At 68.3% G+C, this 56,284-nt stretch carries 50 protein-coding genes and 11 pseudogenes (2 of these 61 running past the window's edge); 35 read left to right on the top strand and 26 right to left on the bottom strand.

Annotation, left to right across the window (positions count from 1 at the left end; translation table 11 throughout):
• A protein-coding gene (locus tag OG395_RS50940) for a MarR family winged helix-turn-helix transcriptional regulator (protein ID WP_327248974.1) crosses the window boundary here: on the top strand, positions 1-39 show its 3' portion. It extends 420 nt beyond the left edge of the window; only the last 39 of its 459 coding nucleotides appear in the window; its start codon lies beyond the left edge, outside the window; the stop codon is at positions 37-39.
• 122 nt (positions 40-161) lie between these two features.
• Here the strand turns inward: OG395_RS50940 and OG395_RS50935 are convergent, their stop codons facing one another.
• Both OG395_RS50935 and OG395_RS50930 read right to left on the bottom strand, forming a co-directional pair.
• The gene (locus OG395_RS50935; RefSeq protein WP_327248973.1) at positions 162-1,091 is read right to left on the bottom strand and encodes an NADP-dependent oxidoreductase; all 930 of its coding nucleotides are present in this window, start codon (positions 1,089-1,091) and stop codon (positions 162-164) included.
• Positions 1,088-1,558, bottom strand: coding sequence for a MarR family winged helix-turn-helix transcriptional regulator (locus tag OG395_RS50930; RefSeq protein WP_327248972.1), 471 nt, complete (start codon positions 1,556-1,558; stop codon positions 1,088-1,090). Before OG395_RS50930 ends, OG395_RS50935 begins: the two co-directional genes overlap by 4 nt.
• 148 nt (positions 1,559-1,706) lie before the next feature.
• Between OG395_RS50930 and OG395_RS50925 the strand changes: the two genes are divergently transcribed.
• From OG395_RS50925 to OG395_RS50895, 7 genes and pseudogenes are all read left to right on the top strand, one after another.
• The gene (locus OG395_RS50925) at positions 1,707-2,918 is read left to right on the top strand and encodes an MFS transporter (RefSeq protein ID WP_327248971.1); all 1,212 of its coding nucleotides are present in this window, start codon (positions 1,707-1,709) and stop codon (positions 2,916-2,918) included.
• Between the two features lie 47 nt (positions 2,919-2,965).
• Positions 2,966-3,385, top strand: a complete 420-nt coding sequence (locus OG395_RS50920; protein ID WP_327248970.1) for a GlcG/HbpS family heme-binding protein — start codon at positions 2,966-2,968, stop codon at positions 3,383-3,385.
• The gene (locus tag OG395_RS50915) at positions 3,385-3,747 is read left to right on the top strand and encodes a nuclear transport factor 2 family protein (RefSeq protein ID WP_327248969.1); all 363 of its coding nucleotides are present in this window, start codon (positions 3,385-3,387) and stop codon (positions 3,745-3,747) included. The genes OG395_RS50920 and OG395_RS50915 overlap by 1 nt, the downstream gene beginning before the upstream one ends.
• 15 nt (positions 3,748-3,762) lie before the next feature.
• Positions 3,763-4,593, top strand: a complete 831-nt coding sequence (locus OG395_RS50910) for an aldo/keto reductase (protein WP_327248968.1) — start codon at positions 3,763-3,765, stop codon at positions 4,591-4,593.
• 193 nt (positions 4,594-4,786) lie between these two features.
• Positions 4,787-5,824 carry a TIGR03571 family LLM class oxidoreductase gene (locus tag OG395_RS50905; protein ID WP_327248967.1) on the top strand — a complete coding sequence of 346 codons (1,038 nt, stop codon included), beginning with the start codon at positions 4,787-4,789 and terminating at the stop codon, positions 5,822-5,824.
• 83 nt (positions 5,825-5,907) lie between these two features.
• A pseudogene (locus OG395_RS50900) lies at positions 5,908-6,303 on the top strand (hypothetical protein); the annotation flags it as partial.
• A pseudogene (locus OG395_RS50895) lies at positions 6,240-6,369 on the top strand (IS6 family transposase); the annotation flags it as partial. The pseudogenes OG395_RS50900 and OG395_RS50895, both read left to right, overlap by 64 nt.
• 114 nt (positions 6,370-6,483) lie before the next feature.
• Here the strand turns inward: OG395_RS50895 and OG395_RS50890 are convergent.
• The 3 genes from OG395_RS50890 to OG395_RS50880 form a co-directional block, all read right to left on the bottom strand.
• The gene (locus OG395_RS50890; protein ID WP_327248966.1) at positions 6,484-7,680 is read right to left on the bottom strand and encodes an RNA-guided endonuclease InsQ/TnpB family protein; all 1,197 of its coding nucleotides are present in this window, start codon (positions 7,678-7,680) and stop codon (positions 6,484-6,486) included.
• A 278-nt stretch (positions 7,681-7,958) separates the two neighbouring features.
• On the bottom strand, positions 7,959-8,384 hold the full coding sequence (locus OG395_RS50885; RefSeq protein WP_327248965.1) for a DUF4267 domain-containing protein: 426 nt from the start codon (positions 8,382-8,384) through the stop codon (positions 7,959-7,961).
• A 325-nt stretch (positions 8,385-8,709) separates the two neighbouring features.
• A complete protein-coding gene (locus OG395_RS50880) occupies positions 8,710-9,156 on the bottom strand; it encodes a DUF1772 domain-containing protein (protein WP_327248964.1) in 447 nt (148 codons plus the stop codon).
• A gap of 89 nt (positions 9,157-9,245) precedes the next feature.
• On the opposite strand from OG395_RS50880, the gene OG395_RS50875 reads away from it, so the two are divergent.
• A complete protein-coding gene (locus tag OG395_RS50875) occupies positions 9,246-9,824 on the top strand; it encodes a TetR/AcrR family transcriptional regulator (protein WP_327248963.1) in 579 nt (192 codons plus the stop codon).
• A 189-nt stretch (positions 9,825-10,013) separates the two neighbouring features.
• Here OG395_RS50875 and OG395_RS50870 read toward each other — a convergent pair.
• A pseudogene (locus OG395_RS50870) lies at positions 10,014-10,567 on the bottom strand (Tn3 family transposase); the annotation flags it as partial.
• A 310-nt stretch (positions 10,568-10,877) separates the two neighbouring features.
• Here OG395_RS50870 and OG395_RS50865 point away from each other — a divergent pair.
• Positions 10,878-12,416, top strand: a complete 1,539-nt coding sequence (locus OG395_RS50865; protein WP_327248962.1) for an oxidoreductase — start codon at positions 10,878-10,880, stop codon at positions 12,414-12,416.
• Between the two features lie 33 nt (positions 12,417-12,449).
• Here OG395_RS50865 and OG395_RS50860 read toward each other — a convergent pair.
• The 4 genes and pseudogenes from OG395_RS50860 to OG395_RS50845 form a co-directional block, all read right to left on the bottom strand.
• Positions 12,450-12,599: pseudogene (locus OG395_RS50860) on the bottom strand (transposase); the annotation flags it as partial.
• 173 nt (positions 12,600-12,772) lie between these two features.
• Complete coding sequence (locus tag OG395_RS50855; RefSeq protein ID WP_327248961.1) at positions 12,773-13,504, bottom strand: IS630 family transposase; 732 nt, start codon at positions 13,502-13,504, stop codon at positions 12,773-12,775.
• A 440-nt stretch (positions 13,505-13,944) separates the two neighbouring features.
• Positions 13,945-14,439, bottom strand: coding sequence for a DUF6461 domain-containing protein (locus OG395_RS50850; protein ID WP_327248960.1), 495 nt, complete (start codon positions 14,437-14,439; stop codon positions 13,945-13,947).
• A 215-nt stretch (positions 14,440-14,654) separates the two neighbouring features.
• A complete protein-coding gene (locus OG395_RS50845) occupies positions 14,655-14,798 on the bottom strand; it encodes a hypothetical protein (RefSeq protein WP_327248959.1) in 144 nt (47 codons plus the stop codon).
• 86 nt (positions 14,799-14,884) lie between these two features.
• Between OG395_RS50845 and OG395_RS50840 the strand changes: the two genes are divergently transcribed.
• Positions 14,885-15,481 carry a GNAT family N-acetyltransferase gene (locus tag OG395_RS50840; protein ID WP_327248958.1) on the top strand — a complete coding sequence of 199 codons (597 nt, stop codon included), beginning with the start codon at positions 14,885-14,887 and terminating at the stop codon, positions 15,479-15,481.
• Between the two features lie 107 nt (positions 15,482-15,588).
• A complete protein-coding gene (locus OG395_RS50835) occupies positions 15,589-16,491 on the top strand; it encodes a transposase family protein (protein WP_327248957.1) in 903 nt (300 codons plus the stop codon).
• Positions 16,492-16,550: 59 nt separating this feature from the next.
• Here OG395_RS50835 and OG395_RS50830 read toward each other — a convergent pair whose 3' ends face one another.
• The 3 genes from OG395_RS50830 to OG395_RS50820 form a co-directional block, all read right to left on the bottom strand.
• Positions 16,551-16,982 carry a hypothetical protein gene (locus tag OG395_RS50830; protein WP_327248956.1) on the bottom strand — a complete coding sequence of 144 codons (432 nt, stop codon included), beginning with the start codon at positions 16,980-16,982 and terminating at the stop codon, positions 16,551-16,553.
• Positions 16,983-17,144: 162 nt separating this feature from the next.
• Positions 17,145-17,864 (bottom strand): hypothetical protein, encoded by a 720-nt coding sequence (locus OG395_RS50825; protein WP_327248955.1) that lies wholly within the window; start codon positions 17,862-17,864, stop codon positions 17,145-17,147.
• Positions 17,865-17,953: 89 nt separating this feature from the next.
• Positions 17,954-18,463 carry a hypothetical protein gene (locus tag OG395_RS50820; RefSeq protein ID WP_327248954.1) on the bottom strand — a complete coding sequence of 170 codons (510 nt, stop codon included), beginning with the start codon at positions 18,461-18,463 and terminating at the stop codon, positions 17,954-17,956.
• Between the two features lie 350 nt (positions 18,464-18,813).
• Here OG395_RS50820 and OG395_RS50815 point away from each other — a divergent pair, with 350 nt between their 5' ends.
• Together OG395_RS50815 and OG395_RS50805 are read left to right on the top strand one after the other, a co-directional pair.
• Positions 18,814-19,104: a hypothetical protein gene (locus OG395_RS50815; RefSeq protein ID WP_327248953.1), complete on the top strand. Its 291-nt coding sequence runs from the start codon at positions 18,814-18,816 to the stop codon at positions 19,102-19,104.
• Between the two features lie 361 nt (positions 19,105-19,465).
• Positions 19,466-19,888, top strand: a complete 423-nt coding sequence (locus OG395_RS50805; protein ID WP_327248952.1) for a hypothetical protein — start codon at positions 19,466-19,468, stop codon at positions 19,886-19,888.
• A gap of 455 nt (positions 19,889-20,343) precedes the next feature.
• On the opposite strand, the gene OG395_RS50800 is transcribed toward OG395_RS50805, so the two are convergent.
• Together OG395_RS50800 and OG395_RS50795 are read right to left on the bottom strand one after the other, a co-directional pair.
• On the bottom strand, positions 20,344-21,441 hold the full coding sequence (locus OG395_RS50800) for an IS630 family transposase (protein ID WP_327248951.1): 1,098 nt from the start codon (positions 21,439-21,441) through the stop codon (positions 20,344-20,346).
• A gap of 688 nt (positions 21,442-22,129) precedes the next feature.
• Entirely contained in the window at positions 22,130-22,819 is a 690-nt protein-coding gene (locus OG395_RS50795; RefSeq protein ID WP_327248950.1) for a hypothetical protein, read from the bottom strand.
• A gap of 368 nt (positions 22,820-23,187) precedes the next feature.
• Here OG395_RS50795 and OG395_RS50790 point away from each other — a divergent pair, with 368 nt between their 5' ends.
• From OG395_RS50790 to OG395_RS50785, 3 genes and pseudogenes are all read left to right on the top strand, one after another.
• The gene (locus OG395_RS50790; protein WP_327248949.1) at positions 23,188-23,925 is read left to right on the top strand and encodes an MBL fold metallo-hydrolase; all 738 of its coding nucleotides are present in this window, start codon (positions 23,188-23,190) and stop codon (positions 23,923-23,925) included.
• 105 nt (positions 23,926-24,030) lie between these two features.
• Positions 24,031-24,167: pseudogene (locus tag OG395_RS58800) on the top strand (IS630 family transposase); the annotation flags it as partial.
• A gap of 91 nt (positions 24,168-24,258) precedes the next feature.
• Positions 24,259-24,786, top strand: a complete 528-nt coding sequence (locus OG395_RS50785) for a DinB family protein (protein WP_327248948.1) — start codon at positions 24,259-24,261, stop codon at positions 24,784-24,786.
• A 223-nt stretch (positions 24,787-25,009) separates the two neighbouring features.
• Here OG395_RS50785 and OG395_RS50780 read toward each other — a convergent pair whose 3' ends face one another.
• Both OG395_RS50780 and OG395_RS50775 read right to left on the bottom strand, forming a co-directional pair.
• Positions 25,010-26,272, bottom strand: a complete 1,263-nt coding sequence (locus OG395_RS50780) for an IS701 family transposase (protein ID WP_442818709.1) — start codon at positions 26,270-26,272, stop codon at positions 25,010-25,012.
• A gap of 80 nt (positions 26,273-26,352) precedes the next feature.
• Positions 26,353-27,771 carry an IS701 family transposase gene (locus OG395_RS50775; RefSeq protein ID WP_327248946.1) on the bottom strand — a complete coding sequence of 473 codons (1,419 nt, stop codon included), beginning with the start codon at positions 27,769-27,771 and terminating at the stop codon, positions 26,353-26,355.
• A gap of 130 nt (positions 27,772-27,901) precedes the next feature.
• Here OG395_RS50775 and OG395_RS50770 point away from each other — a divergent pair, with 130 nt between their 5' ends.
• Positions 27,902-28,516: an SMI1/KNR4 family protein gene (locus OG395_RS50770; RefSeq protein WP_327248945.1), complete on the top strand. Its 615-nt coding sequence runs from the start codon at positions 27,902-27,904 to the stop codon at positions 28,514-28,516.
• Between the two features lie 547 nt (positions 28,517-29,063).
• Positions 29,064-30,020: pseudogene (locus OG395_RS50765) on the top strand (ISAzo13 family transposase); the annotation flags it as partial.
• A gap of 169 nt (positions 30,021-30,189) precedes the next feature.
• Here the strand turns inward: OG395_RS50765 and ltrA are convergent.
• On the bottom strand, positions 30,190-31,560 hold the full coding sequence (gene ltrA / locus OG395_RS50760; RefSeq protein ID WP_327242293.1) for a group II intron reverse transcriptase/maturase: 1,371 nt from the start codon (positions 31,558-31,560) through the stop codon (positions 30,190-30,192).
• Between the two features lie 541 nt (positions 31,561-32,101).
• Between ltrA and OG395_RS50755 the strand changes: the two are divergent.
• Positions 32,102-32,896 (top strand): annotated as a pseudogene (locus OG395_RS50755) (ISAzo13-like element transposase-related protein); the annotation flags it as partial.
• A gap of 96 nt (positions 32,897-32,992) precedes the next feature.
• Here OG395_RS50755 and OG395_RS50750 read toward each other — a convergent pair.
• Entirely contained in the window at positions 32,993-33,652 is a 660-nt protein-coding gene (locus tag OG395_RS50750; protein WP_327248944.1) for an MSMEG_1061 family FMN-dependent PPOX-type flavoprotein, read from the bottom strand.
• 913 nt (positions 33,653-34,565) lie between these two features.
• On the opposite strand from OG395_RS50750, the gene OG395_RS50745 reads away from it, so the two are divergent.
• Positions 34,566-35,576 (top strand): aldo/keto reductase, encoded by a 1,011-nt coding sequence (locus tag OG395_RS50745; protein WP_327248943.1) that lies wholly within the window; start codon positions 34,566-34,568, stop codon positions 35,574-35,576.
• 41 nt (positions 35,577-35,617) lie between these two features.
• Complete coding sequence (locus OG395_RS50740) at positions 35,618-36,037, top strand: SRPBCC family protein (protein WP_327248942.1); 420 nt, start codon at positions 35,618-35,620, stop codon at positions 36,035-36,037.
• 222 nt (positions 36,038-36,259) lie between these two features.
• On the opposite strand, the gene OG395_RS50735 is transcribed toward OG395_RS50740, so the two are convergent.
• Positions 36,260-36,808 (bottom strand): GNAT family N-acetyltransferase, encoded by a 549-nt coding sequence (locus OG395_RS50735; protein WP_327248941.1) that lies wholly within the window; start codon positions 36,806-36,808, stop codon positions 36,260-36,262.
• 237 nt (positions 36,809-37,045) lie between these two features.
• Here OG395_RS50735 and OG395_RS50730 point away from each other — a divergent pair, with 237 nt between their 5' ends.
• A complete protein-coding gene (locus tag OG395_RS50730) occupies positions 37,046-38,626 on the top strand; it encodes an IS1182 family transposase (protein ID WP_327248940.1) in 1,581 nt (526 codons plus the stop codon).
• A 178-nt stretch (positions 38,627-38,804) separates the two neighbouring features.
• On the opposite strand, the gene OG395_RS50725 is transcribed toward OG395_RS50730, so the two are convergent.
• Positions 38,805-39,194, bottom strand: a complete 390-nt coding sequence (locus tag OG395_RS50725) for a hypothetical protein (protein ID WP_327248939.1) — start codon at positions 39,192-39,194, stop codon at positions 38,805-38,807.
• A gap of 70 nt (positions 39,195-39,264) precedes the next feature.
• On the opposite strand from OG395_RS50725, the pseudogene OG395_RS50720 reads away from it, so the two are divergent.
• A pseudogene (locus OG395_RS50720) lies at positions 39,265-40,177 on the top strand (IS982 family transposase).
• A gap of 215 nt (positions 40,178-40,392) precedes the next feature.
• Here the strand turns inward: OG395_RS50720 and OG395_RS50715 are convergent.
• Entirely contained in the window at positions 40,393-41,454 is a 1,062-nt protein-coding gene (locus tag OG395_RS50715) for an IS630 family transposase (RefSeq protein ID WP_442818708.1), read from the bottom strand.
• Between the two features lie 74 nt (positions 41,455-41,528).
• Between OG395_RS50715 and OG395_RS50710 the strand changes: the two genes are divergently transcribed.
• The 6 genes and pseudogenes from OG395_RS50710 to OG395_RS50690 all read left to right on the top strand — a co-directional run bounded on the left by OG395_RS50710 (position 41,529) and on the right by OG395_RS50690 (position 49,079).
• On the top strand, positions 41,529-43,265 hold the full coding sequence (locus OG395_RS50710) for an ABC transporter ATP-binding protein (RefSeq protein ID WP_327248938.1): 1,737 nt from the start codon (positions 41,529-41,531) through the stop codon (positions 43,263-43,265).
• Positions 43,262-45,019 carry an ABC transporter ATP-binding protein gene (locus OG395_RS50705; protein ID WP_327248937.1) on the top strand — a complete coding sequence of 586 codons (1,758 nt, stop codon included), beginning with the start codon at positions 43,262-43,264 and terminating at the stop codon, positions 45,017-45,019. The genes OG395_RS50710 and OG395_RS50705 overlap by 4 nt, the downstream gene beginning before the upstream one ends.
• A 116-nt stretch (positions 45,020-45,135) precedes the next feature.
• Positions 45,136-45,282: pseudogene (locus OG395_RS58795) on the top strand (IS630 family transposase); the annotation flags it as partial.
• Between the two features lie 209 nt (positions 45,283-45,491).
• Positions 45,492-46,100, top strand: coding sequence for an IS630 family transposase (locus tag OG395_RS50700; protein WP_442818809.1), 609 nt, complete (start codon positions 45,492-45,494; stop codon positions 46,098-46,100).
• Positions 46,101-46,704: 604 nt separating this feature from the next.
• Positions 46,705-48,684: a heavy metal translocating P-type ATPase gene (locus OG395_RS50695; RefSeq protein ID WP_327248936.1), complete on the top strand. Its 1,980-nt coding sequence runs from the start codon at positions 46,705-46,707 to the stop codon at positions 48,682-48,684.
• The gene (locus tag OG395_RS50690) at positions 48,681-49,079 is read left to right on the top strand and encodes a (2Fe-2S) ferredoxin domain-containing protein (RefSeq protein ID WP_327248935.1); all 399 of its coding nucleotides are present in this window, start codon (positions 48,681-48,683) and stop codon (positions 49,077-49,079) included. The genes OG395_RS50695 and OG395_RS50690 overlap by 4 nt, the downstream gene beginning before the upstream one ends.
• A 207-nt stretch (positions 49,080-49,286) precedes the next feature.
• On the opposite strand, the pseudogene OG395_RS50685 reads toward OG395_RS50690, so the two are convergent.
• Positions 49,287-49,739: pseudogene (locus OG395_RS50685) on the bottom strand (MFS transporter); the annotation flags it as partial.
• 555 nt (positions 49,740-50,294) lie between these two features.
• Here OG395_RS50685 and OG395_RS50680 point away from each other — a divergent pair.
• Both OG395_RS50680 and OG395_RS50675 read left to right on the top strand, forming a co-directional pair.
• Positions 50,295-50,681, top strand: a complete 387-nt coding sequence (locus OG395_RS50680) for a BlaI/MecI/CopY family transcriptional regulator (RefSeq protein WP_327248934.1) — start codon at positions 50,295-50,297, stop codon at positions 50,679-50,681.
• A 49-nt stretch (positions 50,682-50,730) separates the two neighbouring features.
• Entirely contained in the window at positions 50,731-51,630 is a 900-nt protein-coding gene (locus tag OG395_RS50675; protein ID WP_327248933.1) for a M56 family metallopeptidase, read from the top strand.
• A 302-nt stretch (positions 51,631-51,932) separates the two neighbouring features.
• On the opposite strand, the pseudogene OG395_RS50670 reads toward OG395_RS50675, so the two are convergent.
• Both OG395_RS50670 and OG395_RS50665 read right to left on the bottom strand, forming a co-directional pair.
• Positions 51,933-52,058, bottom strand: a pseudogene (locus tag OG395_RS50670) (DedA family protein); the annotation flags it as partial.
• A gap of 81 nt (positions 52,059-52,139) precedes the next feature.
• A complete protein-coding gene (locus OG395_RS50665; protein WP_327248932.1) occupies positions 52,140-52,766 on the bottom strand; it encodes a DedA family protein in 627 nt (208 codons plus the stop codon).
• 409 nt (positions 52,767-53,175) lie between these two features.
• On the opposite strand from OG395_RS50665, the gene OG395_RS50660 reads away from it, so the two are divergent.
• The 3 genes from OG395_RS50660 (at position 53,176) to OG395_RS50650 (ending at position 56,175) form a co-directional block, all read left to right on the top strand.
• Positions 53,176-53,355, top strand: coding sequence for a hypothetical protein (locus tag OG395_RS50660; protein WP_327248931.1), 180 nt, complete (start codon positions 53,176-53,178; stop codon positions 53,353-53,355).
• Between the two features lie 718 nt (positions 53,356-54,073).
• Positions 54,074-55,789, top strand: a complete 1,716-nt coding sequence (ctaD, locus tag OG395_RS50655) for an aa3-type cytochrome oxidase subunit I (RefSeq protein ID WP_442818707.1) — start codon at positions 54,074-54,076, stop codon at positions 55,787-55,789.
• Positions 55,786-56,175 carry a cytochrome c oxidase subunit 4 gene (locus OG395_RS50650; RefSeq protein WP_327248930.1) on the top strand — a complete coding sequence of 130 codons (390 nt, stop codon included), beginning with the start codon at positions 55,786-55,788 and terminating at the stop codon, positions 56,173-56,175. The genes ctaD and OG395_RS50650 overlap by 4 nt, the downstream gene beginning before the upstream one ends.
• 9 nt (positions 56,176-56,184) lie before the next feature.
• On the opposite strand, the gene qcrB is transcribed toward OG395_RS50650, so the two are convergent.
• Positions 56,185-56,284: the end of a cytochrome bc1 complex cytochrome b subunit gene (qcrB, locus tag OG395_RS50645; RefSeq protein WP_327248929.1), read on the bottom strand. Its footprint extends 1,541 nt past the window's final position; 100 of the gene's 1,641 nt are visible here — the last part of the coding sequence; the start codon falls outside the window, past its right edge — the gene reads right to left on this strand; its stop codon occupies positions 56,185-56,187.

The raw sequence follows: 56,284 nt of genomic DNA, 5'->3' as shown, positions 1-56,284 counted from the left end.
CTGGTGCAGGTCGTGGAATCCGGAACCGCACCTGCCTGACTGCCGGCCCGAGCGGTCCAGGCAAGTCGCGCACCCCGGCCCGCCCTTTCCTGGCGCGGCCTCGCGGCACACCCGCGGCCGACCCTGGACCGGCCGGCCGCCGACGTAGGCAACCGAGCCGCTCAAAGCCCTTCCACGGACAGCACGAGCTTGCCGCGCGTGTGCCCTTGGCTACTCAGGCGCCAGGCTTCCGCCGCTTCGTCGAGCGGGAGCACCTTCTCGACATGCACACCCAGCTTCCCCCCTTCGGCCAGGTCGGCGAGGACTGAAAGACCCACCGGGTCGGGGCGGACCCATACATGGTGTCCGCCCTTCGCGGCCGCCTCGGGGTCAGCGATGGACGCGAGCCGCTCCGGCCGTCCGAGAAGGTGCAGCGATGCGTCCACGGCGCCTGCACCGACGAAGTCGAGGGCCGCATCGACTCCCCCGGGCGCCAACTGTGCCACGCGGTCGACGAGCCCAGTGCCGTAGGTCACGGGCTCCGCGCCCAGTTGTCGCACGTAGTCATGATTGAGCACACTCGCCGTGCCGATCACGCGTGCGCCAAGCGCCACAGCGATCTGGACGCCGAGCGACCCGACGCCGCCTGCGGCCGCGTGCACCAGGACGGTGTCACCGGCGCGGACACCGACCCTCTTGATCGCCTGATATGCCGTCAGGCCGGCGAGGGGCACGCCCGCGGCCTGTTCCCAGGTAAGCGCGGCGGGCTTGAGAGCCAGCATGCGCACGTGTGCGGAGACCAGCTCGGCGTAGGCACCGAACTGGACGGCGTCCTTGCGGATGTAGCCGAAGACCTCGTCACCGGGCGCGAACTCCTCTACGTCGAAGCCGACCCGCTCTACCACTCCGGCTACATCCCAGCCGGGGACCAGGGGGAAGTGCGTCTCCATGAGCGCGTCGAGGCGTCCTTCGGCGAGCTTCCAGTCGACCGGGTTGACCCCTGCGGCCTTGACCCGGACCAGCACTTCGCCGGGGGCGACCTTCGGGTCCGGAAGATCGGCCAGCCGCAGCGTCTCCGGTCCGCCGTATCCGTTGAGGGTGATCGCCTTCATGCGGCAGCCCTCACAGGCACGGGGACCGTCTCGAAGATGCGTACCAAGGATTCCAGCCGAGGGTCTTCGGCCGCCTCCTGGAGGGCTTCACGCAGCGCCGTCTCGTTGGTCGGGCGGGCCTCTTCGAGGAGCCTAAGGCCGGCGTCGGAGACGTTCGTGTAGATGCCGCGCCGGTCGGTGGGGCACAGGTAACGCATGAGCAGACCCCGGTCCTCGAGGCGGGTGACCAGGCGGGTCGTGGCGCTCTGGCTGAGCACGACGGCGTCGGCGACCTGCTTCATCTGCAGGTGACCGCCCTCTCCGTCGTGCTGGCGGCTCAGCACGTCGAGGAGCGAGTACTCGCGCACGCTCAGGCCGTGCCCGGCCTGCAGGACGCGCTCCAGGTGCGCCTCGATCCTGTCGTGCAGCAGGGACAGCGCGCACCAGCCGTGAGCCAGGGCGGTGAGCGCGGGGGCGGTTGCGGTCATCGGGCCTCCTTCGTCGGGCCATCGCCCTCATAGTTGCATACGAAGGCAAATTCATTCCACCTTTTACCGCGCTTGCACTTATCCGGCGCTTGCAACTATTGTGTTGGAACGTAAGCGCCTCACGCAATCACCTGGAAGGTAGCTCCCCATGCCTCTCGCGCTCCTGGCCCTGGCCATCGGGGCCTTCGGGATCGGCACCACCGAATTCGTGATCATGGGTGTGCTGCCCCAGGTCGCGGGCGACTTCGGCGTCACCATCCCCACCGCCGGCTGGCTGGTCTCCGGCTACGCCCTCGGCGTCGTCATCGGTGCGCCACTGCTGACCGTGCTGGGCACCAAAGTGTCCCGCAAGAAGATGCTGATGTTCCTGATGGCCCTGTTCGTCATCGGCAACACCCTCTCCGCTCTCGCCCCGAGCTTCGGCCTCATGCTCGTCGGCCGGGTCGTCGCCTCCCTCGCGCACGGCGCGTTCTTCGGCATCGGCTCCGTGGTCGCCGCCGACCTGGTGGCGCCCGAGAAGAAGGCCTCGGCCATCTCCCTGATGTTCATGGGCCTGACCGTGGCCAACATCGTCGGCGTCCCCGGCGGCACCTCCATCGGCCAGGCCGCGGGCTGGCGCGTCACGTTCCTCATCGTCGCCGCGCTCGGTGTCATCGGCGTCCTGGGCGTCGCCAAGCTGGTGCCCGAGATGGGCCGGCCCAAGACGCAGGACGTGCGCAGCGAGTTCGCGGCGTTCAAGAACGCCCAGGTGTGGCTTGCGATGGCGATGACGGTCCTGGGCTACGGCGGCGTGTTCGCCGCGATCACCTACATCACCCCGATGATGACCGAGGTCGCCGGCTACACCGAGGGCGCCGTGACCTGGCTGCTCGTCCTGTTCGGCATCGGAATGTTCCTGGGCAACCTGCTCGGCGGCAAGTTCGCCGACCGCAAGCTCATGCCGATGCTCTTCACCTCTCTGGCGGGCCTCAGCGCAGTCCTGCTCCTGTTCACCGCGACCGCGCACAACAAGGTGCTGGCCGCGCTCACCCTCTCCCTGATCGGCGCGCTCGGCTTCGCGACCGTGCCGCCGCTGCAGAAGTGGGTCCTCGACCAGGCCTCGGCCGCCCCGACCCTGGCCTCCGCCGCCAACATCGGCGCCTTCAACCTCGGCAACGCCCTCGCGGCCTGGCTCGGCGGCATCGTGATCGCCGCGGGCCTGGGCTACACCTCCCCCAACTGGGTCGGCGCCCTGCTCTCCGGCGCCGCGCTGCTCCTCGCCTTCGTCGCCGCCTACCTCAACCGCCGCACCCGGACCGCCGGACGCGTCGTCGCCAGGACCACGGTGAACGAAAAGGCTCCGGCGGCTATCCGGAACTGACCGGGCCGCCCCACATCAAATCCACTCCCCCCTGTGAAGGACCCCTCATGAGCACCACCGCCATCGCCCCGCTGACCACCGACGAGGCCGAAATCCTCGTGACCGCCGCCCGCACCGCCGCCGAAGCAGCCGGAGTCACCGTCAGCGTCACCGTCCTCGACGCCGGCGGCCACCTCCTCGCCTTCCGCCGCGACGACCGCGCCGTCCTCATCTCCGGCGAGACCAGCACCCGCAAGGCCTACACCGCCCTCCAGCTCAACGCCCCCACCGCCGACCTCGTCGACCTCGTCAAGCCCGACGGCCCCTTCCACAGCCTCCCCACCGCCCTCGACCAGCCCCTCCTCTTCATCGCCGGCGGCCTCCCCCTCCACCGCGACGGCCGCCTCATCGGCGCCATCGGCGTCGGCGGCGGCGCCCCCGAACAGGACCACGGCTTCGCCCGGGCCGCCATCGGGGAGCTGTCCTGATGTCCGCCACGCGCACGCCGCAGGAGGTCTTCGCCGACCACGGCACCCGCCTCGGCACCGGTGATCTCGACCTGATCAGCCGGAACTACACCGAGGACGCCGTCTTCGTCACCCCCGACGGCGCCCTGACCGGGCGCGCCGGCGTCCGGGAGGGCATCGGCCGACTGCTCGCCGACCTCCCCGACGCCGACTGGCGGCTGACCCCGCAGTTCGCCGGGAACGTGCTGTTCCTGCAGTGGACCGCCACCACCGTCACCCACGAGGTCACCGACGGCGTCGACACGTTCGTCTTCCGGGACGGATTCATCAGCGCCCAGACCGTCCACTACACCCTCTCCACCCGTACTGCTCGCACCGCCTGAAGGAAAACACGCACCATGGCACCGTCCGTCATCCCTACCGTCACCCTCAACAACGGCGTCGAGATCCCCCAGCTCGGCTTCGGCGTCTTCCAAGTCCCCGACGACGAGACCACCGCCGCGGTCAGCGCCGCCCTGGAGGCCGGCTACCGCAGCATCGACACCGCCGCGATCTACGGGAACGAGACCGGCGTCGGCCGCGCCCTCGCCAACTCCGGGATCGCCCGCGAGGACCTGTTCATCACCACGAAGCTGTGGAACGCCGACCAGGGCTACGACGCCACACTCAAGGCCTTCGACGCCAGCCTGGCCAAGCTGGGCCTGGACCACGTCGACCTGTACCTGATCCACTGGCCGACCCCGGCCCGCGATCTGTACCGCGAGTCCTGGAAGGCCATCGAGAAGCTCGTCGCCGAGGGCCGGATCCGCACCGCGGGAGTGTCCAACTTCCAGCCCGCGCACCTCGAGCGGCTCCTCGCCGACACCGAACTGGTCCCGGCGGTCAACCAGATCGAGCTGCATCCCGGCCTGCAGCAGAACCCGCTGCGCGCCGCGCACGCCCGGCTCGGCATCGCCACCGAGGCGTGGAGCCCGCTGGCGCAGGGCGCCGTCCTCAAGGACGACGCCATCACCACCATCGCCGCCCGGCACGGCAAGTCGCCCGCCCAGGTCGTCCTGCGCTGGCACCTCCAGCTCGGCAACATCGTCATCCCCAAGTCCGTGACGCCCGCACGCATCCGCGAAAACCTCGACGTCTTCGACTTCACCCTCACCGACGACGAGATGACCGCCATCGCCGCCCTCGACCGCGACCTACGCACGGGCCCGCACCCCGACCAGCTCAACTGACCCTTCCGACCGGCCCGGGCGGGGCGACGCACCGCGCCGTCCCGCCGGGTTGCTCCGGCTCGCGCGGGCGTGGATGGCAGGTCCCGCCCGCGCGAGCCCCCACTTCCGGCCGTGCGTCGCATCCCGGCGCCGTCACCGGTCGCCCCACCCCACCTCCCCTGCGTCGTTTCGATGCTGAAAGGTGTCCCTGGTTATGTCCTCCACTCCTACTGCCCTGGACCGGCTCGTGAGCCCCGCGGGCCTGCCGACTCTGGGTCTCGAACTGCCCCTCGACAACGACTGGAGCACGACCCGGCTGCGCGCCGACCGGGCCGCGGACCGCCCCTTCGGCGTCCCGGACCTGACCCGCCATGCCGAACTCGCCCGCCTGGCCGATGAGTTGGACTTCGCCGGGCTCTGGGTGCGGGACGTCCCCCTCTACGATCCCGAGCAGTTCGGCGACGCCGGCTCCGTCTTCGAGACGTTCACGCACCTCGGGCACCTCGCGGCCGTGACCGAACGGGCCGTGCTCGGTACCGCCGCCGTCGTGCTGCCGCTGCGCCATCCGCTGCTGGTCGCCAAGGCCGCGGCCACCGTCGACGTGCTCTCCGGCGGCCGGTTCGTCCTCGGCCTCGCGAGCGGGGACCGGCCCGTCGAGTACCCGCTGTTCGGGGAGGACTTCCAGAGCCGCGGTACCACGTTCCGCCGAGGCGTGGAGATCCTGCGCGCCGCGTGGGCCCGGCACACCGACGGCGCGGGCATGGAGCTGCCCGAGCTCGGTCTGGGCCCCGACCGCCATCTGGACGTCCTGCCCAAACCGACGGGCCCGTCCGTGCCCCTCGCCATCGCCGGGCACGCCCAGCAGTCCGCCGAGTGGATCTCGCAGAACGCGGACGCGTCCCTCAACTACCCGCGTCCGCTGGGGGCCTTGCGCCTCAAGACGCGGGAATGGCAGGAGCTGACCGCCGGCACGCCCAAGCCGTACCTCACGCCCATGCAGCTGGACCTCACCGGGGATCCGTCCACCGCTGCAAGCCCGATCCGGCTCGGTCTGCGCACCGGGCACCGGGCCCTGATCGACCATCTGCGGACGATGGGGGAACTCGGCGTCGCCCACGTCTCGTTCAACCTCCGCCCCGGCGACCGCCCCGTGGAGGAGGTCCTCCACGAGCTCGCCGAGACGGTCCTGCCGCACTTCCCCACCCCCAACACGGCGACCAGGACCGGTACAGTCGGCGTTGTCGCCTCCTGAACACCGGCAGCACACCGGCTCCGCATATGTCAGCAGGTCCGCTCCTTCAACCATGGTGTAACATGACTGAGGACGAGCATTCGTGGCAGAAACCGCTGGCCACCCCACGCCGAAAGATGTCCCGTCACGATGCCGCCGGTATCGCGATCGGACGACGCGCCCTCGGGCACCCGGTCCGGCGTCGGACGGCACCGCCCCCACACGACCGGAGTGATCGTGCGGGGCATCGGACCGTCCAGGCCGGACCGGGCGCCCCGGGGCGTGAGGGAACCCGCCCACCCACCACGGACCGGCCCCCTGGAGGACCGTCGCCGAGCGGGACGCGAAAGCGGGAACCCAGCGCATCCAACACCGTTCGACGCTCGAGTCGTCCGCGTCGCCGTCGTACAAGGGCCGCCGGTACCCGGTCGAGGCGATCTCCCACTGCGTGTGGCTGTACTTCCGCTTCCCGTTGTCATTCCGTGAGGTGGAGGAGCTGATGCTGCAGCGCGGCGTGATCGTCTCCTACGAGACGGTACGCCACTGGTGTCTGAAGTTCGGCCAGGCCTACGCAGACGGACTGCGCCGCCGGCGGCCCCGGCCCGGGGACAAGTGGCACACCAACAACCTGGGGGCAAAGGACCGCTTTTGACGCTCTCCCTCCTGAAGGAGGGAGATTCTTACGGCTCGCGCCGTGAGACTTCCTGTTTCATCGCCGACTGCCCGCCCGGAGTTCTCCGTTGAGGTCTTACACCAGCTCCACAGGCCGACACCGCCCGTCCGGCGGCCAGCAGGTTGCGTGCGGCGTTCACGTCCCGGTCGTGGGTCGTGCCGCAGGCGCACGTCCAGGTGCGGACGTGCAGCGGCATCTTGTCCTGCAAGGTGCCGCAGACGGAGCACAGCTTGGAGGAGGGGAAGAAGCGGTCGACCGCGATCACTTCCCGCCCGTGCCACTGGGCTTTGTACTCCAGCAGGCTGCGGAACTCGGCCCATGCCGCGTCGCTGATGGCGCGGGCCAGGCTCCGGTTCCTGACCATGTTTCGCACGGTCAGGTCCTCGATCACGATCGTTTGGTTTTCACGAACGAGCCGAGTGGTCAGCTTGTGCAGGCCGTCACGGCGCCGGTCGGCGATCCGGGCGTGGATCTTCGCGACCTTCAGCCGGGCCTTCCTGCGGTTGGCGCCGTCACCCCTGGCCTTGCGCGCAAGGGTGCGTTGGGCCTTCGCGAGCCGGGCACGGTCCGTGCGCTCATGCCTCGGGTTAGCGATCTTCTCACCGGTGGAGAGCGTCAGGAGGTGGTTCAGACCGACATCGACACCGACCGCCGCGTCCGTGGTGGGGAGCGGCTTGACGGTGGGGTCGTCGCACAGCATGGAGACGAACCAGCGACCGGCGCTGTCCTGGGAGACCGTCACAGTGGACGGCTTCGCCCCCTTGGGGAGCGGGCGCGACCACACGATGGCCAGCGGCTCGGCCATCTTCGCCAGAGTCAGCCTGCCGTCCCGGAAGCGGAAACCGCTGGTGGTGTACTCGGCGGACTTGCGGGACTTCTTGCGGGACTTGAAGCGCGGGTACTTGGCCCGCTTGCTGAAGAAGTTGGTGAACGCGCTCTGCAAGTGCCGCAGCGTCTGCTGCAACGGCACCGACGACACGTCGTTGAGGAAGGCCAGTTCCTCAGTTTTCTTCCATGCCGTCAGCAGGGCCGACGTCTGGTTGTAGTTGACCCGCTGCTGCCGCGTCCACGCCTCCGTGCGGGCCGCAAGCGCCAGGTTGTAGACCTTCCGCACGCATCCGAACGTGCGCGACAGCTCAGCTGCCTGCGCATCCGTCGGATAGAAGCGGTACTTGAACGCCCGCTTCACGTGGTTCGTGGTCACGCTCACAAATTAATGCGACCGCATGTAAAGATCAAACCTGCGGGTCAGAGCACTGTGATCCGCCCCGGCGGCGAATCGCAGCCCTTGCCCTGCTCCGCAGGAGTCCGTTTCCTCTCCACCCTGAAGGGCGGAGTATCCACGGAGGAATCAGATGAGAATCGGGGCAGGGGCCGCGCTGCGCCGTCCCGGAGAAACGGAACCAGGCCGCCGACCGCTGGAAGAAGATCGTGCGCCTCGCCTTTCCCGGCAGGCGAATACCGACACGCGCCAAGGTGGCGTTAGGCGGGCTGCGGGGCGGGCGTTGCCGGAGCGGCCGCGACCTTGCGGGTCTCGCGCATTATCAGCAGGCCGTTGACCACCATCAGTGTCGCGGTCAGGCAGTGGACGCCGAGCGCGGTGGCCACGGAGCCGTGGTGGGCCAGCACGGTGGTCATGTCGCCGTACGCGGCGAGGGCCTCCACCAGCAGCGCCCAGCCCAGCGCCCGGCGATGGCCCGTCACCAGCAGGATGCCCAGGACCAGGGCCAAGACGACGTCGCGGATTCCCTTGATGATCAGGAAGCCGTTGCCGTCGCCGGACGGCCAGCTCGGCAGGCCGAAGCCCGGTGCCGTCGTCTCCGGGCTCAGGATGAACTCCGCCCCGAACCAGAGGATGAAGAGGATGAAGGCGGCGGCCAGGACGGTGTTGATCTTCTTCAGCGACATTGTTCTTCTCCTTGCGAGTCTTCGTCGGCTTGGTGAGCTTCGTGGAGCTTGCTGAGTCGTGTGGAGCCTGATCAGGCCGCGCGGACGCGGCTGATCGAGGGGCGTAGTTTGTCGGGATCGCCGTTGTGGGATCTGAGCGACAGCTGCATTCCCGGATGTCGGGATTTCGGTGGCCAGCTGCCGCCCGGGGAGTGGGGATTGTGCGCCACCGGCGCGGCGTCGGCCCGCGGGGTCAGTAATCCGAAGCCCTGTCGCGCTCACCCCGACGGGGCGAAAGCCGTCGATATAACGGGGCGAATCAGCGCATGTCGGGGCGGCTTTGGTATCAGGTGAGCGCGGCGACCAGCAGGGCGAAGGCGGCGATGATGACGGCGACGCGGACGTAGTGGAAGCGTTCCCAGCGGTTCATCTGCTGCTTCCAGTCGGCGGGCCGGTTGTCAGGGGTCCACGTCTTGTTCCGGTTATTGATCGGGACGAGCAGCAGAATCGACATGATCACGCTGAGCATCAGCAGCGCGCCGGCGGTGACGACGAGGCCGGTGCCGTGGTGGCGCCATCCGGCGATGACCCAGACCGCGACGAGGACGAGCGAGCCGATGTACCAGACCGGCATCACGGCGCCGAGCATCCGGCCCCCATGGGCATGGCCGAGTTGGCCACTGTCCTCGGGGAGTGCGTTGAGGATCGGGTTCATGACGAAGGCGACGGAGAACTCCACCCCCACCATCACGCCGACGATCACGGTGGTGACGACCTCGAGTGCGTTGAACATGATGCCCCCCTGACATCTAGTGTTGCTAGCTGATGAGGCAACGCTAGTACTACTGTCGCTTGATTGTCTAGCGGTGCTAGGATCGAATCATGTCGGTACAGGAACGCAAGCAGCGCGAACGGGCGGAGCGCGAACGTCTCATCTTGGCGACGGCCCGCGAACTCGCCGAGCAGCAGGGCTGGGACGCGGTCACCACCCGCCGCCTCGCCGAGCGCATCGAATACAGCCAGCCCGTCCTCTACAGCCACTTCCGCGGCAAGCGCGAGATCATCGGCGCCGTCGCCCTGGAGGGCGCCACCGAGCTGGCCGCGGCGGTGCGGGCCGCGGCAGCCGCCGCGGACGGCCCGCGCCCCCGGGTCACCGCCCTCGCCCGCGCCTACCTCGACTTCGCCGCACGCAACCCGGCGGTCTACGACGCCTTGTTCCAGCTCGACGGCGGCCTGACGTTCGCACAGCAGGACACCCAGGAGCCGCTGAAGGACGCCTTCGCCGCTCTGCTGGAGAGCCTGGGCGAGGTCGCCGGGGACGGCGTCCACCCGGGGCTGTTCACCGAGGTGTTCTGGGCGGCCCTGCACGGCCTTGCGACCCTGACCCGGGCGGGACGGCTGCTGCCAGAGGACGCCGCGCAGAGGGTGGAACTGCTCGTGGACCGGCTCGCCATGATCTGACACACCGTCCCGGCGGGCACGCAGCCGGGGCCCTCGTTCCCCGCCGCTGCCTGCCTGCGGCAACGCTCTTGGTCACTCGCGCCCACACGGCGCAGCCGCAGATCGCCGGGCCCCGTACCCCAGACGGGCACCCGCCCCGGAAGCTGCGATGCTCATTGAGCACGACCCGATACGCGCCCTGACGCCGCGTCATTCGCCGGTGCCCTCGTCGTCCTCGTCGAAGTGAACGGTCGCCCGGTCACGCAGTGGGCGCAGGCCCTCGCATGGCGGGCGGGCGGGCGAAACTGTAGCGGCCCAGGCAGTTGAGGTTGGCGTGCTTCAGCGGGGAGACCCGGGCCACGTCCTCGTCCAGAACATCATGCTCCCGCTCCTCGGAAGGCAGGGTCCGCAGGTGGTCGACGGCGGCGTCGAGGTAGCGCGTTGTCCAGAGCAACGGAGGCATTGAGAACCAGGCCGAGCACGCCGAGTTGGTCCCCCTGCCCCGTCCTGCAGGCCTGCATGATCTGTCCGCGCTTGCCGTGGCAGATGTCGCGGGCGAGCTTGTGCCGTGACTCCTGGACGGTGAGCTACCGGTTCATCTGGCGCCGGTAGGTGTCGTCGACCGGGTCGACGACCCGGAGCAGGTGCAGGGTCTTGGCGATGCGCCCGTACTCGGCGAACGCCTGGCCCAGCGGGGTCGGCCGCCCCTCGCGGCCGAACATCCGCAGCAGGTCGTACGCGCGGACCTGCCCGGTCACCAGTGAGCCGCCGTCGAGTTTCTGATGCGTGACGATGGCGGGCTCGAGGCCCTCGGGCGTCCCTGCGCCCTGGTCCGGTATGCGGGTCACCGTTCGCGAGTCAAGGTCCAGGAGGTACGTGGACGTCTCAGTTACGACCCGCCAGGTGCCTGTCTCGTTGTCCATCAGCTTGTCCATGCGTGTACGCGTGCGCGCAGGTAAGGGCGGTGCAATGAGGAGGCGGGGTGTATCTGCCGGCGCTGATGCAACGGAATGGACCGCCCTTCGCTCCGGGCCAGGCAAGGCGAGCGCGAAGGAAGATCGCTACTCTGCATGAGTGCTCTCATACGACGAGTTGACCTCCCCGGAGCGGGAGTTGTGGGACGCGTTTCCTGAGGGACGCCGCGTGGACCTGCGCACGGGTTCGCCCGAGGATGATCGTGTCGACGAGGGTGGGCACTGGGGCCCCGGGCGGAGGGTTCGGGCTGCCGTGATCACGGCGCTCCTCCTGGGCGCGAACACCACGCAGCCGGGCGTTGTGGCGTGCCTGAGGCTCGCCGGGGCGCGAATATCTGGGCGCTTGAATCTGGCCGGCGCGCAGATCGCTCACGCCTTATGGCTCGAGGGCTGCTGGTTCGAGGAGTCTGTGGACCTTCTCGGAGCATCGACACAAACGCTCGTGATCTCGGGCAGTCAGGTGCCGGGCATCGAAGCCGCTTCGGCCCGCATCGAGGGAATCCTCGACCTGCGACGCTCTGTCGTGGAGAGCCTCGATTCCTCGCCTTTCAACCACGTCAGTACCGCCCTGTCGCTGAGCGACGCCCGGGTGAGCGGCGGCGTCCTGCTCAACGGGGCCGAGATAAGCGCGCCCGGAGGATGGGCCGTGGCCGCCGGCGGCCTGGTCATGGATGGAGGCGTCTTCTGCAACGGCGGGTTCGTGGCACGAGGTGAAGTACGGCTGCTGGGTGCACAGTTGCCGGGCGGGCTGTTCATGGGGGGCGCACGCCTGGAGGGCCCCTCCTCGCGTGGAGTGGCCCTCGCACTGGACAACGCCGTGGCCTCGACCATCGATCTCTCGGGCGGGTTCACCGCGAGCGGGACCGTCCGGCTGCGGGGTGCCCGGATCTCGGACAGCCTGACCTTTGGAGGAGCCGTGCTAAACGGGTCGCCCGACGGCCGCGGCCCGTCTCTGGTCGCCCCGCTGATGCAGGCCGTCGACTTCGACTTCACCGTGGCCCACCCACCGTCCGGCACCGTGGACCTGCGGGGCGCGCAGGTGTCCTATCTCCACGACAGCGAGCACAGCTGGCCGGATGTGGTGGAGCTGGACGGCTTCGTCTACGGTTCCATCAAGATGGACGAGGCAGTGAGGCAGCGGGAGTCCGTCACGCACCGCGTGGCGTGGATACGACGCAGCCCGGGCTACAGCCCCCAGCCCTATGAGCAGTTGGCGAGCTGGTACCGAAAGGCCGGCCACGATGACGACGCCCGGCGCGTGCTGCTGGCCAAACAGCGCCATCGGCGTCGAACTCTTCACCCGCTCGCGCGCGTGTGGGGGCACCTGCTCGACACGACCGTCGGTTACGGATACCGCCCCTGGCTGGCTGGCGTCTGGCTCCTCGCGTTGACCTTGCTGGGCTCGCTGTCATTCGGTGCTGGCTCCCCCAGGCCGGCCCAGCAAGGCGAGGGCGCCCCGTTCCAGCCCTTCGTCTACACACTCGATCTCTTGATCCCCATTGGTGGTCTGGGGCAGCGCACGGCGTGGTACTGGTCGAACGACAGCCTCCAGTGGCTGGCCTACCTGCTGATCGCCGTCGGCTGGGTGCTGACGACCGCCGTCATCGCGGGTGTCACCCGCACCGTGCAGAGAAATTAACGAGCGACAAGCGACAGCTGAGTTCAAGCGTCGCCAGCAGATGAGTGCGCAGCCGAGGGTGAGGAAGGCTTCGTGGATGTCGTCGCGGATCTCCCAGCGGACCCGCAGGCGGCGGAACCAGTGCAGATGAGCGAACGCGCGCTCCACGACCCAGCGTTGGGTGCCCAGGCCGGAGCCGTGCTCGTTGACCGGTCGGGACTGGTCGGCTTCATCGAGATCGCCCCAGACACCAGCCAGGATGTCGATCTCATAGGAATTGACCATGAAGGCTTCTTCAGACTTGGTCAATGTGTCCCACTCTTGCTTGCTCACTCAGCAATCGTCGCAGAAACCGGTGAACCTTCGCGGTCACAGCACTAAGCGGCTTTGATGAAGTTCGCTGCTGATCCTTGGACGCGTGCGCGTTGACGGTTCAGGGCTCGGTCGACAGCGGTGCCGACCGCTTCGGCGGTGGTGTGGACGCGCTCGGGGTAGTCCTCGTACTTCGCCGAGCACCATACCCGCTCGATGTCGTTCAGTTCGGGACTGCGGGGCGGGAGGTAGAAGAGTTCGACGCCGATGGCGGCCAGATCCTCGCGGCGTCCTTTGAAGGCCCGGGCCACGTGCGCGGAGGCATTGTCCAGCACGACGGTGCACGGCCGGACACGAGTGAAGCCCGCGGGCGGCTGTTCCAGTGCGGCGGCACCGCCAGGCAGGCCGGCCAGTTTCGTGCACACGAATTCAAGCAGCATGGCCGCGTCGATCTTTCCGCAGCTCCTCTCCCACACCAGGTCGGCATGCCGTCCCGCGACCAAGGCGCCGAGCACGTTCACGCGCCGACCCTTCTTGTCCTCGCGCGGCACGACGGCCCGATGCCCTGCCCGTGACCAGGTGTATCCCGTGGGCATGGTCGGCGCGAACCCGCTCTCGTCGAGGAAGTACAGGTCCCTCATACCTGTAATCGCGCCCAGCCGTAAATCCTCCAGCTGGGCCCGGGCGGCTTGCTGGAGGACGGGGTCGGCCTTGTGCCGCAGCGTGTCCCGGGTCCGTTTCCACCGGAACCCGTCCCGGTGGAGCAACTCGGTCAGCCAGGCTGCCGAGACCCGCACCCCCGTTCCGCGGCCAGCCAGTCACACAGCGCGGCGGCAGTCCACGTTCGTCCCTGCTGGGCGGACTCGTCCAGCAGGGCGGCCAGTGCCTCGCGGTCCTCGCGGGTAACCGAGGCCGGGCGCCCCGGGCGCGGGGCGTCCCCAGCGTGTCAAACCCGCCCGCCGCGAAGCGGTGGACCGCACCGCGCACGGTGACGTCGTTGCATTCGAGCAGGTCAGCCACCTCCGGCACAATGAGGCCCCGTCCCATCAGCCGTATGCATTCCAGACGCAGTCTGGTACCCGGCGCCAGATCACGTGCCCGCAGACGCTCGCGCACCTCGGATCCTGATCAGACGTCAACTCAGCACGCAGGATCTTCGGCATGAGGCAGCCCCTCCCCGCCCCGTCTCATACCCGAAGGGCAGCCCCACATCACCGAGATCGCTCAATGCCCTCGGTCAAGGCATGTCGAGTTCGGGCAAGGAGAAAAAACCGGTGATTGCCTGCACCGTCCGTTCCTCGTTGTCATCTCTGTCAAGATCCGCCTGCGGCCCGATCAGATTCCCCGCCGTGAGGACGGGTAGCAGCAGATCAGGGTCCTCACCCACCCGGTCGTGCAGATTCTCGAAGCTGAAGCCGGTGACCAGGCTCCCATCGCGGTAGTACTCGAACCATGGGCGATGGGCCTTCGCCCAGCAAGGCTCGGTCACGAAGACAACGAGTTCGCCGCCGTCCGGGCACAGCCGCCGGTAGTCGGCAAGGTCGTAGTCGCCGCTGTCCCAGCTGAGCATGTCGTGCATCATCAGCCCCCAGTCGGTTCCCTTGCCGTAGGCGAGTGGCGTTCGCCGCAGGCCGAGGAGTCCTCGCGTAAGTGAGTCCAGAGACAAGCCGCGGAAGAAGACCACGTTGGTCTCCTCGTGGTGCGGAAGCGGGCCGTGTATCCAATCCGTCATACCGGGCACCGTAGAGGAACCCACTGACACGGCCGCACAGCCGCCCGCCGTCGTCAAGACAGCGGCCAGCCGCTCAGCGCCAAGGTAAGGAGCAGGCTCACTGGTCGTGGGCTCGGCGGCCAAAGAATCAGTACTCGACTTCGCCGTAACCGCTTACGACCTCGGGGGAAATTGAGGTGCGGGCGTGCTGGCCCGGCGCCTCGGCTGGTGGGGGATCAGCGGGCGGTGTCGCGGACGAGGACGAGTTCGGTGCTCGTCCGGCGGTGGTGGGACCGCTGCGCGGATCGGTCGGAGACCAGTGAGGCGATCGCGAGATGGGTCTCGGCGTAGGTATCACGGCGTCCGTGAGGCCCTCTCATGTCACGGCCAGACCGGGATGATCACCCTGTCCGCCGAGGCCGTAAAGCGGTGGACAGCCCTCCAGTGCTGGGCGAGCATCTCCGCGATGAACAACGAACCTCTCTCCATCCCCAAACGCGTCCGCTTCGTCGAGCTCAGCGCGAAGGCGCTGCGGGTGCTTGCCGACGGTGACCTCGCTGGCGGCAGCGCCGAGGCCGGGGTCGCCCTTGATGAATACTTCGTGTCTGACCGGGCCCGCTGGATCTTCGGCCATCGCGCTGACCAGCTCGCCGAGGACCCGTCTGCCGCGCCCTGGATCACGCGGGCCGCTGTGTCCGAGCCGGACGGGGTCGTCGTCGGCGACGCCGGGTTCCACGGGCCGCCGGACGAGGCCGGGATGGTCGAGGTCGGCTTCACCGTCGTGCCCGGGTACCGCCGCCAGGGCTATGCCCGCGCCATGCTGACGGCGCTGCTTGTCAGGGCCGCCGCCGAACCCGGTGTCAGGACCGTGCGGGCCAGGATCAGATCCGACAACAACGCCTCCCTGGCCACCATCGCGGGCTTCGGTTTCACGCGCGTCGGCGAGCAGGGGAACGAGCGCGACGGGCTCGCGATCGTCTTCGAGGTCCCGGCAGACGCGATTCAGTGGCCGCGTAGCTTTACGGCCTCGGCGGACATGGTGATCGTCCCGGTCGGGCCGTGACATGAGAAGGGCCGCACGGGTTGGGTGAGTTGTGAAGCTGACCTGGGCCACGTGCGGCCTGTTCCCATCCTGCCCTGTCCGGTGTCTCACGCGCACATTTCGGCGAGTTGTTCGCCGAGCTCGCCAGTGCGTGGGAGGCCGCGCGGCAGTCCGCGCTCCGCGAGGCCCGGGGCGGGGAGCGTCGGCGGGCGGAGGGTGCCGGCCGAAAGCCCAAGCTGGTCTTCCTCGATCGGCTACTGATCACCCTGGTCCATCTGCGCCATCAGTTGCCGCACGTGGTGCTCGCCGAGCTCTTCGAGGTGGATCGCTCCACCGTCTCCGCAGCCATCCGCCAGGTCCGCCCGCTGCTTGCGGCCCGTGGTTTCGCCGTGCCCGACCGGCCCGGACTTCGGCTCAAGACGCTGGAGGACGTCTTCGCCTATGCCGAGGCAGAGGATGTTGAGCTGCGGCTCGACGGGGCCGAGACCCAGGTCCGCCGCCCGCAGGCCGACCGCCCCGGGCGCCGGGCGTTCGTCTCCGGCAAACGCAAGCAGAACACCATCAAGACCACCACGTTCAGCGACGGCCAGGGCCGCCTGCTGCTGTCCGGCCTGGTCCGCCCGGGCCGGATGCACGACCAGACCGCCGTGCGCACCGAGGGCATCGCCGAGCAGTTCCGCACCCGTCCCGGCGTGAAGGCGAAGGTCGATTCCGGCTACCTCGGGCTGGCCAAGGAGTTCCCCGGCCAAGTCAGCGCCCCGCCGAAGAAGCCCAAGGACGAGGCGTGCGACGGTGACAAGCACGCCTGGCGCGAGACACGACGGCGGCAGTCCTCGGCGAGGATCTGTGTGGAGCACACCAACGCCGAGCTCCGCCAGTGGGCACCCCTGCGGCGATTCACCGGACGCCGCAATACCTACGCCGAAACCCACCTCGCGATCGCCTCACTCGTCTCCGACCGATCCGCACAGCGGGCCACCCGCCCAGAGACGAGCACCGAACTCGTCCTCGTCCGCGACGTGACCTGCTGATCACCCACCAGCCGAGCCGCCGGGCCAGCACGCCCGAATCTCAATTTCCCCCGAGGTCGTTAGAGCTCGTGGTCCTGGGCCAGCTCTTCCCAGCGAATGCCGCGAAGCGCAAGGTCGGCGTCCTCGCCCGACGGGACATCCAAGACGGTCTGGAACCAGACCACAGTAAGGGCGGAGCGGTGCAGGACCTGGTCGAGCTCAGAGGCGACTGCTGTCGAGCGGAAGACGCCGATACAGGCCACGGAAGCCAGTACTTCAACAGGGCCGAAGGCGCCGGCGGTCTGGTCCGGGTACTCGCGGCGGGGCGGAACCAGATGAACCGGCGTGGAGGGAAACGCGCGTTCAGCCTGCCGCTGAAGGCCGCTGACCTTCATGTCATTGATGGGCTTGCACGGGTAGCCCTCCAACATCCCCCCGTAGGTCGACGACATTCGCAGCTCGGTGAGCTCGATCGAACGGCCAGACGAGAGGACTATGCGGCTCAGCGACATGCCGACACCCTATGCGCACGATTCACTTCCCATACACGGCCTAGAAACGCTGGCTGAGGCCGTGCATCGCGGCCTCATGTGCCAGGTCCAAGAGCAGAGCGGTGCCGGCGACCCAGACTGTACGGGGCCAGGGAGTCTCATCGAAAAGTTGCATGACCGCCGCTACCCCCACCGACTGGCTGCGCGGAGATCGGCGATGGAGGGCATGCTGTCAATCGCTTCGTCTGCACGTCCGTGCCTGACGAGGAGCGCGGCCGCCTCCCACGCCTCCACGTCGGCATCTGCCCGGAGCAGGCCGAGAGCCTCTTCGACGCGTCCCGCCTGCTCCAGGATCCACGCGGTGCTGGATGTCAGTCCGTACAGGTCCGTCGGCAGCATCGCGGCGTGGGCGAGGGCTTCCTCGTACCGACCTGCCTCGCCCAGCAGCCATATCCGGTTCGTATGGAACCAGGATGAGTGCTCGTCAATGTATTCGGCATCGCGCTCGTCGAGGATGGCCAGGGCGTCGTCGAAACGCCCGGCCTCGGCAAGAAGGTGGAGGACGCTTTCGAGAAGGCAGGCGTCGTGGTGGTCGAACGTGGGTCGTCTCACCTCGACGGCTTCCTCGATCCGGCCCTGGCGCCCCAGCAGTTCGATCAATGGCCAGCGGAAGCGGTCCCACTCGTCGGCCGCGATGAAGCGCCGCAGGACGGTCTCGGCCTCGTCGGCCTGACCGCGGTCTTCGAGGGCCCTGGCGTAGTACGGCAAGCCAACGTGCGCGTGCTCTCCGGTGCCGAGTTCGCGCAGTTCCTCCATGCGCCCGTTGCGCTTGAGGAGTTCGGCATAGGCGGTGAGCGTGTTCTGGACCAGGAAGCGGCCGGCGGCTATGTCTGCCCCAAGCACGCGGACGGCCTCGTCGACGCGACCCGCGCGTTCCAGGACCTGGGCCTGAAGGTCCTGGGACCGTGCTTGTCGCAGCCATCAATGAGTGGCTATGACCCCGTCTCGCGCGTCATCACGTACGTGTTCCCGATGTCGGGATCGCCGTAGAAGAAGAACAGCTCCAACTCGTCATGCGGGTCGCGGTCCACGTAGAAAGACCACGCGTATGTCGACGGAGGCTCAGGAGTCGAGGCGTCGGTGCTCGTCACGGGGAAACGTCTCCCCACTCGTGTCCGGGCCGTCAGCGCGAGCCGGACGACCTGTCCGCCGTCGCGGTCGGTCAATTGCCAGGTTCCCGTACCGGAGAGGCGCCAGCCGTCCTCGAAGTCGAAGTCCTGCCCGTCGAGCTTCTCGAAAAGAGCCGTTCCGTTTTCGCGAAGCACCACACGGGTGCCCTCGACATTTTCCCAGCCCCCGGCGACTTCGGCCGTCGTGGTGTCGTGGAGCCCTGTTCCCTCGTAGTACTGATAGGGGCCGGCACACGCCGTCAGAACAGCCAAAACCACCATCAAGCCACCGAGGGTCGCCCCCCACGCACGTAGCCTGCTTCCGCCCTCCACCAGGACCTCCCACGCTCAGTCCAGCCAACCGATAGAAGTGGGCCGGGGAGAGATACCTTGTCAGACCTGTTGAACGCGTTCAACTCTGCGACTGGAGAGGTGGCGCGCACCACCCCGGCCTCGTGTATTCAGCACTGCCCGCAGCCACCGATGAGCACTGCAATTTTCGATACACGTCGTAGAGGCCACAGCCTGGACAAGTCACGGTCTGGCCGGCGATGGGATGCGCGTACTCGTCGGTGTCTGACCGGCAGTGAACTGGGCTTCAGGTTGCCGGTCTCCGGCATGACGGTCTGTCCGCATCCCTGCGTACGGTGCATCTATCGACGCCCCTGCACCGGAGGAACGGAATGTATCTGCTCCCTCTACTGCTGGGCCTCGGGCTGATACTGGTCGGGCTTGCGCTGGCGACGGACCACCGCGGTATCGCCCAGCGGACCGTGGACACGTACCTCAATCCTGCCCACGCCGACCCCAGCCTCCTGCGGACCTTCAACCGACTGGGATTTGAGCATCCAGGGATGGACTTCCTCCGCTACGCCCCACTCCAGCGGAGGTTCGTGCGCATCTGGGGTGGGTTTCTATCCGCCTTCGGGCTCGCGTTCCTGGCCGCAGGCGTCGTGCTCCTGGTTCGCGCCTGACCGCCGCTACGCGGGCTTCGGACCGGCGCGCTCTGAACGGGTGCCGGCTCGAGTACCCGTCCAAAGCGGCGGTCGCGCTCGTGGGGGAAGCCGCTTCCGGTGCGTTCGGTGTCGCCAGGATCGGCCGCCAGCTGCGTAGCTGGACCGTCGCCTGACTACGACCGCAGCGCCGGCGGACTGGCGTTCCGCTGTGGTCTAGCCTCGGCTGTGGGGAGCACACCCCCGGCCACCGGCAGGCGACCCTGCAGCTGGGACGCTGTTTCGAGTGCCCGCACAGCACCTGCGAGCTATGAAGGTGGGCCCGGGCTTGCCAGGTGCAGCATCCGAAAAGGCAGGCATGGGCTGGTGAAGCGCAACGGTCATGGGCGGAGATTCGCCGCTGGACTACCTTGACACGCTTCAGGAAATTGTCGGCGCTGAAGGTCTGTATTCGCTCGCGGACATGTCTGGCGAGCAGCGGGCGGCAGTCGCTGCTCGTCTTGCGGATCCTGGCGTACTCAAGCGGGCTCAGGGACATGCCGAGCAGATGGCTCCGAAAGGACTGCAGGTCCTTGCAACTGTTCTTCTGGCGGTCGGCGCACCGATCCCGGAACAGCTCAGGGGCTGGATCTACGCGGCGATTGCTGCTGAGGATCTCAGCGACTGGGGTTCGTCGGCCGACGAACGGCAAACGCATCTGGCAGCGCTGCGGTCCGCTGTGGCTGCCCACGCTGCGGGAGGAGTCGTCACGTCGATCGCTGATGAAGGCCTCTTCGAGGTCCTCCTTACCCATGTGGACGGCTGACAGGGCTGAAGGCCCGCCGTTTCAACGCTGAGGTACGCAGACGGACCTAGCACACAGTTCGTCCTGTCTGTTCGACCTACGAAGGTGTGCAGATACGCCCCTGTGGCTTGCCTGGACGGGCAACGCCGCTACTCTGCCGTGGGGTTGAAGCGGACTTTGGTGGTCCGCTACCTGCGTACAACAAACGTAGGGAGACGTGACTTTCGTCATGGAATCGTTGATCGAAGCGAACGGTGAGGGGCGTGCACAGTTGCCGATGGCGAGCGGGGACGCGGAACCAGATTCGCGTAGGCGCCCACCCTCGATAGCGCCTATAGATCCGGGCTCAGAACGTCAGCTGTGGGCTCCTCTTGCGGAGCCGGGCAAGATAGTTGTCGAACCTTCAACGGCACCTGACGCCCACCTGTTCCTTCGGGCAGCCCACCGCCTGAAGGAACGGCGTAACTAGTGGCTCGTCAGGCAGCCTTGGCCGGGTAATGCGTCCAGGTGCGGATGGGTGAGTCGGGGGCGAAGTTGGTCTTCGGTTCGGTGCGGGCATTGCGCCAGCGGACGTACGCGGCGATGGCCGCGTTCTGCTCGTCGTGGCTGCGGTGGTCGGTGCCGTTGAGTGCGAAGTAGCGCAGGGCCGCGAACTCGGCCTCGATCCAGTTCAGCCAGGAGCCGTAGGTCGGCAGGAAGACCAGTTCGATGTCGTTGTCGGCCGCCCAGGTGCGGACCTTGGCGTGCTTGTGCGGGGAGAAGTTGTCCAGCACCACATACAGCCTCTCCCCGGGCCAGCGGGCGCGCAGGGCCTTGAGGAGGGCGAGGAATTCGCGCCAGCGCTTGCGCGGGCGGATGCGGTAGTACAGCTTGCCGGTGGCCAGATCGAGGGCAGCGAGCATGTGCCTGACGCCGCTTGTGCGGTTGTAGGTGGCCCGCAGCCGGCGCGGGCGTCTCACCGGCCCCCACGCCTTGCCCTTGCGGGGCATCAGGTTCAGCGGTCCGAACTCGTCGACGCATATCACCCGCCCGTCGGCGGGCGGGGTGTCGTACAGCGCCAGGATGCGATGCATCTTGGCGATGAACTCCGGGTCGGTGGACGCTTTCCACGTAGTGGTGGTCTTCCAGGAGACCTTGCCCTCACGCAGGATCCGGCGCAGGGTCTCCCGGCTGATGGCCGCAGTCACCTTCTGCTTGACCAGGTGCTCGGCGAGCTTGCTCAGGCTCCAGGTGGAGAAGGCGGTGATCTTCCAGTCGGCGGGGGACGTCCGGGCGATCAGGCAGATGTGCTCGCGCACCTGGTCACTGATCGTCTTGGGGCGTCCCCCGCTCCATTTTGGGTCCAGCGCGTCGAACCCCCGCTCGTTGAAGGCGTGGATGACATCGCGGACGTAGTCCTCGCCGACCTGCATCAGCACGGTGATGTCCTTGACCGTCTGGCCCTGGGCGGACATCAGCACCACGATCGCCCGGCGGAGTTTTACCGGGTCCTTCGCGGTCCGGCTGATCCGCTGCAGCCTCCGGCCCTCGTCCATCGTGACCGGCCGGACGAACACACTCGGTCGTCGTCCCACGACCACCTCCAAGATCAGGTCTTGGAGACAGTCTGCTGACCGACGAGCAGGTCGTGCGACGGGTCTGAGCAATTCGGTTGGCGAGTCGGCAGGGCGCAGTTTGCGAACGGGCCCCCCATCACACCGCCGGCGGTTCCAGGTCGACCCCGTCGCGGAACCGGAACCCCAAGGCGTGAACGAGTGCGAAGACCAAGTCCTCCGCCAGCGGATCACACTCAGTCACCAGGGCAGCCCTGAGCGCCACCGGGTCCGGCTGAAGGCCAGCCCCTCGAGCCCAGGCTGCAGCTCGCTCACCTACTTCGACCGAATCACCGATCCACTCACCAGGGAGGCCGTAATTCCGCGCCATCTCCGGCGACAAAGCACATTGCCATGACAGGCCATCGGGACTCGCTGCCTGAACTGTCGCGAAGTCGCTGTCAATCACATGACAGACCAGGACAGAAGCGCGCGTCTCGCCGATGATCGAAGGGTCAGGATCTGCGACAGGGCACGCTTGTACGATCTGCCACTCGCCATCACGCGCCCACCAGAACGGCACACAGTCCGAGGCCCGCATCGCCGCCAACTTCGTCAGCGGCCGACCGGCTCGCGCCACGATGAAAGACCCCGAGAACCCCATGACCGGGAACCATAGTCGCGATCACTGACACCGTTGATTACCCGGCCAAGGCTGCGTGACGAGCCACTAGTCCCGCTGTGCGGGCCCGAGGGCAGGTGGCGTCTGGTGGTCCCCGGAGGGGCCGGCGTCGCCGGTCTTCCACTCGGGGTCATAGGCGCAGGACACGGTGGCGCCGCCGGTGAAGTACTCCCGGTCCGGGAACCAGGTGAAGGACATCCGCTCGGCCCCGTCGTCCCGCTGGACGAACAGGTCCCAGTTGCCCTTCGCGCCGTCACGGTAGGACGTGACCTCCCAGCCGTTGTCCTTGAGGTGCTGGTGCAGTCGGCGGAGGCCGGAGACGGCCCGGCTCGCGGGCACATGGTCCAGCGCCCAGCTGTGACTCATCTGGTAAGCGCCGTCGACGGTCTTGTCCTCCAGCCCCAGCAGACCCCCGTCGTAGCAGAAGCCGGAGCTGAACGTGTTCTCCGTGCTGACGCCAACGTCCTCGACTCCTGGGTCTACGGTGCGCTTGAACCCCACGACGTCGTACGCCTCCTGGGAGCGCTGGAAGGCACGACTCGCCATGTTCTCGGGCGCGACGCGGGGAAAGCCCGTCGACCCCAATGAGCCAGATACGAGCGGGACGACCAGAACGAGTACGACGACGGCGACGAGCGCGGCGCAGCCGCATCCGAGGGCCCCGAGGACGGAAGAGGGGGACCTCGACTCGGTCGGAGCGGCGGGGGTGGTGTTGGTCGGTACGGTCTCTTCGGGCATACGGGGACGGTATGGCAGCGTGGAAGCGCGACGGATGGGCGCAGCTACCCGGTAAGGGGTGGGTACGCGTACTCAATTGAGCTGCGCGGGACCAGAATCCAAAATCTTCATAAGTTTTCTAAACTTTGTCCGGCGAATCTTGCGGCGGTCGCGGGCCCTGGCATGCTCATCTGCGCCGAAAAGGTGATGGCCACCCGTAGGCGCCCTGATCCGCCGAACAGGCCTCTGGTGCGCGTGACCGGTAACGTTTGCCGGGTTTCTTGATCATCTGGCTCGGGCCGGGTCTGCCGCTTCACCGCCAGAAAACCGCCGTTGCGCCTGGGCCGTCCAAGTTCGGCCTGCAGAACTACCCATGAGAGCATCGGCTGGTGCGCAGACTGACGGTACTGGGGACGTGTGGGGCCTGGCCGGAGGCTGGCCGGAGCGCCAGCGGTTTCCTGCTGGAGTACGACGGGTTCCGGCTGGTGCTGGACCTGGGCTACGCGACCTTCCCGCGGTTGCTGGAATACTGCGCCGGCGGGCAGGTGGACGCCGTGGTGGTCACCCACGAACACCCCGACCACTGCGCCGACCTCAGCGCCCTGTGTCGCTCGCTCCACTTCGCGGAGGAGCGGGGCGCCCGCCTGCCGTTGTACTGCCCTCTTGGAGTGATTGGCCGAGTCCAGGCGATGGAACCGACCGAGGACCTGCTCAACGTCTTCGACGTGCACTCGCTCCCTTCGAGCCACCAGGTGGGACCGTTCCGGCTCGATGCCATGCTGCTGCCGCATCACGTTCCGCATGCGGGTGTGCGGTTGACCGCGCCGGGCCTGACCCTTGCATACAGCGGCGATGCCGGACCGGACCCTGCCCTTGCCCGGCTGGCGGCAGGGGCAGATCTGTTCATCGCGGGAGCCACGCTTCAGGGCGCATCCGCCGACAGCGGCGATCACCACCTAATGAGCGCCGTGGATGCTGGGGCCTGGGCCACCCGTGCCAGGGCCAAGCGCCTGCTTCTCACTCACTTCTGGCCCGGCAGCGACCGTACGCGTTCGACCGCCGATGCCTGCAGCAGCTTTTCGGGCGAGGTGATCGCTGCCGAGGAGAGCATGGTGCTCTCCTTCTAGTGCGCTGATGGGTGAGGCGCCGGTTACCTGATCACGCGGCGAGGGCGGGCCGGCCTCCCCAGCGCAGTCCTTTCTCGCTGCAGCTGCGGGCGCGCTCCTTGCGTGCTGCACGCCTACCCGCGCTGGCGCAACGCCAACGCCCGCCACCCCGACGTGCTGGCCGCCCAGCGCCGCGAGCGCGCCCGCATCCGCAGCCAGAAGGCATCCGCTGGGGAGGACGCCCCCTCGCCGAGGCGGCCTGAGACATGGGGAAGATCGTGGCACCGTGGCAGGACCGCTGTCCCGGCGATATCGGGTGGTCCGCAGAGGCCGCCCGAAGCTACTGTCCGGCGCATGGCCGCTTCCCCCGAGCCCGCGGCAGAGCCGCCGGGCAACTTGACTGACCCCCGCGAGCTGGTGCTCGCTTACCTCGACTACTACCGTGCCGCGGTGCTGCGCAAGCTCGACGGCATGTCCGAGGAGGACCTGCGCAACAGCAGGCTCCCGTCCGGCTGGGCCCCGCTCGTCCTGCTCAAGCACCTCGCGTTCGTGGAACGGCGATGGTTCCGCTGGGGGTTCGCCGCCGAACAAGTGGATTCCATCTGGGGCGAGGAAGACCCTGACACACGAAAATGGCAGGTCGGAGCTGAGGAATCGACAGAAGAGATCCGAGCCCTCTTCCTGGACGAGTGCGCACGATCCCGCAAGATCGTGGCGGGTGCCGAACTGCAGGAACCCGCACGCAGTGGTGGCGGCTTCAACCCCCCTGACCACCACCCGGCCCTGATCTGGGTCCTGTTCCACATGCTGCAGGAGTACGCCCGACACGCCGGCCAGCTCGACGTGGTCCGCGAACTCGCCGACGGTGCCACCGGCGAATAGCGCAGCACCGGACAGAACAGACCACCTTCTCCACCTGGGTGGGTCCGCACCGTCACGAGCACCCACTCCCCAAGCCGGTGAACGTTCCCGGTCAGAGCACTAGTAGGGCTTTGTTAGGTCCTGTGGTGTGGTTCTGGTGTCGGTGCGGATTGGCCGCATATCGAGCAGGCGCCGGTCCAGGTGGCCAGGAGGGCCTGAAGCACGCGGAGGACCGCGTAGAGGGTCAGGCCGGCGCAGGCGCTTTTGGGTCGAGCCTGAGCATGGTGCAGAACGCCTGGGCGAGGGAGGCGAGGGTGACGTGGCGGTGCCAGCCGGGGAAGTTGCGGCCCTCGAAGTGGTCCAGGCCCAGACCGTCCTTGAGCTCGCGGTAGTCGTGTTCAACGCGCCAGCGGATCTTGGCGATGCGGACCAGTTCGCGCAGCGGGGTGTCGGCAGGCAGGGTGGAGAGCCAGTAGTCGGTGGGCTCGGCGGCGCCGGGCGGCCATTCGGCCAGCAGCCAGCACTCGGGCAGGGAGCCGTCGGCGGCGCGGCGGATCGTTCGGTTTGCGGGTCTGACCCGCAGCGCCAGGAACCGCGAGCGCATCTCGGCGTGGGGGTTGTGCTTCGTGGTCTTGCTGCCCTGGCGCCAGGTCACGGTTCGTGCCGCCGATCGCCCGGTTTTCAGGGCGAGTTGGCGCAGAGTGCTGTGCCGGCCGGGGTAGGCGGGTCCGGGCGGGCGGCCCTGGCCGCTGTAGGGCGGGCGGTCGGGGACGGCGTCGCCCGGGTAGGCGGTGGTGGTGCCCTTGACCGCGACGGCGTAGGTCAGGCCGCGCTCGGTCAGGCCCTCGCGGAAGCCGGTCGCGTCGCCGTATCCGGCGTCGGCTACCACCGGCAGGTCAGGAAGTTCCCAGCCCTCGCGGACCTCGTCGAGCATGTCCAGGGCCAGGCGCCACTTCTCCTTGTGCCGCTCGCTGTCGGGGATGGCCGCCTTGGCGCGTCGGCGCTGGATTGCCCCGGTCAGCAGCGCATCGCCGGTGTTCTTGGTGTCGTCCCAGCTCTCGGGCAGGAACAGGCGCCAGTTGACCGCCGAGGAAGCGCGGTCGCTGACCAGATTGACGCTGACGCCGATCTGGCAGTTGCCGCGCTTTCCCAGCGCGCCGCAGTACATCCGCGCCACACCCGGTGAGTCGTAGCCGTCCTTGGGAAAGCCCACGCCGTCGATCGCGTACGCCTCCGGCGAGATGTGAGCGGCAGCCCAACGAGCCAGCCGCTCACGGACCTTGGCCCAGTCCCAGGTCGAGGAGGCCACGAACTGCTGGAGCTGCTGGTGGTCCACGCCCAGGCGCTCGGCCATCGGCTGCATCGACTTGCGCTTGCCGTCCAGCATCAGCCCGCGCAGGTACAGCTCGCCCTTGGCTCGCTGATCCCGCCGGGCCAGAGAACCGAGCATCTCCTCCGCGAACGCCTCCAAGCGCGTGCGGACCGTGTCCATCTCCTCAGGTGTCACACCTGAAAGAACATCACAACCTATCCGGAGATGATCAATCGGGGTACCTAACGGTGGTTTGTTAAGCCGGGGAGTAGAGGTCAAGCGGGTGGCCTGCGCCGACGGCGTTGATCAGGGCTTGGAGTTCGGGTGGTGGGGGTGCATTCGTCCAGGCTCGCCAGCATCGTTGGAGGCTGGTCCAGGGGTCGAGCCAGGCCCGGACGGCGCGTATCGCCTTGGGCCAGGTGGCCGTGTGGGGCTGGTGGGGTCTGGTTGGTCCCCCTCTCGGGCCGGCCCGGTTCTTCGGGCGGCTCCGGTGGTGCTGTGCCGGGCGAAACCTCGGGTGGTGGACTGAACCAGGCGTCCCAGCAGAACGAGAACGCGCAGGTGACCAGGGTCTGGTGGCGGCGGATGGCGGTGTCGGAGCGGACCTGGAAGTCGGCCCACCCGAGTTCGTCCTTGACCTGCTTGTAGCTTTGCTCGATCCAGTGCCGGATGCCGTAGATCCGGACGACGTCGGCGAGGTCAGCGGCGGGTTCGGGACTGTCGGCCTCGCGGAGACCGCCGGGGCGGGGCAGGTCGGTGGCCAGGTACCAGGTGGCCTTCGCGGGCAGGGTGGCCGGGTCTGCGGTCGCCACGACCAGGCGGACGTTTCCGTCGGGTCCCCACCAGCCAAGGGTCGCGTCGGCGGCCCACCATGTCTCGGTGTGCCCGTCGCGGAAAGTCCGCTCGACTGGGGTCCAGTCGCCGGGATGCTTGTGGTCCGTCCAGGTCAGGGCGCGGGCGGCGTCGGCGGGGGTGTAGGCGTCCTTGCCGTAGGCCCAGGTGCCGTGGCTCGGTTTGAGGGCCATCACGAACGGCTGCCCCGCCTCGCCGAGTTGTCTGCGGAAGCTGTCCTGGTCGCCGTAGGCGCAGTCGGCGGCCACCGCCCGGAAGGCCACCCCGGTAGCGTTCGCGGTGCGGGCGAGTTCGGCGGCGATCTGCAGTTTCGTGCGGAAGCCGGGGTCGCTCCTGCCCTTGGGGAAGTGATGGGCGGGGCTGCAGGGCACAGCGTGCAGCGGGTAGTAGAGGTTCTCGTCCGCCCAGCAGGTGGTCACGGTGACGATGCCGTTGTCGGTCTTGCCCAGCCGGCCCAGCCACTGCCGGCCGATGTGCGCCGTCGCCTTCCCGTCCTTGCGGTCGCCCGAGTCGTCGATCACCAGCACCCCGCCCGCGTGCGGCGCGGTCGCGGGATCCGCCAGCAGCAACTCCACCCTGCGGGCGTTGACCCGCTCGTGGTCCCACGTCGACTCCGACAGGAAGAACTGCAGCCGTTGCACCGAGGGGTGCTGGGCCCCGACGACGGGTTCGGTGCCTGCCAGGCAGGTCAGCGTCTTGTTCCGGTCCCGCGGCAGCAGCAGCCCCGTCAGGTACTCGCGGAACCCACGACGCTGTGCCAGTGTGGAGAACAGGTCATCGAAGCGTGCGGCGTAGGCTTCCAGCGGGCCCGGTGCGGGCGGACACGGCAGACGACGGGTCATCACAAGCCCCCAGGCGGCGAGGCGACGTTCCTCTGCTACCGGCCTACTACGGCCCTGACCCGCCGTCAACAAACCACCGCTAACAAAGCCCTACTAGCCAGCTCCCCAACTAACGCACGAAGATCGCTCAGTGACTGATGACGAACTGTGCGAGGCCGTCCGCGCTCGTGTGAAGGCGGGACGGCCCACCGACTTGACCTCAACACTGACGACGCCCGAACCAGCCTCGCCGGCCACGGTCGAGGACGCGGAGCGCACTATCGGCTTCCGGATGCCGCCGCTGGTCCGTCGATTTTACCTGGAGATCGCCGACGGCGGCGTTGGCCCGTTCGATGGCTTCTCGCCTCTGAACGGCGAACCGCTGGGCATGGTCAACGACTATCTCGACTACCTGAACGCCGAGTTGGCCCCAGGGGATCCGCCCGCTCCTCCACCAGGCGTGCTGTTCTTCTGCGACTTCGGCTGCGCGATGTGGGCGCTGCTCGACTGCCGCCATCCCGAGGGCCAGATGTGGTGGTGCGAGCAAGGCAACCGCCACAAACTCGACCTGACCTTCCCCCCAGTGGATGCAGGCATGGCTCGACGGGCACCTAACCCACACGTACATGGAGGCAAGGAAGCTGCGGAACGAATCCTGGGTCAGACCGTGGGCCAACGAGCAGCCTTAGGTTCAGTCCGGCGGATCATGTCCGGGGCCATAAGCGGATCGCCGCGGTGTAACGGTGCCCTGGAAGACGTAACGTAAGCCCTCTTGTCGTAACGGGTGAGTGCGCCACGAAGCTGACCCCGCATGTCCGTTGGCGGCGTGGGAGCGGGGCCGGGGCAACAAGGGTGCCCGCACGGCCGGAGTGGACGGGAAGACCGCACACCCCATCGAGCATCTGCGCCGGAGCCCGCTTCGAACGCGGCCATCTCGTCGAACGCCCCGAGATCGTGGCAGCGTGACCACCTGCACCCCAACCGCTGATGGACGTTTCCAGCCGTGCCCGACAGTGACAGCCAGACCGCCTACAGGGACGCCGCGGCCACGACGAAGCAATTCACGTACCCGCTGCGCACACTGTGGCTGGCCGGGCCCGGAAGGTGAGCTGTCGGGCGTGGCTCCTGCGATGCCGGTCATGACAAGCAACCACCCGCAAGATCCCCACGGCTACGAACTCATCGACGAAGTCGCCGCCGGCTCGAAGGCGATCGTCATGCACTTCGCCCGACCCGCACAGGCCCCCCGACAGCGCTAAGGGCTCGCAGAGAATCAACGTGTTGCTTCCGGCGATGCGGCTCGTTGATGTGGTATGGGCATAACGCAGGAGATTCGAGATCAACTGAGTGCGAAGTTCGGGGTGTTGTTCCCGCATCTGGACGAGCGGCAACAGCGTCTGCTGATGGGAGCCGAGGCCCGGCTCCTGGGACACGGCGGGATCCGGGCCGTCGCCCGGGCAGCCGGGGTCAGCGAGGCGACGGTCCGCAAGGGCGTCTATGAGCTGGAGGCTGGCGAAGGGCCCCTGGGGCGGGTCCGCCGGCCCGGCGGCGGACGGAAGAAGGCCGCCGACCTGGACGCGGGACTGCGTCCCGCACTTCTCGCCCTGGTCGAGCCGGACATGCGCGGGGACCCGATGTCGCCGCTGCGGTGGACGACCAAGTCGACCCGGAACCTGGCCGGCGAGCTGACGCTTCAGGGACACAAGGTCAGTGCCGACACGGTCGGTGACCTGCTGCGGGAGGCGGGCTTCAGTCTGCAGGCCAACTCCAAGACCGTCGAGGGCAAGCAGCACCCGGACCGGGACGCCCAGTTCCGCTACATCAACGACCGGGCCAAGGACCACATCAGCTCCGGAGATCCGGTGATCAGCGTGGACAGCAAGAAGAAGGAACTGGTCGGCCAGTACAAGAACGCCGGGCGGGAGTGGCAACCGGGGGGCGAGCCGGTCAAGGTCAAGACGCATGACTTCCTGGACCGGGAGGGGCCCGGCAAGGCGATCCCGTACGGGATCTACGACATCGCGGCGAACACCGGCTGGGTCAGCGTCGGCACCGACCACGACACCGCCGCGTTCGCGGTGGAATCCATCCGCCGCTGGTGGCAGGCCCGCGGCCGACACGATTACCCGCACGCCACACGGCTGCTGATTACCGCCGACGCGGGCGGTTCCAACGGCTACCGCACCCGCGCCTGGAAGAGTGAACTCGCTGCCCTGGCCGCCGAGACCGGCATGGACATCACAGTCTGTCACCTACCGCCGGGCACATCGAGTAGGGTCGGGGACTGGCGCGGTTGCTTCAGCGGGCGGTAGGACCTGGGGCCTTTCTTCCGCCGGTTTCCCGGTCGGCTGTGCCACCCCAGTGGCCGTGACCTGCTTCCTCGCTCCGTTTCCAGCCCCCGCCACCTCGATCCGGGCATGCGGTTCTCCCGCACCCGGCTCACCGACGCTGTTCACCGGCGGCATTCGGCTTCCCCCGCCAGTCCCGAAAGGGTCTGGGGGCGACGACGTTCCCGGCAAGACCGACCAGGCCCAGATGGTCCGGGGAGGCGTAGGACACCACCCACCGCCCGAAGCCACGGGAGCGTTTGTGCTTCTTCGCAACGAACAGCACCATCCGCATCCGCGTGAACTCCCTGATCACCGCGAAGCGATCGGCGGAGTTGCCGAACCTGAAGTACCCGGCCCAGCCGGTCAGGAACCGGTTCAACTCCGCCACCACCACCTCAACGGGCAGCAACAGCCGGGACCGGTCGGTGATCTCCCGAATCCGATCCCGGGCATGCCGCATGGCCTTGTCCGCAGGCCAGCGGGCAAGGAAGGGAAACGGCGCCCTGCCGCCCCGTCCCGGCGCGAGCACCAACCGGTGGTGGAAACCGAGGAAGTCCACGCCTTCCCCACCCACCGCCAGGTGCACAATCCGGGTCTTGGCCGCCTTCGGCTCCAAGCCGAGGCCGGCCAGCAGAGCCGTCAACCGCTCAAGAGCGGCCCGGGCCTGCCCACGGGAACGACACATCACCACCGCATCGTCGGCGTACCGGACCAGCTCACCGTGCTTACGCACGTCCCAGGCCCGATCGATCCGATGCAGATAGACGTTGCAGAGCAACGGAGAAACCACCCCACCCTGGGCAGCCCCCCTGTCCGCTTTGCGCACCACCCCGTTCTCCGACACCCCGGCGCGCAGGATCACCCGCAGGAGCGTAAGCACGGACTGGTCACACACCCTCTCCTCCACCGCTTTGATCAACTCGATGTGCGGAATCGCCTCGAAACAGTTGGCGATATCCGTCTCCACCAGCCACCCGCAGCCCCTCCAGGACTCATCGATCAGCACCTGGAGGGCATCATGCGCGCCCCGCCTGGGCCGGAACCCGAACGAGCACGGAAGGAAATCCGCCTCGAACACCGGCTCCAGCACAATCTTCAGCGCGGCCTGCACGATCCGATCACGGACAGCGGGAATCGAAAGCGGCCTCGACTCCCCCGGCTGGCCGGGCTTGGGAATGAACACCCGGCGCGCCGGGAGAGGCCGGTAACGGCCCTCCCGCAGTTCCATGGCCAGCTCACCGAGGAGCCGATCGACCCCGTACTCCTCGACATCGGGCAAGGTGACCTGGTCGATCCCCGGCGCGCCCTCGTTCTGGCGCACCGTCACCCACGCGCGCGCAAGGACGTCTGTGCGCCAGACCTTGTCCATGAGCGCGTGAAACCGTCGTCCTGGATCGGCCTTGGCCGCCCGGTAGAGCGCATGCTGCAAGGCACGGACCGGATCCAGGGGAGAACGTCCTCCGGCGATGGGACTAGCCACGTCGGCACTCATCGAGCCCCTCCACTCAGCATCACGCGTCAACGAAGTAGCGGCCCTTCCCTCCCCGGCGGTTATGTTGTCCGTCCGGGTCAAGCAGTACTACGGCCGCCTCCGACACCCATCCGCCTCGTCTTCACTTCCCGGGGTCACCGGTTATAGAAGACGGTGCTTCCGGTGACATCAAGCCGCACGTCACCGGGGCGGAGAGGGCCTCTCCAGTTCCCGCCGTCACTATCCGAACGTTCCGCGCCCCTTACGCCGGGGAGTTCTTCGCGGCTGCCTTCCAGGGTCTTCACCGCTTCCATGGCCTTCGCCCCGACACTCCGGGCTCGACTCTCCCTTTCCCCCGCTCTCACGGGGATCTTCACGACGCGGCAGGCTTCGCTTGATGCTACGGACCGTCCGTTTGCTTCCCCTCACAGGGCTTTCGACGCTGGGCTTCGACACCAGGCGTTTCCCCCTGATGCCGCCAGCCTGCTACCGGGCCTCCTGGCAGCTACCCGGACCGGACTCGCACCGGCAAGCGACGACGAGCTTACGACTGACGATCAATCACCTAACACGATCAACCTCCAGGCTTCTGGACGCACAGTGGAATCGGATCGAGCACCGGCTGTTCTCCCACATCTCCATGAACTGGCGCGGCAGGCCCCTGAGCAGCCATGACGTCATCGTGGAGACGATCGCGGCGACCACCACCCGCACCGGACTGACGGTCGAGGCCCGCCTCGACACCGACAGCTACGACACCGGCGTGAAGGTCAGCGATGCCCAGGTCGACGCGCTGGCGATGAGCCGGCACCGCTTCCACGGCGACTGGAACTACACGCTCCATGGCGATGCCTGCCCGCCCCCACGCCAGGGCGCGGGCATGGAGACCGAAGCGCGGTCGCCCGAGCTCCCGAATGACGTTGCCGCCGGCTCGCTCCGTGACCCGGAGCTGACCGGCATGACCGATCCACAACTGGACGTTCTGGTCAGCGCGTTGATCCCAGCACTGGCACGACGACGAGAGCAGACTCGCCGCGAACGCCGGGGCGGTGAGCGCCAACGAGCACGCGGTGCGGGCGCCAAGGACAAGCTCTCCGACGAAGACCGCATCCTGGCCACCGTGCTCAGCCTTCGCAAGATTGGTACCCACGACCTGCTCGCCCAGCTCTTCGGCGTCACCGGGAGCACCCTCACGCGGGCAGTCCAGGAAGTACGGCCCCTCCTGGCCGAGCGCGACCACGCGATCCCGCCTTCAACCGCCAGGTTCCGCACCCCGGCAGACGTGGCCGCCCACCTCGGCAAGTACGGCAGCCGACCCCCATCAGAGATCAAACCAGCATGTTGATTCTCTGCGAGCCCTAACGGGCTGAGCCGCGATTGATCTTGGGGCGTGCTGGCCCTGGGGGTTCGGCTGGCTGGTGTTCACTCGCAGGTCGGCCCGTTACTCGTACCGGTACTTCAGCGAGTCCGCCTCCGCCTGCTCGATGTCGGCGATCGTCAGCTCCGGCATCCGCAGTTGGGCCAGCGTCACCTCGGCCGAGGCCGGCTGGGCGTCCGCCGGCAGCCACTGCTCCGACTTCCAGGCCCCGCTGCGCAGCAGCGACTTGGGGCAGTGCGGGTAGACCTCCTCGATCCCCAGCACCAGCGCACTGGCCGGTGGCTTGCCCACGGCGGTCAGCTGCGACAGCAGCTCTGGGCGGGTGGAAACGCAGGCCCGGCCGTTCACCCTGAGCGTCGTGGTGCGCCCCGGAATGACGAACAGCAGCCCGGCCCGTCCGGTGGCGATGACGTTCTGCAGGGTGTCCAGCCGCTTGTTGCCGGTCGCGTCCGGTATCGCCACCGTCCGTGCGTCCAGGACGGCGACGAACCCGGCGGGGCCGCCGCGCGGGGAGACGTCACAGTTGCCCTCGGCGTCCGCGCTGGCGACCAGGACCAGCGATGAGCAGCCGATCAACCGCCGAGTCTGCTCGGTGAGTTCGGTCATCTGCTTCCGCACGGCCGCGTCGCTGGGAAGTTCGTAGACCCGGCGCAACGCCTCCTGGTCGGGCACGGCGTCGAGGCGGAGCGAGTCGAAGGCACTGCCGGCAAGGGGTGTCGTCATGCCTCCGACCCTAATGGTCCGACCTGCGATTGATCTTGGTCGAGGACGGCTCCGACGCCGTGATCACACCAGCCACACCAAGATCATCGCACCGTCGGCCGGCGAGATGGCTCAGGTGCGGGAGCGCAGCCGCAGGGTAAGCAGGCGGCGTAGACGAGCAGAGGCCCCGTGAAGAGTCCCGAGCCTCCTCACCTCCTCCGCCTCTAGCTCCAGACGGTCCGCGAGAGCAAGCACAGCGGCGTAGGGCCGCTCTCCCGCCTCGAGCTTCGCCGCCACGGCATCGAGGACAGCTCGAAGAACGATGCGGTTCGCGCCGGGATGTTCTGCCAGCAAGCGAAGGAGCCTGTTGTCGTTCCAGACGCTGTCACGGGCCGTACTCAGTTCCAGGAGAGCTACAGGCGGGGTGTGGGGATTGGCGGCCAGGGCCTGCCAGACGAAGGGGTAGGGACATTGCGCGAGACGCTGCAGGACAGGGCCGCCTGTCTCGGCATGCGCCAGTGCGAGGTAGTCAGCAGGCGTGGACACGAGGACGGCCTCTCGGGATGGTCGAAGGCGTCATTCTGCCACCGCACCTTGTCGCCAGCAGGCACGGGGAGGTCTCGACTTACGGGACAGGTCTTAGCCGTCAGGACGTCGCCGGTCTTCTGACAGAGGCACCGTGATCCGCACACCGGCCACCAAGGCTCTGTCTGTCCCGTATCTCGGGAACGGACAAGGCCCCTCTTTTTCGTGTCTCGGGCTGAGGCCACCCCTTGCATTAACCCGCGCATGCAAGTATTGTCTCTGCATATAAAGCGCGTTTGCATTTATGTGCGGCGCTCACCCGGTGGGTCACCCCTTCCTCCGTGCCCGGCCCCGTCAGCGGAGCCGCCGCACTCGCGGGCGTCCACCCCTCCCCCACAAAGGCACCATCATGTCGCTCAAGGAAATCCTTCCCGGCTCCCTCGGCTTCGGCACCGCCCCCCTCGGCAACATGTTCCGCGCGATCCCCGACGAGGAGGCCGCCGCCACCGTCGAGGCCGCCTGGGACCAGGGCATCCGTTACTACGACACCGCTCCGTTCTACGGGGCCGGCCTCGCCGAGGAGCGTCTGGGCGAGGTGCTCTCGACCAAGCTCCGCGATTCCTACGTCCTGTCGACCAAGGTCGGCCGCGTCATCCTCGACGAACACGAGACCGCGGCTCGCGACCTCGGTGAGAAGGGTGGCCTGTTCGAGCACGGCAACCCGAACAAGATGCTCCACGTGTGGACGGCCGAGGCCACCGAGCGCTCCATCGAGGACAGCCTCAAGCGCCTGGGCACCGAGCGCCTGGACATCGTCTGGGTCCACGACATCGCCCAGGACTTCCACGGCGATGTGTGGCTGCAGAAGTTCGAGGAGGCCCGCACCGGAGCCTTTCGCGTGCTGTCCCGCCTGCGTGACGAGGGCGTCATCAAGGCCTGGGGCCTGGGCGTCAACCGCACCGAGCCGATCGAGCTGACCCTCGCCCTCGACGAGCCCCGCCCCGACGGCTTCCTCCTCGCCGGCCGCTACACCCTCCTCGACCACGAGCACGCCCTGCAGCGCCTGCTGCCCATGGCCCAGGAGCAGGGCGTCGGCATAGTCGTCGGCGGCCCCTACAGCTCCGGCATCCTCGCCGGCGGCACCCACTTCGAATACCAGCAGGCACCGGCCGAGATCCTGGAGCGCGTCGGCAAGCTCAAGGCCCTCGCCGAGAAGCACGGCATCAGCATCAAGGCCGCCGCCCTGCAGTTCTCCCTCGCCCACCCGGTCGCCGCCGCGGTCATCCCCGGCGCCACCCGCCCGAGCCGCATCGCCGAGGACACCGCCGCCCTGAACGAGAACATCCCCACCGCGTTCTGGACCGACCTCCGCGCCAGCGGCCTGGTCAGCCCGGCCGCACCGCTCCCGAACAACGCCTGACCCCCGCCCCTCACACCAGCCCCAGCACCAGGAGAACGACCATGGCATCCACCTCCGTCAGCCGCGTAGTCCCGGCCTCGCCGCAGCAGGTCTGGAACCTCATCGGCGGCTTCGACGCCCTCCCCGACTGGCTCCCCTACATCCCCGAAAGCACCCCGCTCGAAGGCGGCCGCGTCCGCCGGCTGACCAACCCGGACGGCGAAGTGATCACCGAGCGGCTGGTCGACTTCAACGAGACCGAGCACCACTACAGCTACGCCATCCTCGAAGCGCCGTTCCCCGTCACCGGCTACGTCTCCACCCTCCGCGTCCACACGGTCCCCGGCCGCGACGACGTCGCCGAGGTCCAGTGGTCCGGCCGCTTCGCCCCCAACGGTGTGAGCGACACGGAGGCAGAAGACCTCTTCGTCGGCATCTACCGCGACGGCCTCGAAGCCCTGCACAAGGCGCTCTCCGCCTGACACCACAGCCGTGACACGGCCAAACCGTGCAGCCCGGACATGCATCTCGCGTGCCCGGGCTGCGGCTTCCCCGGACCACAGCCTCGCCCTCCGCCGAGGGAGCGGCAGGGGCCGGTTGGCGAAGCCGCGCTGGGCTGGATGATCTCCAGGTTGGTGCCAGCGAGATCGTTGAAGGCCACCTGGACACCAAGAGTCGCATCAGACCCGACAGGGAGCACGAGCTCAACCGGACGGCGTGACCGAGGACCACACGCCGAACCACTGCTCGGCGCCGTACTCCTCGAACCGCTCCACCTCGGTGAACCCCAGCTTCGCCGCGAGGCGCATCCCGCGGCCGTTGGCGGTCTGGGTGCAGAGCACCACCAGCTCGCTGGGAAGCGCGTCGGTGAACCAGTCGAGTGCCGCTGCGCACGCCTCGACGGCGTACCCGCGCCCCCACGCCTCCGGCAGGAACATGTAGCCGAGCTCGGCCTCCCCGGCATCCGGACGGACGTGACCCGGACGCTCTGCGTCGCGCCGATCGAGCGTGATCATGCCGATCATCGCTCCGTCGAGATCGATCACGAAAAAGCCAGGGCGCCGCCCGGGCACCTCAGGCACCGCGCGCTCGAGCTCATCACGCGGTCGAGGACCACCGACGTAGGTGCCCACCTCTGGCGAGGCGAACAGCTCGATGAACGCCGCACGGTCCCGGACCTCGGACTCGCGGAGCACGAACCGCTCGGTCCTGATCGGGGCAGGCGGCCAGTTGACGGGTCCAAGCTCAGTCATGGCGGGCAACCTATCGCAGGCCCGCCAGGCAGGAGCCTCAGACGACCGACAGCGGCAGCAACTTCTGACCCGTCGGCCTGATCCGGATGTCGGTGTCCGTGCACAGCTCAAACGAATAGCGCACGTTCGGAATTGAGCAGGCCCTCCAGCCTCCGCCGGGCCCACCAGCTATAGAAGACTGCTGAAAATCTCGGGTTTTGGCCCCGGCTCGGTGGAGTTGGGGCCAGTCTTGTAGGCATGCAGAGGGAATGGGCCGGGGAGCTGGTCGGGCCGGATGTGTGGGAGACCTGCCGGGAGTTGATCCCGGCTGGCAGTGTGTTCGCGTTCCTGGCCGAACATCGCGAGGCTCTGTTTCCGCCGGGGATGTTCGCGGACATGTATCCGTCGTCCAACGGTCGTCCGAGTCTGCCGCCGCAGGTGCTCGCCGCGACGGTGGTACTGCAGAGCCTGCAGGGGCTGTCGGACTTCGAGACGGTCCAGGAACTGCGGTGTGACCTGCGGTGGAAGGCGGCTTGCGGGCTCGGGCTGTACGACACCGCGTTCGATCCGTCGCTGCTGACGTACTTCCGGCGACGGCTGCGTCACTCGGCCGATCCGATGCGGGTCTTCACCAAGGTCAAGGAAGTCGTGGCCGCGACCGGTGTGCTCAAGGGCAGGCAGCGGCGCGCTTTGGACTCCACGGTGCTCGATGATGCGGTGGCCACCCAGGACACCGTCACCCAGATCATTTCCGCCGTCCGTCGGGTGATCCGTGAGGTCCCCGGCGCCGGGGAGGTGGCCGCGGAGCACTGCCGGGCGCACGACTACACCGACCCGGGCAAGCCGAGGATCGCCTGGGACGACGAGACGGCCCGCGCCGCGCTGGTGGACGCGCTGGTCACCGATGCCCTGAACCTGCTCGGGTATCTGCCCGAGCAGAACCTGGGCGAGAAGGCGGCGAACGCGGTCGGCCTGCTGGCCCTGGTCGCGGGCCAGGACGTGGAACCCGCCGAGGACTCCGACGGGCGCGACGGGCGTTGGCGCATCGCGAAGCGCACGGTGGCGGACCGGACGGTGTCCACCGTCGACCCCGACGCACGGCACATCCACAAGAACCGCACCCGTCACCAAGAGGGCTTCAAAGGACATGTCTCCTTCGAGCCGGAGACCGGGCTGTTCACCGCCGTTGCCCTGACCAGTGGCTACGGCCCCGACAACCACGAGGCCGCCATCGCCGCCGGTCTGCTCGCCGACGAAGACGGCGAGTTAACCGTGCTCGGCGACTCCGCCTACGGCACCGGCGACCTGCGCGCTCGGCTGCACGCGGAGGGCCACACCCTGGTGATCAAGCCGCCGCCCTTGCGGCAGGCAGTCCCTGGTGGCTTCACCATCGACGACTTCCACATCGATCCGTTCGCCGGCACCGCGACCTGCCCGGCCGGACACACCGCCAACCTCGGCCAGCCCAAAGCGGACGGTGCCCGCACCGCCCAGTTCAAGCGCCTGTGCACCGGCTGCCCCCTGCGGGAACGCTGCACCACCTCCAAGACCGGACGCACCCTGAACGTTCACCCCCAGCACGAACTGCTCACCGCCGCCCGGACCCAGGCCGCCACCGACACTGCCTGGCAGGACGAATACCGCCGATGGCGACCACCGGTCGAACGGGCCATCGCCTGGCTGGTCGCCAAGGGCAACCGCCGGGTTCCGCACCACGGCGTCATCGCCAACAACATGTGGCTCCACCACCGCGCCGCCGCCCTCAACCTCCGCCGACTGATCACCCTCGGACTCACCCGCACCAACACCACCTGGCACCTCGCCCCTGCCACCGCATAGCGAAAAGGGCCGTCCGGCCTCCGGCCGGACAGCCCCCACAACAAGATTTTCAGCAGTCTTCTAATGATCAATTCCAAGGGATGCCTGCGGAGGGTGTGGGGTGGGCGGCGGCCGAAACCACCGCGAGACGGTCAGGCGGCGGGCTGCCGGCCCTGGTTGTAGAGGTGGCAGCGGGCGGTCAGGCGTCAGGGTCGACTTCGGGGTGCGTGAACCGCACGGGCTTGCCCAGCGACCGGGCGTAGGCGATTTCGGCTCGGGTGCTGTCTCCGATGTAGTCGCCGACTACGAGCACCTCATCAGCGAGCCGGATCTTCGCCCGGTGCAGATCATCGAGTCGAACCTTCAGCGCCTCGGCCTCGACAGGATCGGACCAAAGTTCGTGCGGCGACTTCATGTCACAGCCCGGTTTGACGACAATCTTTCCGGCTTTGGTCTCCCGCAGATCGGCCTCGTTCATCTCGGTCATGAAGCGGGTGGAGCCGCAGATCACGACGATACGCGGGAGGCTCAACAGCGTCTTCGCGTCGGCGAGCCTCTCCTCGGGGGTGAGCAGTTGCGGGTATGACACTGGTTCCTCCTGGTGGTGTGGTCCAAGGGGTGCCTGCGGAGACGAGAACGAGGGTGTCCAAGATCGTTTTGTGACGAACGACGTGGACACCCTCGCGACAGCACTCTATGCGACGACCGACGACATCCTGAAGGAGCATCCCGACCTGGCGCCGTGGCGCCCGCCGGTCGGCATTACGCCCCGCCTGAGCGATGCCGAACTGGTCACCCTCGCCACGATGCAGGCCATACTCGGCTACACCTCCGAGGCCAAATGGCTCCGCCATGCCCGTGCCCACCTGCGCCACCTCTTCCCCTACCTGCCCCAGCAGCCCGGCTACAACAAGCGGCTGCGCAAGGCCGCCGGTCTGATGCGAAGCGTCAACCGGATCCTGGCCACCACCACCTCGGTGTGGAGCGACGACGTATGGGTCGTGGACTCCACCCCGGTGGAATGCGGCCGCTCCCGCGAGACCGTCAAACGCTCCGACCTGGCAGGCTGGGCCGAATACGGCTACTGCGCCAGCCACAGCCGCTTCTTCTGGGGCCTGCGCCTGCACCTGGTCTGCACCCTTCAGGGCCTGCCCATCGCCTTCGCCCTGACCGGGGCCAAGGCCGACGAACGCGAGACCCTCCTCGACCTCCTGGCCGCCGAATGCGAGCTTCTGCGAGAGCGCCCCCGACAGACTCTCATCGGCGACAAGAACTACTTCGGCCGTGGTTTCGAACGCGAACTGTCCGAGCATGGAGTCCAGTTGCTGCGGCCTGCCCGTAAAGGTGAACGGGAACGGCCTGGCGCCGCCCTGTTCAAGCCGTTGCGACAGGTCATCGAATCGATCAACGAGACCTTCAAGGGACAGCTTGACCTCGAACGGCACCGAGGGCGCACACCCGGAGGTGTCATAGCCCGCGTCATGCAACGCATCCTCGCGCTGACCGCCGCGATCTGGCACAACGACGCCACCGGACAAACCGTCCTACGCTCACTGATCCTACGATCACTGACCCCTTGGAATAGATCATCTAGTGGCTCGTCACGCATCCTTGGCCGGGTAATCAGCGGTGTCAGTGATCGCGACTATGGTTCCCGGTCATGGGGTTCTCGGGGTCTTTCATCGTGGCGCGAGCCAGTCGGCCGCTGACGGATTTGGCGGCGATGCGGGCCTCGGACTATGTGCCGTTCTGGTGGGCGCGTGATGGCGAGTGGCAGATCCTATTGATCAGAAACTCATTGGGTTCTCGTCCAGGATGTAGCGGACGTGTGGGCCGCCAAAGTAGCCGCGGACGATGTGCGGCTGACGCTGACGTCTGTAGAAGAAGCGGCGGGTCTCCGCGGCGAGTTCGGCCTGATCGCGGGCTCGGTGCTGTTTGGGCAGGCTGTGTTTGAGGTCGGCGTTGACCAGCTCGTCGGGGTTGAGCTCGGGCGAGTACGGGGGCAGGAAGTGCAGCTCGACGTCGTCGGGGTGGGCGGCGAGCCAGTCGCGGACCTTCCTGGAACGGTGGGCGGAGTGCCCGTCGACCACGAGATGGACCTTGCGGTCGAAGTGGCCGGCGAGCCGGTCCAGGAAGCGGCACATCACCTCGGCGGTGAAGCTCTCGGTGAAGACCATGAAGTGCATCCGGCCCTTGGTGCTGATCGCCGACATCGCGTTGACCGAGAACCGGTTCCCGCTCCGCCGCACCACCGGTGTCCTGCCCTTCTCGCCCCAGGTGCGGCCGGTGACCTGGTCGGAACGGATGCCGACCTGGTCGGCGAACAGAATCTCGCCGCCGTCTTTCCTCGCCTTCACGCGGATCTTCGGCCAGGTCTCCTCGTGCCAGCGCGCCACGGCCTCAGGGTCCTGCTCGACGGCCCGCTTGTCGGGGCGCTGGAAGGAAAGCCCCCACCGTTTGAGGTACTTGCCCACCCCCACCTCGGTCAGCCGCACCCGGTACAGCTTCGCGATCAACTCTCCCACCAGCCTCCGCGTCCACAACTGCCCGCTCAACCCCATGTCACAGGGCCGGTGATCGAGGACCGCCTGCCGCACGGCGGCCTGCTCGGCCTCCCCGAGCACCTGGTGCACCCCGACCGGCTTGCCGCGCGGGCGCATGACCAGCGCCTCCCGCCCGCCGGCCTGCCACTTCGCCCACCAGATGTCGACCGCCTTCAGCGACACCCCGAACACCGCCGCCACGTCCTCACGGTCCCGCCCCGCCACCAACGCGGCCACCGCCCGCAGCCGCAGGGCTTCCTGCGCCGACGGCGACAGATGCCGCGCGTCCCCCACCAGATCGCTCACACCCCACCAACGACCCAGAACCCGAACCGTTTCTGATCAAATAAGACCCAGGAAAGACGGTTAGGGTTTCACTCATGACGGATTCGTATGCCGACCCGGGAACCCCGGATCACCGAAGTGCTGCGCGTTACCTGTGGTGGCTGACCATGAGTCAGCGCCGACGGGTGACGGGTGGTGCGGTGATCGGCACCCTCTGGATGGTCTGCCTCCTGCTGCCGCCGTACCTCATGCAGCGTGCGATCGACGACGGGCTCCAGCGGGGGAAGACCGGCGTCCTGGTCGGCTGGGTGGCCGCACTGGTCGGCGCCGCGCTGCTCAACGCATGGCTCGGCATCATGCGCCACCGCATCATGACACGGGTCCGGATGGACGCCACCTTCCGGACCATCAAGGTCGTGGTCGCGCACTCCACTCGGCTGGGTGCCGAACTGCCCCGAAAGGTGACGGCCGGCGAGGTGGCCAGCATCGGTGTGGGCGACGTCGCGCAGATGAGCCAGACACTGACGATTACCGGCCCGGGCGTCGGCGCTGTCGTCGCGTACCTGGTGGCGGCCGCGCTGCTGCTGTCGGTCTCCGTCCCGCTCGCCCTCGTGGTCCTGCTGGGGGTGCCGTTGCTCGCGGTCGTGGTCGGGCCGCTGCTGGAACGCCTCCAGGGCGCGGAGTCCAAGTACCGCGAGCAGCAGGGGGCGCTGACCGCCCGGCTCGGGGACATCGTCGGCGGCATGCGCGTACTCAACGGCATCGGCGGTAAGGAGATGCTGGCCGGCCGCTACCTGCGCGGATCGCAGGACCTGCAGGCCGAGGGCTACCGGGTCGGCGCCGTGACCAGCTGGATCCAAGCGCTCTCGGTCGGCCTGCCCGCCCTCTTCCTCGCGTTGGTGACCTGGCTGGCCGCCCGGATGGCCGCCGAGGGCACCATCACGATCGGCACGCTGGTCGCCGTCTACGGCTACGTCGCCGTCCTGGTGGTACCGGTCTCCAACTTCATCGAGGGCGGATACGACCTCACCAGGGGTCTGGTGGCCGCTCGACGGGTGGTCCGGATGCTCGACCTGAAGCCCGCCTTCGAAGACGCCGCAACACTTCGGCCGACCCATGACGAGCCATCAGCCCTGTACGACGCCGACACCGGTGTGGAACTGGTCCCGGGCCGGCTGACCGCGATCGTGAGCGCTCGCCCGGCCGATTCCGCGGCCGTGGTCGACCGGCTCGGCCGGTACAGCGCGTCCGCTGCGACCTGGGGCGGCGTGCCGCTCGCCGAGGTCGCCCTGGCCGAGATCCGCAGCCGGATCGTGGTGGCGGACAACGACGCCGACTTCTTCTCCGGCACGCTGCGCACCGTGGTCGGCGGCCGGTCCGAGCACACCGGCCCGTCCATCGCCCAGGCCGTCAGAGACGCCGCGGCGGAGGACATCGTGCAGGCACTGCCCGATGGCCTGGACACCATGATCCAGGCCCAGGGCAGCAACCTCTCCGGCGGTCAGCGCCAGCGGCTGCGGCTGGTCCGTGCCCTGCTGGCGGACCCGGAGGTGCTCCTGCTGGTCGAGCCCACCTCCGCCGTGGACGCCCACACCGAGGCCGCCATGGCCGCTGGGCTGCGCCGGGCGCGGACCGGGCGCACCACCGCCCTCACCTCGACCTCCCCCGTCCTCCTGGAGCAGGCCGACACCGTCTGCTACCTCGTCGACGGCCGTCTGGCGGCGGCTGGCCCGCACCAGGAGCTGCTCGCATCAGAGCCCGGCTACCGCGCGCTGGTGGCCCGCGGCGAAACCGCCACCGAGTCCACGCCCGCCGAGGAGGCCGTCCGATGACTGCTCAGACCGAGACCGCCCCCGGGCGGCTCCCGATCGCCGGTCCCGCCGAGGTCCGCCGGGCCGCCGTGCGTCTGATGGGGCAGGATGGCGGTGCGGTCGCCGCGATGCTGACCCTCAACGGACTGGCCGCGGCCGCCGGTCTGGGCGGCCCCTGGCTGCTGGGCCGGATCATCGACGACGTCCGGGGCGGCGCCGGGGTCGGACACGTCGACCGACTCGCCCTCGGCATCCTCTGCTTCGCGCTCGCGCAGCTGCTCCTCGGCCGCTTCGCCCGCTACGCCGCTCACCGCTTTGGCGAGCGGACTCTGGCGCGGATCCGAGAGCGGTTCGTCGACCGCTCCCTCGCCCTGCCCGCTTCGGTGGCCGAACGCGCCGGCGCCGGTGACCTGCTGACGCGCGGCACCGCCGACGTCGCCACCGTCGGCACCACCCTGCGCGACGCCGGGCCGGAGGTCTCCGTGGCGCTCGTCCAGATCCTCCTGATCCTGGTCGCCATGCTCGCGGTCAACCCGCTGCTCGGTATCTGCGGGTTGCTCTGCCTCTCCGGGATCTGGTTCGCCACCCGCTGGTACCTGCACCGTGCACACGCGGGTTACCTCGCCGAAGGCGCCGCCAACTCCGCGCTGATCGAGATCCTCACCTCCACCGCGACAGGGGCCCGCACCGTCGAGGCCCTGGGCCTCCAGGGCCGCCGGATCGCCGCCGCGGCCGAGGCGGTCGAGCACTGCCGGGTCACCCGTACCTACACCCTCAACCTGCGCACCGTGCTCTTTCCCGTGGTCGAGTTCTCGTACATCGCCCCGGTCGCCGGCATCCTGCTGCTCGGCGCCGCCCTGCGCGACACCGGCGCGGTCACCACCGGCGCGGTGGTCGCCTGTGCTCTCTACTTCTGGAAGCTCTCCGAGCCGCTGGACAAGGTCCTGCTCTGGCTCGACCAACTCCAGCGCAGCAACGCCTCCTTCGCCCGAGTCGAGGGCATCGGCCAGGTGGACGCCCCGGCCGTGACCGGCGGCGGCCGGCCCGAGGACGACCGGATCGACGTGGTCGACGTCCGGTACGCCTACCAGGGCGAGCGGGACGTCCTGCACGGCGTCGACCTCACCGTCCGTCCGGGCGAGCGGCTGGCGGTCGTCGGCCCGTCCGGAGCCGGCAAGTCCACTCTGGGCCGGCTGCTGGCCGGGGCGGAGACGCCCCGCACCGGACGGGTGACAGTGGGGCAGGTGCCTGTCGCCGAGCTCGACCCGGCCCAGTTGCGCCGACACGTCGTCCTGGTCTCCCAGGAGCATCACGTCTTCCTCGGCACCGTCCGGGACAACCTCCTGATCGCCGCGCCCGCCGCGACCGACCAGGACCTGCACGCGGTGCTGGCCGCCGTCGATATCGACTGGGTGGACGAGCTGTCGGACGGGCTGGACACCGAACTCGGTGCCGGTGGGCTCCGTCTGGACGCCCAGCAGGTCCAGCAACTCGCCCTGGCCCGGGTGGTCCTGGCCGATCCGCACACGCTGATCCTGGACGAGGCCACCTCCCTGCTCGACCCGACCACGGCCCGGCACACCGAGCGCTCGCTGGCGGCTGTGCTCAAGGAACGCACCGTGATCGCCATCGCCCACCGCCTGCACACCGCCCACGACGCGGACCGGGTCGCGGTCATGGACGGCGGCCGGGTGACCGAATTGGGCAGTCACGAAGAGCTGTTGGCGGCCGGCGGCGGGTACGCCGCGCTGTGGAAGTCCTGGCACGGCGCCTGAGCGCGCCCCACCCCTCTCGACCTCTCTCGACCTCTCTCGACCTCTCTCGACCTCTCTCGACCTCTCTCGACCAGTATTGATCAGAAACGGTTCGGGTTCTGGGTCGTTGGTGGGGTGTGAGCGATCTGGTGGGGGACGCGCGGCATCTGTCGCCGTCGGCGCAAGAGGCCCTGCGGCTGCGGGCGGTGGCCGCGTTGGTGGCGGGGCGGGACCGTGAGGACGTGGCGGCGGTCTTCGGGGTGTCGCTGAAGGCGGTCGACATCTGGTGGGCGAAGTGGCAGGCCGGCGGGCGGGAGGCGCTGGTCATGCGCCCGCGCGGCAAGCCGGTCGGGGTGCACCAGGTGCTCGGGGAGGCCGAGCAGGCCGCCGTGCGGCAGGCGGTCCTCGATCACCGGCCCTGTGACATGGGGTTGAGCGGGCAGTTGTGGACGCGGAGGCTGGTGGGAGAGTTGATCGCGAAGCTGTACCGGCCGTGCGCCGCTGGCACGAGGAGACCTGGCCGGCGATCCGGGCGAAGGCTAAGAGGGACGGCGGCGAGATTCTGTTCGCCGACCAGGTCGGCATCCGCTCCGACCAGGTCACCGGCCGCACCTGGGGCGAGAAGGGCAGAACACCCGTGGTGCGGCGGAGCGGGAACCGGTTCTCGGTCAACGCGATGTCGGCGATCAGCACCAAGGGCCGGATGCACTTCATGGTCTTCACCGAGAGCTTCACCGCCGAGGTGATGTGCCGCTTCCTGGACCGGCTCGCCGGCCACTTCGACCGCAAGGTCCATCTCGTGGTCGACGGACACTCCGCCCACCGCTCCAAGAAGGTCCGCGACTGGCTCGCCGCCCACCCCGACGACGTCAAGCTGCACTTCCTGCCCCCGTACTCGCCCGAGCTCAACCCCGACGAACTGGTCAACGCCGACCTCAAACACAGCCTGCCCAAACAGCACCGAGCCCGCGATCAGGCCGAACTCGCCGCGGAGACCCGCCGCTTCTTCTACAGACGCCAGCGCCAGCCACACATCGTCCGCGGCTACTTCGGCGGCCCACACGTCCGCTACATCCTGGACGAGAACCCCATGAGTTTCTGATCAATAGAAGCGTGCCCTGTCGCAGATCCGGACCCTTCGATCATCGGCGAGACGCGCGCTTCTGTTCTGGTCTGTCATGTGATTGACAGCGACTTCGCGACAGTTCAGGCAGCGAGTCCCGATGGCCTGTCATGGCAATGCGCTTTGTCGCCGGAGATGGCGCGGAATTACGGCCTCCCTGGTGAGTGGATCGGTGATTCGGTCGAAGTAGGTGAGCGAGCTGCAGCCTGGGCTCGAGGGGCTGGCCTTCAGCCGGACCTGGTGGCGCTCAGGGCTGCCCTGGTGGCTGAGTGTGATCCGCTGGCGGAGGACTTGGTCTTCGCGCTCGTTCACGCCTTGTGGTTCCGGTTCCACGACGGGGTCGACCTGGAACCGCCGGCGGTGTGATGGGGGGGTGGCGGCCACGTCGGCGGCACCGACCGATTCCAGGCGCTCGCGTGCGGTGGCGGTGGCGTTGGCGTCGGCTCCGTGGCCCATGCCCGTCACCCTCCAGACATGAACACATGAATGTGTCTTCATGCGTTCCTGTATGGTGGAGGGGTGGCATGGGCTTGTCCCGGTTGCCGCCATCTCGTCATGCCGTCGTAAAGGACCCTCGTCTCCCATGCCCTCTACCCTGACCGCGCCCTCAACGGACCGGGCCGCGGCCCCGCGCGAAGGCGGTGCACCCCGCCGCCGCACCCGGGTCCTCGCCCTGCCCGAGGCGCGCTGGGCCGCTGCGGCCACCATCCTTTTCCTGATCGCGCTCCCGCTGCAGCTGACCGGTGCCCCTGCGTGGGCGTGGGGACCGCTGTACGCGCTGTCGTACGCGACCGGTGGCTGGGAGCCTGGGTGGGCGGGCTTGCAGGCGCTGAAGGACAAGACCCTCAACGTCGACCTGTTGATGATCGTGGCGGCACTCGGGGCGGCGGCGATCGGTCAGGTGATGGACGGCGCGCTGCTGATCGTCATCTTCGCCACTTCGGGCGCGCTGGAGGCGCTCGCCACCGCGCGGACGGCCGACTCCGTGCGAGGACTGCTGGACCTGTCACCCGCCAAGGCCACCCGCCTCGACACCGACGGAAGCGAAGTGATCGTCCCCGTCGAGGAACTCGTGGTCGGGGACACCATTCTCGTAAGGCCCGGTGAGCGAGTCGGCGCCGACGGCCGCGTCCTGGACGGCGCGAGCGACGTCGACCAGGCGACCATCACCGGCGAGCCGCTGCCGGTCGCCAAGGAAGTGGGCGACGAGGTCTTCGCGGGCACTCTCAACGGCACCGGCGCGCTGCGGGTGCGGGTGGAGCGGGACGCCTCCGACTCGGTGATCGCCCGGATCGTGCGCATGGTGGAGGAGGCGTCCGAGACCAAGGCGCCCACCCAGCTGTTCATCGAGAAGGTCGAGCAGCGCTACTCGCTCGGCATGGTCGCCGCGACCCTGGCCGTCTTCCTCGTCCCTCTCGCCTTCGGCGCGGAGCTGACCGGTTCACTGCTGCGCGCGATGACCTTCATGATCGTCGCCTCGCCGTGCGCGGTCGTCCTCGCCACCATGCCGCCGCTGCTGTCGGCGATCGCCAACGCCGGACGCCACGGTGTGCTGGTCAAGTCCGCGGTGGTCATGGAGCGCCTCGGCGAGACCGACGCGGTCGCGCTCGACAAGACCGGCACGCTGACCGAAGGCACGCCGCGCGTCACGGATGTCCGCCCGCTCACCGGATCGGGACTGGACGAGAACGAGGTGCTGACTCTTGCGGCGGCAGCCGAGCACCCGAGCGAGCACCCACTGGCCCGCGCCGTCGTGGACGCGGCGCGCGAGCGGGGGCTCGACCTCCCTGTGGCGGAGGACTTCGACTCCACGCCCGGGATCGGGGTGACCGCATCCGTCGGCGGGCGGGTGGTCGCGGTCGGCGCACCGGCACGGCTGCTGGACGGATCCTCGGACGCATACTCCGCGCGGGCGGCCGTCCTCGCGCGCGAACTGGAGAACAGTGGCCGGACCGCTGTTCTTGTCACTGTGGATTGCGCCCCCGTCGGACTGCTCGCCATCGCCGACCGACTGCGCGCCGACGCCACCGCGACCGTGGCCTCGCTGACGTCCCTCACCGGGACCGCGCCCGTGCTGCTGACCGGCGACAACCCCCGCGCCGCCGCCCGCCTGGCCGCCGAGGTCGGCATTGGCGACGTACGGGCAGGGTTGCTGCCGCAGCACAAGGCCGACGTGGTCAAGGAACTGGAGCATGCAGGCCGCAGGGTGATGGTCGTCGGCGACGGCGTCAACGACGCCCCTGCCCTGGCGGCCGCCCACACCGGCGTTGCCATGGGCCGGGCAGGATCCGACCTCGCGCTGGAGACCGCCGACGCGGTGATCGTCCGCGATGAACTCCGTACGGTCCCCGCCGTGATCGCGCTGTCCCGCAGGGCCCGCCAGCTGGTCGCGCAGAATCTGATCATTGCGGGCGTCTTCATCGCCTGCCTGGTCGCCTGGGACCTGATCGGCACCCTGCCACTCCCGCTCGGCGTGGCCGGCCACGAAGGGTCCACCGTCATCGTCGGCCTCAACGGACTGCGGCTGCTGCGCGAGACGGCGTGGAAACGGGCAGTCCAGTGAGCCACCGACACAAGGTTTCCACGCAGGCAGAGCCCCGGTGCACGGTCACCGTGTGCCGGGGCTGCTGCTGCGGCACGGACAAGATCCCCGGCGTCGACCACGCCGCCCAACTCGCCGCTCTCAAGACCGAACTGGCATCGGACGCCCGGGTCCGGGCAGTGAACTGCCTCGACGCCTGCGAGCAGGCCAACATCGTCGTCGTACAGCCCTCAACGGCTGGACGGGCCGCGGGCGGGCGCCCGATCTGGCTCGGGCTGGTCAACGACCCGGACGCGACCGCCGACATCACGGCCTGGGTACGCGCCGGAGGACCGGGCCTCGCCGAGACGCCCGAGATCCTCGACCTGTACGCGTTCGGGCCGTCGCGCCGGGTGCGGCGGGCCATCGAGGACTGAGCCCGCTTGGCCGACCCGCTCTCTCAACGGGGGTGCAGCGCGTCGGCCAGACAGTCGTGGCTGTGCCGCCAGCCGCTCGGCCCGTACGGCGTCCACGAGGTACGGGTCGCCATCGCGCAGGCCGGTGTGCTCGTGCTCGACGACCAGCCGATACTTCGTCGGCCACAGACGCACCGCCAGAAGCCCGGCCGTCAGAGCGATCGCACCCAGTGCTACCACCGCCGACTGCAGTCCCGCCTCCGCGCCCAGCCATCCGGCCAGCGGGTACGTCAGCAGCCAGCAGCTGTGCGAGAGCGAGAACTGGGCGGCGAACGCCGACGTGCGCTCCTCGGGCGGCGCGGAGCGGCGGATCAGCCGACCGGTCGGCGTGAGGACCATCGAGCAGGCGGCACCAAACGCCGCCCGGATGAACAGCAGCACAGGCCACTGCCAACCGCCGCTCCCAGCCGCCGTAACGGCGCCGAGCGCGGCAAAGACCAGCGTGAGTAACAAGGCACCGCGCAGCATCACCGCGCGGTCCGAGACCCGGTCCAGAACGCGGGGCAGAATCAGCGCCACGATCATCGAACCGCCTCCGTACGCGCCCACCGCCAGCGACGCATCCGCAGCGCTCCGCCCCAACGGGTCGCGGACGTACACCACGCTGTTGACGGTGACCATCGCGCTCCCCGCCGCCACCGCCAGGTTGAGGGCGAGCAGCGCACACAGCTGCGGGGTGGCGAAGAACAGAACGGGTGCCCGCGGTGGCCTTCGCGTAGGCGCTGGCCGGGCGCCGCGGGCGATGGCCGTCTGGAGCCGGGCTGGCATGTTGCTGAGCATGGTCGCGAGGCGGCGGATGTGGCTCATGCGGCTGGTGTTGCGCCCGCCGTCGCGGCGGATGCACCAACCGGCTCCGCGAACTTCTCGCCAGGTCCCATCGTCGGCGGTAGGGCCTGGCCTGTCCACGTCGACCCGGCGAAGGCCCTGGATGAGGGACGGGCTGACAACAGGGCCCAAGCATGGCCGAAGGGACAGGCGGCGTCGCACATGCGGTCTCCGCCGGTCGGTTGCGGTTGTGATGGTTGCTGCACTCCGCTGCTGTAGAGCTTGCTCGACAGGTGCGCGGCTCAAGCGGTCATTCGAGACGCCATGCGATCGAGATGGCCGCTTCTCTACGTCTCGTAGTAGTTTGGCCGATCGAAGACAACCTGGCCGGAGTAGTGAGGGAGGTGCCAGGTGACGGGCGGTAAGGACGACCAGGGGGAGTCCCGGCGGCGTGCGCGGGGTGAGCTGGAAGCGGAGGTGCTGGCTGCCCTGTGGTCGGCCGACGGTCCGGTGCCGGCGGCTGTGGTCCAGGAACAGGTGCCCGGTGCCGCGTATACGACGGTGCTGACCATCCTGACGCGGCTGTGCGACAAGGGGATGGTGACCCGGCAGCGGGAGGGGCGCAGTCATGTCTATGCACCCGTGGATGACCAGGCCGGACATGCGGCTTCGGGGATGCACTCGCTGTTGGACGAGGGCGGGGACCGTGCGGCGGTGCTGGCCCGGTTCGTGTCGGATCTGTCGGCGGAGGACGAGCAGGTGCTGGAGCAGTTGCTGCACGGCGATCCCTCTACCTGAGCGGGGATGAGCCGTGTTCTGGCCGATACCGATGTATCTACCGCTGCTCGTGAGCGCGGTGCTGGCGGTGGTTGCGCCGTGGGCGGGGCGTCGGATGCCGCCGCGTGCGGGGGCGTGGGCGATGGTGTGCGCGGCAACGGTGGTGGCCGGCACGTGGGTGACCGAGCTGGCGATTCTGGCCTTCACCGCGATAGGGCAGGTGCCGCTGGTGGCGGCGCAAGGGGCTTGGTCGGTGCGTGTGCTGGCGGCGGAGGACCCAGTGAGCCGGAATGTCGCTGCGGTGTGCGCCGGGGTGGTACTGCTCGTGCTGGTGAGCCTGACCGTGGCGTCCTGGCGCCGTGGGCGTGCGCTGGTGGAAGCCTGGCGGGGGTGCCGGCACATCGCGGCAGGCGGGGACCTGGCCGTGGTCGACGATCCGGTGCCGACAGCGTTCGCCGTGCTCGGCATGCCTGGCCGGGTGGTCGTTTCTTCCGGGATGCTGAGGCTGCTGGACGGACCGGAGCGGCAGGCTCTGCTTGCCCACGAACGGGCGCATCTAAGGTACCGGCACCATCTGTTTTCGCTGGTGCTGCATCTGACGGCGGTGGTGAATCCGTTGCTGAGGCCGTTGGACCGGGCCGGAGCATTTGCCGTGGAGCGGTGGGCGGATGAGGAAGCGGGCGTTGTGGTGGGGGACCGCCGGCTGGTCGCCCGGGCGACCGCACGGGCAGCGTTGGCATCGAGCCGGGCCAAGCAGGCGGCGCTGTCCGCCACCGGTGGACCGGTGCCCCAACGCGTCCAGGCGCTGCTCGCTCCACCGCTCCGCTCCCCCAACGGTGTGATGGCGGCGTTCGCCGTCCTCATGGCGGCCTGCTGCGCGAGCCTGGCCGTTACGGCACACGACACCGAGCGGCTGTTCGAGGCCGCCATGCACGCCCACGCCACGGCCACGCAGTTGCGCATACGCTGACAGCCCTCCCCGGGCCCCTTCGTACGGGACCCAGGCGGTTGGGCATGAGTGCCGGCACGCCGGGGGATCGTGTCCGGTGTGAGCGGACGGTACATACCCTGGCTGTGGGTGCCGCTGCAGCACGGCCCATGGATCGCCGCATTGGCGGCGGCCGCCGTCACGCCGGGTGGCCTGTGGCTGTTGGCGCTGCCTCTGGAGCACCGTCTGATGGGTTTTCGCACTGGGTTCCTGGCGGTGCTGCTCGGCGATCCGCTGCTTGCCCTGGCCGTCGCACTGGGGGATGTGTCGGATGGGTGCGGCGCCGCGTGGCGGCGGGCTCGCAATAGTTCCAGGGCCAGCGGCAGCAAGGAGATGACGACGATCAGCCCGACCAAGGGCGGCAAGTAGTGGTCGACGTTCGGGATACTCGACCCGAGGGCGTATCCGCTGGCCGAGGACGTCGCCTCGGCGGCTGTGACCAGCGCGGATGCTTGTCGCCGGATCCAAAGACCTGGATGCGGAAGGGATGATCAGCCCACCGCGCGACGGCGGCTCACAACGGCGCGGGCCACAAGCGCGAGAATCAGCACGCCCAGGGCGATGAGGAGATAGGTCGAATATCGGTTGACCTCGGTATAGATGGTGGTGATGTGGTTGCCGGCGAAGTAGCCGACGCCCGCCCACAAGCCGACCCACAGCGCCGCCCCGAGCGTATTGAAGGCGACGAAGCGACTCCAGGGCATCTCGGCGGTACCGGCGATGATGCCGTTGACCTGGCGCAGCCCCTCGACGAAGCGCGCGACGGTGACGACCTTCCCGCCATGGCGGGTGAAGAATTTCTCGGCCTTCTCGTACCGTTCGGGCGGGAGAAAGACGTACCTGCCGTAGCGCTGCACCAGGGCGTGCCCTCCGGTGCGGCCGATGAGGTAGCCGACGTTGTCGCCGAGGATGGCGGCGAGGACGCCGATGGCTATGACGGCGATGATGTTGAGGTGCCCGGCCCCCGCATACACGGCCGCGGCGATCAGGATCGTCTCGCCGGGGGCGGGGATGCCGAAGTCCTCCACGAAGATCAGGCCGCCTACGGCCCAGTAGCCCCAGTGGTCCAGGATCGGTGCGATGTCACCGAGAACCCCGGGTAGCGGTGGTGCACTCATGCAGATCTCGTTCCTTCCGCAAAACAGCGAGGCCGGTTGTCATGCGTCTCGAACCGGGCCGCGCCGGGGATGGTCGTGTTCAGGCTATTGCTGCGTCGGCGGAGGCGTGAGGGGCGATGAGGCCGGAACGGCCGCGCCTCGGAAGCTCCAGGCGGCCGGTTTCACCCGGTCAGGGCGACGAGCCGATCTGCCACATAGGCGGCAGCTGGTCGAAGGCGGCGGTGTGAGGGATCGACGGGCTCATCCGGCGTTATCCGGATCGGGAGTAGGCTGAGCTGAGCTGAACACGCATACCATAAACTACTACATGATGTAGAAAATTGATGCATCCCCCGTGGGGGCGACGGTCACCCGTAGATACGCCGACTTTCTGCCTTGCCCGCGCATATGCGACGGGTTGCACCGGGCGGTGAGAAGCGGTGCCACGGGCGACAAGGACGTCTCCCTCGCGAGCTCCCTGCACTGCCAACGTCGGCTGACTGCCCACGGGGCCGACCAGCAGTTCAGCGATGTCGGTGAGTTCGACCACTCCACGACGGTCCTCAAGGCCCTGCCGCATGTGGTGCGCGAGTTCGACACCGCCCGCTGAGCCGACCCCCGATCGGGCGGCGGCCATAGCGAGATCAAACCCCTGGCCGAAGCAAACGCCACTCTGAGCCGTCCACGCGCACGCCCGCGCCCTTGGCCAACTGGTGGGCCTTCAGGTGCGCCCGCGCGGCCTGGGCCGAAGTGCCCTCACGGACGTGCCGTCGAGCAGGCGCCAGCCCTGCCGGAATGCGCTTCGAAGAGGGAACTGAGCGCGGTGAGCAGTCCGGGGGCGGTCGGAAGGCAGGTCCGCCGGGGTCACCACCCCGCTGTTCACACCCGACGGGTAACCCTGCGGGCGGCGGCAGGCACCAGCGGACGCAACCACGAGCGCGCCCCCCTGCCGGCGCCGCAGCGGCCCGTCCGCGCTTGCTGCGACGGTCGTGTACAGCGAATGCGGTACGCGCCAGTCGCCCGTCTCTCCGCCTTGCCGCCCTGTTCGCGGACCGGCTGTGGGGCCGGAAGGGCTGGTCCGCGGCCAGAGCACAGTCGCGCATTCCCGCCCGAACAGATCCGCTGTCAACCGGTCGGCCCTGTCGCTCGCACCAGAACTGACAGCTGTCTGGCTCATGCCCTCCAAACATCCTGAACGCGGCGGGCCCGTGGGACACCCGTTCGAAGCATCGGTGAACCGGTGAAATTCGAGGTGTCACCGCCAGTCGTACGGGCCGTCCACGGTGGCAGGCTCCACCATCGAGTCAACTTGGCGGGACGGAGAACCGATGGCGCAGGACCTGCAGGAAGCCACGTTGGCCGAGTCGGCCAACAGACGCATCAATGCCGGTGTGAGGCTCATGGGCTGGCTGACGACCACGGACCACAAGGTCATCGGCAATCTCTACATGGTCACCGCGTTCGGGTTCTTCCTGCTGGCCGGAGTGATGGCCATGCTCATGCGAGCGGAGCTGGCCCGGCCAGGACTTCAGATCGTCAGCACAGAGCAGTACAACCAGCTGTTCACCATCCACGGCACCATCATGATGCTGCTGTTCGCCACGCCGATGTTCGGTGGTTTCGCGAACGCCATCATGCCGCTGCAGATCGGTGCGCCCGACGTCGCCTTCCCTCGCCTGAACGCGCTCACCTACTGGCTCTTCCTCTTCGGCGGAATCATCGTGGTGTCCGGATTCGTGGTGCCCGGCGGCGCGGCACACTTCGGCTGGTTCGCCTACGCCCCGCTGAACAGTGCCGTCTTTTCGCCCGGTGCCGGCGGAGACCTCTGGACCATGGGCCTGGTGCTGTCGGGGATCAGTACGACCCTGGCATCGGTCAATTTCATCACCACGATCGTCTGTCTGCGCGCCCCCGGCATGACCATGTTCCGGATGCCGATCTTCACCTGGAACGTTCTGTTCACCTCGATCCTCGCGCTGCTCGCGTTTCCGGTGCTCGCTGCCACGCTGCTCGTCCTCGAAGCCGACCGGAAGTTCGGGGCGCATGTCTTCGACTCCGCCAACGGCGGGGCGCTGCTGTGGCAGCACCTGTTCTGGTTCTTCGGCCATCCCGAGGTCTACATTGTCGCGTTGCCCTTCTTCGGAGTGGTGAGCGAGATCATTCCCGCGTTCAGCCGGAAACCGATGTTCGGGTATTTCGGAATGGTGATGGCCACGGTCAGCATCACCATGCTCTCGGCCGTCGTCTGGGCCCATCACATGTTCGCCACGGGAGCCGTTCTCCTGCCGTTCTTCTCCGCCATGTCATTCCTCATCGCCGTGCCCACCGGAGTCAAGTTCTTCAACTGGATCGGCACCATGTGGCACGGCAGTATCACGTTCGAGACACCCATGCTCTGGGCACTGGGCTTCCTCGTGACATTTCTCCTCGGCGGCCTCAGCGGGGTGCTGATCGCCTCTCCCCCGCTGGACTTCCATCTCACCGACTCGTACTTCATCGTCGCCCACCTCCATTACGTCCTGTTCGGGACAGTGGTCTTCGCGATGTTCGGCGGTTTCTACTTCTGGTGGCCCAAGTTGACCGGACGCATGCTGGATGAACGCCTCGGACGTATCCATTTCTGGGTCTTGTTCGTCGGATTTCAGCTGACTTTCCTGGTCCAGCACTGGCTGGGGGAAGCCGGAATGCCCCGGCGTTACGCCGACTATCTCTCGGCGGACGGCTTCACCTTGCTCAATACGATCTCGTCCGTCGGCTCCTTTCTGCTGGGCCTGTCGACACTGCCGTTCCTGTACAACGTGTGGCACACCAGCCGTTACGCACCGAAGGTCGAGGTTGACGACCCGTGGGGGTTCGGCCGTTCCCTGGAGTGGGCGACCTCCTGTCCACCCCCGAGGCACAATTTCCGGGCCTTGCCCCGCGTACGTTCCGACTCGCCGGCCTTCGACCTGCACCACTCCATCGGGCCGGAGAAGGAGAAGCCGGGCCTCGGCCGAGGCGAGTCCCGCTCCACATCGGGCGCTGAAGAGGAGTCGGGCCAATGAAGACCGAGGCCATTCTCTTTGCCGGAGTCGCGGGGTTCTTCCTCGTGACCGATGTTCTCTACGCCGTGTGGTCCCATGATCCGACAGGCACGGCAGCTCTCACCGTCTCGTTCCTCATGGCGCTGCTGGTCACATTCTTCTTCGCCACCAACTACCGGAGGAAAGGGCTGCGCCCCGAGGACCGCGGGGACGGGCAGATCCATGAGCGGTCCGGTCCGGTGAACTTCTTTTCTCCGCACAGCATCTGGCCGTCGCTGACAGCCGCGGGGATCGCCCTGCTCGCTCTCGGTGTGGTGTTCGGTCTGTGGCTCTTCCTGATCGGGCTGGGCCTGGTTCTGGCGGGGGTGTTCGGAATGGTCTTCCAGTACGCGCGCGTGCAGGACTGAGGGCGGTTCTCAGTCCTCAGGCTCGCGAACCAGCTCCGGCGGCGCCATCCGCTCGGTGATCCGGGACCGTTGCTCATCCGTGGCGGGCAATTCCACGAGGTCTCTGTAG

The organism is Streptomyces sp. NBC_01320, assembly GCF_035974375.1.
GTDB classification, from domain to species: Bacteria; Actinomycetota; Actinomycetes; order Streptomycetales; family Streptomycetaceae; genus Streptomyces; species Streptomyces yanii.
This window is presented reverse-complemented; position numbering and strand designations above follow the sequence as displayed.

Bases quoted from the DNA above. Each gene is read 5' to 3' on its own strand.
- OG395_RS50815 (WP_327248953.1), top strand. From the start codon at position 18,814: ATGTATCTGCTCCCTCTACTGCTGGGCCTCGGGCTGATACTGGTCGGG.
- OG395_RS50910 (WP_327248968.1), top strand. From the start codon at position 3,763: ATGGCACCGTCCGTCATCCCTACCGTCACCCTCAACAACGGCGTCGAG.
- OG395_RS50695 (WP_327248936.1), top strand. From the start codon at position 46,705: ATGCCCTCTACCCTGACCGCGCCCTCAACGGACCGGGCCGCGGCCCCG.
- OG395_RS50740 (WP_327248942.1), top strand. From the start codon at position 35,618: ATGGCATCCACCTCCGTCAGCCGCGTAGTCCCGGCCTCGCCGCAGCAG.
- OG395_RS50875 (WP_327248963.1), top strand. From the start codon at position 9,246: ATGTCGGTACAGGAACGCAAGCAGCGCGAACGGGCGGAGCGCGAACGT.
- OG395_RS50710 (WP_327248938.1), top strand. From the start codon at position 41,529: ATGACGGATTCGTATGCCGACCCGGGAACCCCGGATCACCGAAGTGCT.
- OG395_RS50840 (WP_327248958.1), top strand. From the start codon at position 14,885: ATGAACAACGAACCTCTCTCCATCCCCAAACGCGTCCGCTTCGTCGAG.
- OG395_RS50750 (WP_327248944.1), bottom strand. From the start codon at position 33,652: ATGACGACACCCCTTGCCGGCAGTGCCTTCGACTCGCTCCGCCTCGAC.
- OG395_RS50705 (WP_327248937.1), top strand. From the start codon at position 43,262: ATGACTGCTCAGACCGAGACCGCCCCCGGGCGGCTCCCGATCGCCGGT.
- OG395_RS50905 (WP_327248967.1), top strand. From the start codon at position 4,787: ATGTCCTCCACTCCTACTGCCCTGGACCGGCTCGTGAGCCCCGCGGGC.
- OG395_RS50650 (WP_327248930.1), top strand. From the start codon at position 55,786: ATGAAGACCGAGGCCATTCTCTTTGCCGGAGTCGCGGGGTTCTTCCTC.
- OG395_RS50850 (WP_327248960.1), bottom strand. From the start codon at position 14,439: ATGACGGATTGGATACACGGCCCGCTTCCGCACCACGAGGAGACCAAC.
- OG395_RS50925 (WP_327248971.1), top strand. From the start codon at position 1,707: ATGCCTCTCGCGCTCCTGGCCCTGGCCATCGGGGCCTTCGGGATCGGC.
- OG395_RS50665 (WP_327248932.1), bottom strand. From the start codon at position 52,766: ATGAGTGCACCACCGCTACCCGGGGTTCTCGGTGACATCGCACCGATC.
- OG395_RS50795 (WP_327248950.1), bottom strand. From the start codon at position 22,819: ATGCCCGAAGAGACCGTACCGACCAACACCACCCCCGCCGCTCCGACC.
- OG395_RS50735 (WP_327248941.1), bottom strand. From the start codon at position 36,808: ATGACTGAGCTTGGACCCGTCAACTGGCCGCCTGCCCCGATCAGGACC.
- OG395_RS50745 (WP_327248943.1), top strand. From the start codon at position 34,566: ATGTCGCTCAAGGAAATCCTTCCCGGCTCCCTCGGCTTCGGCACCGCC.
- OG395_RS50845 (WP_327248959.1), bottom strand. From the start codon at position 14,798: ATGAGAGGGCCTCACGGACGCCGTGATACCTACGCCGAGACCCATCTC.
- OG395_RS50730 (WP_327248940.1), top strand. From the start codon at position 37,046: ATGCAGAGGGAATGGGCCGGGGAGCTGGTCGGGCCGGATGTGTGGGAG.
- OG395_RS50930 (WP_327248972.1), bottom strand. From the start codon at position 1,558: ATGACCGCAACCGCCCCCGCGCTCACCGCCCTGGCTCACGGCTGGTGC.
- OG395_RS50785 (WP_327248948.1), top strand. From the start codon at position 24,259: ATGGCCGCTTCCCCCGAGCCCGCGGCAGAGCCGCCGGGCAACTTGACT.
- OG395_RS50935 (WP_327248973.1), bottom strand. From the start codon at position 1,091: ATGAAGGCGATCACCCTCAACGGATACGGCGGACCGGAGACGCTGCGG.
- OG395_RS50775 (WP_327248946.1), bottom strand. From the start codon at position 27,771: ATGACCCGTCGTCTGCCGTGTCCGCCCGCACCGGGCCCGCTGGAAGCC.
- OG395_RS50915 (WP_327248969.1), top strand. From the start codon at position 3,385: ATGTCCGCCACGCGCACGCCGCAGGAGGTCTTCGCCGACCACGGCACC.
- OG395_RS50920 (WP_327248970.1), top strand. From the start codon at position 2,966: ATGAGCACCACCGCCATCGCCCCGCTGACCACCGACGAGGCCGAAATC.
- OG395_RS50885 (WP_327248965.1), bottom strand. From the start codon at position 8,384: ATGTCGCTGAAGAAGATCAACACCGTCCTGGCCGCCGCCTTCATCCTC.
- OG395_RS50830 (WP_327248956.1), bottom strand. From the start codon at position 16,982: ATGTCGCTGAGCCGCATAGTCCTCTCGTCTGGCCGTTCGATCGAGCTC.
- OG395_RS50805 (WP_327248952.1), top strand. From the start codon at position 19,466: ATGGGCGGAGATTCGCCGCTGGACTACCTTGACACGCTTCAGGAAATT.
- OG395_RS50880 (WP_327248964.1), bottom strand. From the start codon at position 9,156: ATGTTCAACGCACTCGAGGTCGTCACCACCGTGATCGTCGGCGTGATG.
- ctaD (WP_442818707.1), top strand. From the start codon at position 54,074: ATGGCGCAGGACCTGCAGGAAGCCACGTTGGCCGAGTCGGCCAACAGA.